We start from the raw sequence: 57,671 nt of genomic DNA on the forward strand, positions 1-57,671 counted from the left end.
GATTTTTCTGAGGTTTTTGGTTTATACTTGACTGTAGGTTTTACGACGACTTAGTTTTGCTTCTTCTTTTTTGCTGGGTATTGGTTGAGCTTGCTCTTCCGCCTTCCACACACTTCGAGTAAAGACCATGGAGAGTAGCGCCAGAGCCGCAAAGGCTACTCCTACGTACCAGTAGGGCATATCCAGCGTCGTGGAGCGGCCAGATAGGTTGACGATGCCACGGAAGAGCATACCGGCTGTCATAATGGCTACAGCTGAGTTCCAGAGGTTGAGGCTGAGCCGAGAGAGGTTAGGGATGACCTTCATGAAGAGCAGGAGTAGGATGCCACCCACTAGAGGAATGGCAAAGAGATAGTGCATGTGGCTAGATGTTTCGCCGAAACTGAAGGATTCATAGATTCTGCTGAAAGCAAAGAAGAAAATCGTTAATAGTGCGTAGATAAGGGCTGTTTTTCTAAAACGTTTTTTGCTGGGATTAGTAACCGATGTAGACAATATCACTCACCGACCTTTCTGAGATAGTTTTTCCGTTGGTTGTAGGTTTGTTAATGACCTGACCGTTAAAGTAAAGTGTAGAGGAGCCGCCACCGTCCAGATTGTAGGCTGTCTTGACACCGTAAGACTTCATGATTTCTGCCATCTGGTAGAGGGAAAGTCCCTCGCTTTCTGAGGTGCGTCCGTCTGAAACGATGATGATGTAGTGGTTTTCATCAATGATACCGATAGCTGTCCGTGGATTGGAAGACATGGACTGGCCGACTTCAGAGTTGGTATCAACGACAATTTCACCGTTTTCTACAAGAGATGGGCCGAAGGCCAAGAGATTGACTACACCGTCTTTGACCAGTTGATCGGCAGAGACTTGATCTTCATAGATAATCTTGAAGGAGCCGTCTTTGTAAATAGCCAAATCACCATTGCTAGAGTCTTCGCGGACGGTATCGCGGTAGACGACGCCATTGCGGATGACATAGCCGGTTGTGTTGGCTCCATAGTAGTCACCGTTGACCGCTAGGATAGCATTGTTGCTGGCAGCCGTTTCCGAGGTTTTTGCTGTGACATTGTTTCCGTAGGTGTTTTGGGCAAATGCCGTTTTCAGGTATTCTGATGAGCTAACAGTCACATCAGCCATGTAGACTTGGGTGTTGCTGACGGTCTTTTCAGTCAGCGTGACCGAGATGTTGTCGTCTGAATAGCTGGTATCCGTCACTGTTGCTGTTTCCGCAGCCTTGCTGGCAGCCTCGGCATTGGACGACGAACTTGCGCTTGAAACTGTGGAAATGGTCTCTGCGATGACAAAGGTTTTCAGCATGGAGTAGCTGAAAGAAGCTGTCAGAAGCAGCCCGAAAATGGAGGCGTAGGCATAGCGTTTCTTTAAAAATTTCATGATACGGTGTGTGTCCTTTCCTTAAAAATAAATCTCTTTTGTACCATCCAGGAGACGGTGAAGAGTAAAATGCCGACGATGATTTTGACAATCAGAAGATTAAGACCAAAGACAGCGTAGAAGAGGCGAATCAGCAGTGTATCTAAGATAAAGAGCACCACAGCTAGGCTGAAATAGCCAGTTCCTGTCTTGAGTATACTGTCGTCGTTCTTAAAGACTAGCCTTTTATTGGTCGAATAGTTAAATATTGAGCTGGTCACTCGAGCAATCCCGTTAGCTAAAAGAATTCTCAGGCTGGTCGGCACAGCAGCTAAAAACAAGAGAGCCAGTGCGTAGACGATGTAGTCGACGACGAAACTGCTGAGAGAAGTCAGGGCAAATTTGAATATATTTTTATAAATCATGAGCCCATCCCGAATCGGCCGGAAGTGCGAGCCTTGATTATCATTGATATAGACCGTCTCAATGGGCACTTCCAAAATGGGATATTCCTTGCTGGCTTCTAAGAGCATGTTCATTTCATACTCATAGCGCTGCCCCTCTACCTTTAGCATAAATGAAATCATGTTGGTCGTAAAGGCTCGCAAGCCTGTCTGAGTATCGGAGACACCCACGCCAGTCTGAAGTTTGAAGAGAGCCCGAGTCAGACTATTGCCGAAGCGGCTACGCAGAGGCACGTTGCCAGTAAAGGCGCGTGCTCCCAGAATCAGCTGATTGGGATTTTCAGAAGCTTTGGCCGCTACGCGGAAAATATCCCAGACCTTGTGCTGGCCATCCGCATCTGCTGTTACCACCGTTCCGTATATCTTCAGTGCTTGGATAAAGGTAAAAGCAGTTTTCAGCGCTTGCCCCTTGCCTTGATTGACCTGATGACGAAGCACAGTCGCGTACTGCTCCGCCTGCTCAAAGACTATCTGGCATTTAGATGAGCTGCCGTCATCAATAACAATGATATGAAAATCACTCTTATGGTGAATTTTTTTTATCAGCTTAATAAGATTATAATCAGGCTCATAGGCCGGAATCACTAGATAATCCATATCCATACCTCTTTCTTAGATGATTTGTAGAAAGTATACAGACTGTGGCTTAAAAATTCCTAATATAAGTTAGTTTTAAGAAAATATTAACATTTCTTTAAGGAAAGAGCAGAGAAAGAAGAGGGGAGAAAGGCTGGTGGGGATAGAGTTGGATGATGCATAACTATCTTAAATGAGTCTTAAAAATTGGGAAAATAAATATGAAGATACTCCAACTTTTTATTAAAAAACTATAACATTGTACCAAAAATATTAACGGTATAAGAAATATGCGTTATAATATTAAAGGTATTACATTATAGAAAGGTTGTCTTATGAAAAAATCATTTCGTAAAGTTGTTATAGCTTCGGCTGTCATACTGAGTGCGATGGCTTTTCAACCTCACGAGGTAAAAGCTTTCGATTTTGGCGGAGGTTTTAGTAGTTCTAGTTTTGGAAGTTCTTTTTCAGCCTCTGATTATGCGCCAATCAGTTCTAGTTCTAGTTCTAGTTCAAGCTTAAGCAACATCAGCACAAGCGACTACCGTCCGATTAGTACACCGTCGGTAAGTGAAAGTGTTAGCAGTGTTAGTTCGAGTGACTACCGTCCGATTAGCACACCATCAGTAAACGAAAGTGTCAGCAATGTTAGTTCGAGCGACTATCAGCCAATCAGCACACCGTCGGTAAGTGAAAGTGCCAGCAGTGTTAGTTCGAGCGACTATCGGCCAATTAGTACACCATCAGTAAGCGAGGACGCTAGCAATATCAAGCCTAGCGATTACAAACCAATCAGCGATTCATCTGCAAGTGCTTCAGACAGCTTGGCGGATTCTGTTGATTATAAGGCGATTGCTGGTAAAGATGATACTGTAACGACAGACAGTCTTGCTAAAAAAGGTAAAGATGATGCCTTGAAAATGGCTGATTCCAAAGTAGATCAATCTGCAACAGACGCTTTGGGTGCAGTAGATGTTACCGAAAAGGCCTTGGAGTCTGCCAATGCTGGAACTCAAAAAGCAAGCACAGGCAGTAGCCGCTATAACTTAGCTGTCTCACCGGAAGTTGAAACAGCTTTAGATTCCTTGTCAGAAGAACATAGAAATCAGTTTATTAAAGCGTTGAAAGACTATGGTTATGGTCTGAATAATTCTGAAACGTCGGCTACCACAACTCCAGAGTATAGTTTAAGCTCAACTTCCTCAAGTAACAAGGGAAAGTTGGATTTTACTCCTTATGGTCAGTCTACTCTTACCGATAGCCAAGGTCAGCCTACATCGGCTTATCAAGGCTTGTTGGATTTTGCAAATAGTAAAGAAAGTCAGCCTCTATTTAATCAATCTGCAAGCAATGACTATCAGATCAAGAAAGGTGATAGCTTAGCCAAAATCGGCAATCTCCATTATCCGGATGATAAGGAAAAAGCTGCAGCAGCTTCTATGCTGGCTCTTCAGGATTTGCATGGGCAGAATAAGCTGAACATCAATAATAAACAAAACCGTATTAATCTGACACCTGGCGATAAGGTCAATGTAGATTTATCTAACTATACATCAGAAGAAATCAGTGCGTTAGCCAAGGGATTTAATAAAATCCAGTCGGCAGAAAATAAAATTGATACTTTCCGCCAGGCCCAAGAAAAAGCTAAGGCCTTGGTGCGAGCTCAAGTAAGACAAACTCGAACCGAAGCTAGAAATCTTGCCCAAGACCAAGCGAAACAAAATCACACGCAGCTGACCCAACAAGCAACACAGAAAAGTCAAGCATCTAATTATAGTCCTCTTTACATTAGTCCATTGTTCAATCTCAATAAGGGGAATAAGGTTCAAACCGTCATTCCATATAAGATAGGGGCAAAGAACTATATTCCAAAGAGTAGTTCGCCTGCATCAGGGGGAGTTAGTGACTTTCAAAATAGAAAGGGGCTAACTGATAGGATTAATAATTTAGTGAACAATCTTCCCCGTGTTTCTAAAAGTCTTTCTGATGAGGCTAATGAGCTTGGTGAGAAGCTTATGGATAGTGGTGCGAGCGAAAAGAGATTTGATAAATATATTGTTGGGAGAGGAAGTGTCGCTTTAGGAGAGGGCATAGGTAGTGTTTCAGCGGCTATTAAAAGGATGGCTGATAACCCTAGTGCAGCTCCCTCTGGCATCTTTAAAGGCGCTGTCAACTTAGTAGCAGATGTACCAAATGGGGCCATAAATCTTGGAAAAACAATAATTGATGGTTGGACTTTAATAGCTGAAGAGTTACCATTCATACAGCGAGGAGCTTTGCAAAGTTTCCGTGATAGCACACCATATAATTTTCCTAGACCTCTTGAGTATAGTAGTAAGGCTGAGGAAGATTATAGTATATTTAGTCCAGGTGCGCTAGCCAAGGGGGCTAAATTATTAACTAAAGGAGCTTCTGCTCTAGGAGTTACTAAAATGACTTCGGGTGTTAGGGCAGCTAAAGATTTATCGGTTACAGAGGTAACTAGGAAATCTCCATTTGCAGAAGTTGCTAAACTTGAGCAAAAAGGCCATCAGTCTGCTTTAACAGAAAAAGTTTTAAACAACATAGCAGATAGCGCAAGGGCTCGAGATGCTTCTAACTTCTCTACTCACGCTAGAACTGAAAGAATACTAAATAATATAGCAGATAGCGCAAATGCTCGAAGAGCTTCTAATTTTTATCCTCACATTGGCAAGGAAAAGAGGATTGATACGCATCGTTATGATTTATGGAATCGTTATGTGAATGAAGGATTGGAGCCATCTGATAGAGCAAAGCTGACCCAATGGTCTCAACTACTTGAACCTGAATTCTATCTTGAGAACAAAAAAGTATTTGATAATCCAGATTATTTTAATCAGCTAACCGGAAACGCCATTTATCCAGGAACTCCCGAAAGTGCTTTGGGCAGAGTTGATGGAAGTATACATAAAGATGGATTTTTGAATGGTGAATACAAAGAATCCGTTATATTACCAGGAACCAGAATAAATAGGATTGGTTCTAATCCAACAGGAAGGTATTTCTCTCCTGCAGGAGCAACATTTGGTGAAAAGGCTTTGCCTCCTTTTATGAAATTACAACCGGATTCAGACTATATTTCTCTAAAAGAGATACCAATAAGAGAAGGATTAGTCGCACCTTGGTTTGATGAACCTGGTATGGGTATTCAATATTATACATATTTGCCGATGAGAGAACTAGAAAAAGGTGGTTACTTACATAAAACAAAAAAGGAATGATTTTATGTTAACAAAATTAAAAAACAAAATTGAAGATGGAGTTTCCGAAATTGGAAATATAAAATTAGAAGAATTTGGAATTTATTTTTCAAACAAGCCGCCTTACTTTCCAGAAGGAATCAATATAATAGAAAATAGAAATGAAAAATATAATCTAATTTTTACAGAAAGAGGTAAAATTACATCTGAGATTTCTAATCTAACTGATGACGAAGTGGCTTATCAAATTTTAAAAATTATCATTGAGATTGTTTCTTCACAAGCGATTGTTGAAAAAAATGTGGATGTAATAGAAAGATTAATTAAAAGAAACGAATTTGATAAAGTTAGTCAATTAGTTGGGGAGACACAGGGGAAGAGGTATAGATACGGAAAGGAGCTACTGCAAAAAATTAATCCTCTTTATGCTTTATGGTACGAAAGCGAGCATTATAAATAAATCTTAGCATAAACATATATCTAATCAGATAGCCATTCAGATCAAAAAAACGACCCTAACGGTCGTTTTTTTTGCATTAATCCACTTCCAATTCTTCTTGGTCGATTTTATGGGCTGTTCGGTAGGCTTGGTAAAAGATAAAGACAGCCAGAGCAGTCATAGCCGGTACAATAATTGGGATATCCGTTTCGATAGCAGTCAGCGGTGAGTTCCAGAAGAAGTGGAGAACGAAGGCTGCTAGGAAGTAGAAGAGCCCTGCTCGGAAGTAGTTTTTCTGAGTCTTGGCATAGCGCAGCATGAGTGCCAGACCGAGAGTGGTCAGGGCGGTGTAAAGCCAGTGAGAGGCAACGCCGCCAGTAATGCGGCCTAGGATACCAGAGATAGTGAAGGAGAAGCCTTCGGGCAGATCAGAGAGGATATAAGAGAAGTCCTCGCTAATCTGAAAGCCCATGCCAGCTGTAATACCCAGCATCAAGAAGGATTTGAGCTTTTTGACTGGGACTAGATAGACAGCGAAGGCAACTGCCAACAGCTTGAGGGGTTCTTCAACCAGCGGAGCTGCGATGGCATTTTCTAGGTCGCTGAGCAAAGTGTTTGGGAAGCTCGTGCTGACCCACTCGTGGATATAGGTGTTGGCCAAGCCAGAGGTCCAGCCAGAAATGAAAAGGCCACCTAGCAGAGCTACCCCAAGGCTAAGTGCAGGCGTCTGCCATTTTTTTCCCAGTTGACGAATCAAAAGCAGGGCAGGGACGATATAGAGCAGAGCCAAGAGGGCTGACAGTCCGACAATCCCATAGGAAGTGCCTGACATACTGCCAGTAGTATAGGCTTGTGTCTCGTATTCTAAGCCAATTGCGCTCAGAAGGAGAAAAATGAAAAGAACAATATTTTTCTTCATAAGTAACTTTCTAAAATTTTATTTTCATCTTAGTATAACAGAAAAATCCTAAATAAAACCAATTTAAAAACTGGAAATTATGGGCTAGTAAAATACTTTACTTGCCAAACTGTCTCTTTTTGTTTATATTAGTTCTATAAGGTTTCTTGGAGGCGTTTGCATGTCGAAAAATCTGTTGAGGTTGAAATTGCTGGGAAGTCCGAGTGTCTTTCTCAATCAAGAGGAGGTCTTTTTTCCTTTTGCCAAAATCAATGCTCTGCTTTACTATCTTCACATCAATGGTGCAGTCAATCGGGAGGAGATTGCAGGAATCCTCTGGGAAAATAAGGATAATCAGACCGCCAAAAAGAATCTGCGCAATACAATTTATCAAGCTAACAAGCTACTAGGTGGGGAGTGGATTGTCGCTCCCAACCGAACTGTTCTGTCGCTTAATCCCGAGTGTGCGATTGAAAGTGATGTAGAACTTTTTACGGATCATCCTGCGGAGCATCTGTCGCTCTATCAAGGGGATTTTCTGCAGGGCTTCTATCTCAAGGACAGCGAGGCCTTTGATTATTGGGTGTCCAAGATGCGGACGCGATATGAGCAACTTTATATCCAAGCCTGCTACCAACGGCTTGAAACGGAAAAAGACCAGCTGGATTTGGAAGAGGTTGAGCAGAATTTGCGCCGCTTGATTAGCATTGATGAGTTTGATGAGAAGAACTATCATTTGCTCATGAAGCTTTATCAGGATCATGATCGGCCTGGCAAGGTGATAGAGACTTATTATAAATTGGTCAATATTTTGGATAAGGAACTGGGTATTAGCCCTACGGAACCTATCCAGCAACTGTACCATGAAGTGCTTGCCAAGGACCGTAGCGAGCGCAAGACCAAGCAGTTTCTGCGCAATACGGACCACTTTTTTGGGCGTGTCGATGAAATCAAGCGCTTGGAATCTTATTTCTCTAAGGTGATAGAGACTCAGGAGGCGCGTGCTCTGGTCCTAGTCGGTGGTACTGGTATCGGAAAGCGGACAGTGACTCGTCAAGTATTGGCCAATCAGACCAAGTATTTCCAGATTGTCATGGCTGAGTGCTTCAAGGAAGAGATGAAGGCAGAGCTTCAGCCTTGGCGTGGCTTGCTGGACGGCCTTGGCGACTTGGTTATCCAGCACCAGATTCTTTCTATCAGCCAGTGGCAGGTTATTTTGGAGAGTTATTTTCCTATTTTGACAGGAGGCGCTTCTGGTCTTCAGTTGGATGCGGACAAGCTGGCTCAGTTTGTGGTAGATATTCTGCAGAAGATTTCTAAGAAAAAGGCTTTGATAATCTTGATTGAGGACTGTCACTGGATGGATAAGACCAGTGTTGCTGTCTTGGAGCAGGTTATGAATCATTTGACCGGCTATCCTGTGGCCTTTGTGCTGACCAAGCATCTGAGCACCCCTTCTTATTTGGAACATTTTTTCAATCACCTGCTGGTTCGCAATAAGCTGGACTTTATTGAGCTGCAGCCGCTGAATTTTAAGGATAGTGCAGCTTACTTGCAAGCCCAGACAGGTCAGATAGCCATATCTGAAGAAGGCCTTGAGGATATTTATCGGGTCAGTCAAGGTATCCCTTTCTTCCTGTCGGAGTATGCTGAGCAGCTTCTGCGAGGAGAGAAGTTTCATCCGCTGACTCCGGCCATCAAGGCCAAGCTATCCTTGAAGCTGGATTATTTGAGCAGCCAAGAGGAGGAGTTGGTGGACTATCTGGCCTGCTTTAGGGCTCCTGCATCGGTTTCGCTCTTGGCTAGGCTACTAGGTTTGCCGATGGAAGAAGTAGTCGAAATCACTGAGGAGTTTGGATGGAAGCAGCTGTTGGTGGAAGAAGAGCAGGGCGAGGACTTGGTAGTGCGATTCAGCCAGGAGCTTTTGAGGATTTACGCCTATGAGCGCTTGTCACTCGCTAAGAAGCGAATGCTGCATCACCAGATTGCCCAAGGAATGGAAGACAAGCTGGGAGACTCTCTCTATCATGCTCAGCTGCTCAATGAAATCGCCTATCACTACAAGATGTCCAAGCAGCCGATTAAGTCTCTGGAGTATGAGCTGCATTATCTCGAGGCTACCCTGCAGTTTCATCACGAGCTATTTCCAATTTATTCGCGGGAGTTTGGTTTTATCGAAAAGACGGATGATAGCAATCAGTCAGCGGTTTTAGACCAGTTTGACCGTATCCGTCGGGAGATAGAGGGCTTAGAGAGAAAACACCAGAATCACAAGGATTTTCAGCTTTTGCTTCTTCGCTTTCTCTATCTAGAAGGGCGCTATGCTATCCGGACGGGGAATTACCAGCAGGGAATGGACAATATCCAGCAGGTGATTATTTCGGCCAAGGAGCTGCAGCAGATGGATTTTCTCCTAGAAGGCTATCGGCAGATGATTTACTACTGCATCCAGACGGAGAATATCCCTGAGATGCGCTACTATACGGAGCTGGCTCTGGATGCTTCTGTCCAGGCCAACAATCACGAGGCTATTGCTATCAATCTCCGGCTCAAGGGGCTATATCATCTCATGATTGGGGATGAGGAGCAGTCGCTTCACCATCTCTATCAGTCTATTGATTGTTTCAGCTTGACGGCTTCGCTGCGTTCCAAGTACTCGATTCAGATTGCGGCGGCTCTAGACTATCTGGCAGAGATTGAGCAGATTCGCGGAAATTTCACGACTGCGCTGACCCATCAGAAGGAGGCCATTAAGCTGACGGAAAATAAAACAGCAGAGCCTTCGATTTTTGCTTTCTACATCGGCTTGGGTATGACCTATTATCAGCTGAAAGATTATGAGCAGGCGGAGCGAATTTTCCTCAAAGCTAAAACAGCCTTGAAATCTCTCAGCTTCCCTTGGAAAGAGACCCAGTTGGAAGTTTATTTGGCCTTGATTGGTTGCGAGAAGGGAGATTACCAGCCTGTGCTTGATCTGCTGCGGAAAAAGGATAGCCTCATTAGTCGCTATGGCAATCCGCGGGACAAGGGGCTGATCTACTATCTGATGGCTGTGATTAAGCATCGCCTGCTGACTGGCAGCTTGCAGCAAGCAGGCTTTGAAGACTTGCTGGATCAGGACTTTGAGACCTACTATGAAACGGCCAAAAGCCAGCTCAATCCCTACCGAGATCGGCACCAACTAAAGGAATTAGAAAACTTACGCCAAGGGCTATCTCAGGCATTAAACGCAAAATAAAAGAGGATGAACATAGAGTTCATCCTCTTTTGATGTTTGTAATGAAGTTTTTAAATGCCCATTTTAGTCATGTGCTTGTGCCCAGACTTGGGTCAGGTAAAAGACAAAGCTGGCAGCCAGATTGGCCGTATGGTTGTCTATATCGTGAGGTGGAGAGACTTCGACAATGTCAAAGCCGATCAGCTTGCCTGAGGCAGCGATGTGCTGGAAGACCAGAACAGCTAGATTGGGGTCCACACCGAGCGACTGAATAGCACTGACACCAGGAGCGGCGCCAGCTGAGAAGCAGTCAATATCAATGGTCAAATAGACCTGCTCCTTGCCGACCAGAAAGGTATCAACCGCCTTGCAGACTTCCTTGTAACCCATTTGGTACATATCCATTCCAGTCAGAAACTGGATGGCCTTGGATTTTGCCACAAAGTCAAAGAGAAAGAGATTGTTATTGTGCTCCTGAATCCCTAGGATGAGGTAGTTAAAGGCCTTCTTTTGAGCCAGAGTGTCATCGAACATCTGGCGAAAGCCGGTACCGGAGTTGGGACCAGTCTGGTCATAGGGACGCAAATCAAAGTGGGCATCCATATTGATAACGGCCAAGTCTTGGTCAGGTGCTAGTGACGACTTGAGGCCCAGATAGTGGCCGTAGGCTGTTTCGTGGCCACCCCCTAGGACAATAGGTCGGAGATTGAGCTCTCGCAGGCGTTTGACTGCTCGAGCCAAGCTTTGCTGCAGCTGCTCTAGAGAGCGGTTAGGGCCGTCAATATCGCCAACATCAAAGACGCGAACGTTTCTGCCCAGATGCCAAGGAAGTTTGGCCAGCTGAGTTCGGATAGCTTGTGGTCCTTCGACAGCCCCCACTCGGCCGTGGTTGATATAAACCCCTTTGTCACTCTTGAAGCCAATTAGGGCAAAGTTGACCCCGTCAAAGGGTTTTAAGTTAGGGTCATTTAAGTCCAAAAACTCAATAACCATCCCCCATTTGGCAGCATATAAATCATCATCCAGTCTCTTATGATAGTAGCTGTTATCTAGCTGATAGTAATCTTCTAACATGATTTTGTCCTTTTCCATAACGATACTTGCGACTTTATTATAAGAGTTTCCACAAAGCCTGTCAATGGCTTTTGGCGGGAAAAGAAGCCCAGCTGTATGAGAGCGGGCTTCTTATGTTAGCTTTTTTACAGAGGGATCTGCTTTAGAACTGAATGCTCAAGTCCACAGCCTTTTCAACGGCTGCTAGGAATTCTTCGTTTTCAATCAGCTCAGAAGCCTTGTTGAGCTCTTCGTAGATTTCGATGTCCTTATCAAACTCGATAAAGCGGACATGCTGGCGGAAGAGGTCGTAGGCTGGCTTGGTTCCTTTACCAAGTTCATGGTTTTCTGGTTTCAGATCCAGAGCTTGGCAGGCTGCCATGATTTCTGTTGCTACGATGCGGCGAGAATTCTTGAGAATTTCAGCTGCCTTGCGTGCTGCGGTTGTTCCCATGCTGACAAAATCTTCTTGGTTTTCACAAGATGGGATAGAGTCTATGCTGGCTGGATGAGACAGAACCTTGTTTTCAGATGCGAGTGAAGCACAAGCATACTGAGTAATCATAAAGCCAGAGTTGAGTCCTGGGTGTTTGACCAAGAAGGATGGCAGCTTGCTCAGTTGACTGTTGACCAGACGTTCTACACGACGCTCAGATACATTTCCGATTTCAGAGATAGCGATGCCGAGGAAGTCAAATGGCTGAGCCATTGGTTCTCCGTGGAAGTTACCGCCTGAGATAACATGGCCTTCCTTGGTGATGATAGGGTTGTCTGTAACGGAGTTGATCTCAATCTCAACCTTGGTCTTGACATAAGCGATAGAGTCCTTGCTGGCACCATGAATCTGCGGAATACAACGCAGGGTGTATGGGTCTTGGACCCGTTGTTGAGTGGCTACAGTCGTATTTCCACTGCCTTCCAGCAGGTTGCGGATATTGCGGGCTGTAGCTAGCTGTCCGCTTTGAGGCCGAATGGTATGCAGATCTTCTTCGAAAGGACTGGTAATACCATTGTGGACTTCCATGGAAAGAGCGCCAGCGACATCTGACAGCTTAAGCAGCTGGATGGCATCGTAGGTAGCCAGAGCTCCGATACCTGTCAGGACAGTCGTTCCGTTAATCAGCGCCAGCCCTTCCTTGGCTGCTAGAGCAATTTTCTCGATACCAGCCTTGTCCAAAGCTTCTTGTCCAGAGAGTAATTGGCCTTGATAGTAAGCGCGGCCTAGTCCTAACATAGGCAGAACCATGTGAGCCAACGGTGCCAAGTCACCAGAGGCACCGAGAGAGCCTTTTTCTGGAATATAAGGCACAACGCCTTTATTGAGCAATTCCAAGAGCTTTTCGACAGTGGACAAACGAATACCAGAATAACCCTTGACCAAGGAATTAATCCGGATTAGCATGATCGCACGGACTGCATCTTCTGGCAGGGGATCACCATAGCCTGAGGAGTGCGTACGGATTAGGTTTTCTTGCAGTTGAGTCGTATCTTCTGGTGAGATGCTGACATTGCAGAGAGAGCCAAATCCAGTTGTAACACCGTAGACTACCCGCTTTTCGCGGACGATGTCATCTACGATTTTGCGGGAAGCTTCAACAGCTTCCTTTGCTTCTTGGACAATTTCGCAGGTAGCACCATGACGAGCCACTGCAATCACATCTTCAAGTGTTAGACTGTTTCCGTCTAAGTGAATCAATTTTGACATATAGAATCCTCCATTATGGGATATAATGCTTTGAGTTAGTCAGGGTTAGTAGGAACCTGTTTTCGACCGTGCATGAAGTAGTATACTAAACTTGCAACGGCAGCACCAATGACACCGTAGACTACGTTCATCGGATTATCAGCTACAATCATAACCAAGCTGACAACAACAGCTAAGACTGGGATGATAGGGCCGAATGGTACACGGAAGACAACCTTCTTTTCTGGATACATTTTTCTGAGTTTCAAGACCGCCAAAGCAGTTGGAATGTATTGGAAGAAACGGAAGACCACGCTGAGGGTTGCCAATTCTTCAAATTTACCAGAGAAGAGTAGGGCGATGGCACATGCTCCAGAAATGATAATTGCTACAACAGGAGCGTTTTTAGAGTTGGTTTCTGAAATTTTCTTAGGGAGCAAGCCTTCATCTGCGATGGCTGCACCATAACGTGGTACCATGATGGATTCCCCGATATTAAGACCAGCGATTGAGATGAGGGCACCAATAGAGACAATCCAAGCACCAGCAGGGCCAATCATTGCTACGAAGGCATCTTGTACAGAAGCATCCGTCTTCATAATATGGTTACCCAGCATGGCGATGGTTCCAGCGATGATGAGCATATAAAGGACAGAAACGATACTAATGGAGCCTAGGATAGCCCGAGGCACGTTCTTTTCTGGGTTGCGCATTTCACCGGCAACGATAGACATGGTTTCAAAGCCAATGAAGCCATAGAAGATATAAACGGCTGTGTTGGCAATAGCAGTCATGACATTGGTTCCAGGTTCAAGCTGTAGGAAAGGAGTGAAGTTTCCTTTGTCTATTCCGCCTTTGATAAAGAAGATGGCGCATGCTGCAAAGGCGATGATTGGAATCAACTTAGCTACAGTTGCAGCCAGTGTGAAAAATTTAGAGGTCTTCAAACCAGCAATATTCATCAAGCTAAGCAAGACAATCAAAGTGATACTAAGGACCAATTCGTAAGGAGTAAAAGCCGGGAAGGTAATGACGAAGAGTCGGGCAAAGCCGGCAGCCATTGCTGACCAAGCGATGATGGTTACGACCCAGCCTAGAAAACCTACATTAAAGCCAACAAAGTCTCCAAAGGCCGCTTTGGAATATTGGAAAGCTCCGCCGTTTTTATTAAAATAACCAGCAGTTTCTGCCAAGCAGACGGCTAAGAGAATAACGAGGAGGGCAGTTCCAAGCATGACAGCTAGAGAGGCAGGACCAAGTCCTTTATAAATCTTTTGCGGTAGGAGGAAAATACCTGAACCGATAACGGCATTGATACCGTAGAGAGTTGCACCGGAAAAGCTGAATTTCGCTTTTTCCTGTTCTTGTTCTTGTGCAGTGAGTTTAGTTGCATCCATAATAATGTTTCTCCTTTAGAGATATAGGATCCTTTCCAAGTAAAGATAGAATGGTGACAAGGCATCATGGTATCTTTACTTAGTAGGGATGTGGGTCAAACCAGCCCAAATAGCAAGGGGCGTTCCCTTTGGCTGGTTACTCGAAAACATTATTTGCAGCTCAGTTTCCTGAGTCTCTTTTTCCACTATCAGAAGCTGCTCTGCCTCTAGGTTAAGTGCTGGCAGGTTTGTTCCCGTCACCGTCAGATCACCTAAGGCATAGATAAATTGAATTTCGTCATCTCGGCTAAGCTCTTGCCCATTCGAGATGGCAATCATCTGTCCCTGATAATGGTCGCTGTAGATTAAGTTAAAGTCGGTACAAGTCCCCCGACTTGTGATATCATCACTCCCTTCAAAGACATAGGGAGTAAAGGGAGCTAGAACCGTTTCCTCCTGCCGACTGGCATTGTGGAGATGAAGTGTGTGGTCCAGGCTCATGAGAATACGGTGAAAGCCGCTGAGGTCAGAAAACTGACTTTCAGCCAACTCCACAGTCGCTGTTGAGAGGCGATAGTCAAAGTCCCGTTTGCCATACTGGCCAGTTGGCGGGGAAAGATAAAGTTGTTTCGTCTTTCCCCCCGACCAATCGGAAACTTGAAAATCCTTTACTCTTAAAAGGGTTACATGTCTCATTTTTGGTATTTATTAGAACAAACCGCTGATATTGCCGTCTTTGTCAACATCAATCTTTTCGCTGGCTGGCGCTTTAGGCAGTCCTGGCATGGTCATGATCGCACCAGTCAAAGCAACGATGAAGCCTGCACCAGCAGAAACTTTGAGCTGGCTGATAGTCACGACAAAGTCTTTAGGCGCACCCAGTTTCTTGGCATCGTCAGAGAAGGAGTACTGAGTCTTAGCCATACAGATAGGATAGTTGGAGAAGCCTAGCTCTTCCAGTTGTTTGAGCTCGCGTTTAGTAGCAGGAGTCAGGCGAACGCCCTTGCCTCCATAAACCTTAGTAACAATTTTGTTGAGCTTGGTTTCAATGGAGTCCTCTTCATTATATACAAATTGGAAGTGATTGTCTCCTTCGGCCAGTTCAACGACTTTTTCAGCCAGTTCCTTACCGCCGGCTCCACCATTGGCCCAGACGTCGGAAATCACTACGTCAACGCCGCGTTTTTGACAGGCATCATAAACTGCTTGCAGTTCTGCTTCTGTATCCAGCGGGAATTTATTGATGGCAACAACTGCTGGCAATCCATAAACATCTTGAATGTTTTCCAGATGTTTTTCCAAGTTTGGCAGTCCATCTACAACAGCTTGGACATTTTCTTCGGCCAAATCACTCTTAGCCACACCACCGTGCATCTTGAGAGCGCGGATAGTAGCAACCAGAACTACAGCCGATGGACGAAGGCCAGATGTACGACACTTGATATCAATGAATTTTTCAGCACCGAGGTCAGCACCGAAACCAGCTTCGGTGACTGCATAGTCGGCATATTTGAGAGCCAGCTTGGTAGCTAGGACACTGTTACAGCCATGAGCAATGTTAGCAAAAGGTCCACCGTGAATCAAGGCTGGTGTGTGTTCCAGAGTTTGAACCAAGTTTGGATGGATGGCGTCTTTGAGCACAGCAGCCATAGCGCCACCAGCTTTCAGATCCTTAGCAGTTATTGGCTTGCCTTCAAAGCTATAGCCAATGATGATCTTTTCCAAACGGTTCTTGAGGTCAGTGATATTTTCTGACAGACAAAGAATAGCCATAACCTCAGAAGCAACTGTGATGTCAAAACCATCTTCACGTGGAACACCGTTGACCTTGCCCTGCAAGCCGTCTACGATGTGGCGCAGTTGCCGGTCATTCATATCCACTGCCCGCTTCCAAGTGATGCGGCGAGGGTCGATGCCTAAGGCATTGCCATGGTGGATGTGGTTATCAATGAGGGCCGCCAGCAGGTTGTTGGCAACACCGATGGCATGAAAGTCACCAGTGAAGTGGAGGTTGATGTCCTCCATAGGCACAACTTGAGCGTGACCACCGCCAGCAGCTCCGCCCTTGATACCAAAGACAGGTCCGAGTGAAGGCTCCCGCAGAGCGATAACGGCTTTTTTACCGATAGCAGCCAGAGCATCGACCAATCCGACAGAAGTCGTGGTCTTACCTTCTCCGGCTGGTGTCGGAGAAATAGCTGTCACTAGAATCAGTTTGCCGTCTGGTTTGTCTTTGAGGGCTTCCAGTTGGCCGGCACTGATTTTTGCCTTGTAATTTCCATAAAGAGACAGGGCATCTTCAGCAATTCCCAGCTTTTCTGCTACCTCTTTGATGGGCTTCATTTGAACCGAATTTGCAATTTCAATATCTGATAAAACCATATTGTTACCTCTTGACAAGAAGGAAGTCCATTCATGGGAAAGAGTGGACTTCTCGTCCTTTTATCTAATTAGACAACTTTCAAAATTTCTTGATAAATTTCATCTGCTAGAGCGCAGCCTTTTTGCAGTAGCTCTTCACCCTTGCTGCGGTAGTCTGCGACGAATGCTTCATCCTTGACACCTGATAGGTTGATGAGGACATTGAGCCAAGCCCCTTGCAGGCCAGCCTTAAGGTTGAGAGCTGCTACTCCCAGGTCGCTGGCAGCATTGGTATTGGATTTACCGACAGCTTTTTGAGTTGTTTGCAGGGCAGCCAAGATGTCTTCCATCATGCCATAAGGTGACTTGGTCGCTTCCTTGAGGGCTTGTTGCATAGCTTCCCGACGGGCAGCCTTGTCTTCCTCTGTCTCCTTAGGCATATCAAAGACGGCTGAGACTAGATTGAAGGCTTCAGTGTCCTTGTCAATAGCTACGAGCAGGCTTTCTTGCAGGCGGGCACTTTCTGCGTGCACTTGAGCAATTTCTGCTTCAAATTCTGCGTATTTTTTCTTGCCAAGTGTTAATTCACAAACCATCTTGGTCAGGGAAATTCCGTTAGCTGCTGAAAGAGCAGCGGCAGAGCCACCTCCTGGTGCAGGAGCATCTGAGCCTAGGACTTGGGCAAATTCTGTCAAGCTTAAATCTACTAATTTCATAGGTTTCTGTCCTCCTAGCCCAGCAAATGGTTTTCCAGAACTTGCTTGCCATAGTCAAAGTCTTCGATTTGCAGATAGTATTCTGCTGCGTCAATCAGAGCTTTGGCTGGAGCCAAACCAATGACTTCTGAGCCGAGGATTCCAACTCCGTAACGCTTGGCTTCAAAGCGAACAGTTTCAAAGACGCGATAGAGTGGGAATTTTTCTAGATTGACCATGTTGATAGAAACCTGAGCAATGTTGCGGTCTTCCAGCATCACACCGATAGCTTTACAGTACTTGTAGCCACCGCTTGAACCACGGATAATTTTGGCAATATTGTTGGCAATTTCTAGATTGTCTGTATCCAAGTTGATGTTGTAGGCGATAAGCGGCATTCTAGCACCGACAGCAGTGACACCAGCAGTTGGGTGAATCTTTCTTTCACCGTAGTCAGGCGCCCAGTCAGGTTCCAAGAGTTTTTCAGGCATGCCTTCAAATTGTCCCTTACGTACCTTAGCCAAATTTTTACGCTCTGGACGAGTCGCTGCATCTTCATAGAGGAAGATAGGGATACCAAGCTCACGGTTGATCCGCTCAGATACAGTCTTCGCAATTTCTACGCATTCCTCACTTGTGATGTCCTTAATCGGTACAAAAGGCAGAACATCTGTTGCGCCCATACGAGGGTGTTCGCCCTGGTGCTTGGTCAAGTCAATATTTTCAGAAGCGTATTTGACCAAACGGAAAGCAACTTCCTGAATATTTTGATCATCACCAACCAAGGTAAAGACGCTGCGGTTGTGGCTGGCATCAGAAGAGTGGTCCAAAAGTGTTACACCTGGCACGCTCTTAGCTGTTTCCACTAGACCGTCAATGACCGCTTGGTTGCGGCCTTCAGAAAAGTTAGGAATACATTCAACAATTTTTGCCATAAGATATTACCTCGTGATATCAATAATTTTAATTTATAATATGAACTTAATGAAGTAGAACCTCCTCCTGAGCCAGGCACATACCCAGCTCAGGTCGGAAGTTGGGGGACAAGTTTTTCCTATTCGAACAACTTTTTAACAGATTCTTTGACCAAATCTTCGTCAGTCAGGAATGGAATCGTGATGTGGTCTGTTCCTTGGTGGAGGCGGTTGTACTCGATAGCTGTCTCAATAGCATGCTCATTGCGAGCCCAGTTACGACGCGCAACTCCGCCGATCGTATCCCAAGCGATAGCAGATTTGATGATTTCATCAATGCGTTCGCTGCCGTCCAGTACCAAGCCAAAGCCACCGTTGATAGACTTACCGATACCAGTTCCGCCACCGTTGTGGAGAGCTACCAGACTCATACCACGAGCTGCATTACCAGCATAACATTGCACGGCCATGTCACAAGTGACATTAGATCCGTCCTTGATATTAGAAGTTTCACGGAATGGTGAGTCCGTACCAGATACGTCGTGGTGGTCACGGCCGATCATGACAGGACCAATCTTGCCTTCGCGGACTAATTCATTGAACTTGAGGGCGATATTGACACGTCCCATACAGTCTTGATAGAGAATCCGAGCCTGGGTTCCAACAACCAACTGGTTCTTTTCTGCATCGCGGATCCAGTTGTAGTTGTCGCGGTCTTGGTAGCGGCGGTTAGGGTCGATGACTTCCATAGCTGCATGGTCAGTAGCGACTAGGTCTTCGTGCTTACCGCTCAGACATACCCAACGGAAAGGACCGTAGCCGTAGTCAAAGAGCATTGGGCCCATGATATCTTCTACATAGGATGGCCAAATGAAGCCGTCTTTGTCATCAAAGCCATTCTTAGAAATTTCCTTGATGCCAGAGTCATAGACTGCCTTCATAAATGCATTACCATAGTCAAAGAAGTAGGTGCCGTTGCTAGTCAAGGTCTTGATTGCCTTGAAATGACGTTCCAATGTTTCGTCAACCAACTTAGCAAAGGTTTCCTTGTCTTCAGCCAGGAGACGAGTCCGCTCTTCAAAGCTGATACCAGCTGGACAGTAGCCACCGTCGTAAACATTGTGGCAAGAAGTTTGGTCAGACAGCAAATCTACATGGATATTGTTCTCGTTGACATATTCTAAGAGGTCTACGATGTTACCATGATAGGCGATAGAAGTGGATTCGCCAGCTTTCAGAGCTTTCTGAGCCAAATCGATTGCTTCTTTTGGACTTTCGGCTAATTGGCTAATCCATCCTTGGGAGTGACGAGTTTCAATCCGAGAATAGTCTACTTCTGCCACGATTGCTACAGCTTTAGCAATTTCAGCTGCTTTCCCTTGAGCTCCACTCATGCCCCCCAGACCAGAAGAGATAAAGAGTTTACCAGTCAGGTCGCCATCATCAGCTACACCTAGTTTCAAGCGTCCAGCATTGAGGAGGGTGTTGAAAGTACCATGAACGATACCTTGAGGGCCGATGTACATCCAGCCGCCGGCTGTCATTTGACCATAGTTAGTCACGCCCATTTCTTCCGCAATTTCCCAGTCCTTCATGTTGTCGTACTCACCGACCAAGAGGCCGTTGGTGATGATAACACGAGGAGCTTCTGGTTTGGACTTGAAGAGTCCAAGCGGGTGGCCAGATTCTACAACCAAGGTTTGATGGTCGGTCATGATTTCCAAGTATTTCATGATGAGGTTGTACTGCATCCAGTTAGCGCAGACAGATCCAGTTTCCCCATAAGTAACTAATTCATAAGGATAAAGAGCGATTTCAAAGCTCAGGTTGTTGTCAATCATGACTTGCATAGCTTTGGCTGCGGTACAGTTCCCTTTGTACTCATCAATTGGTTTGCCGTAGATGCGTTCTTTTGGACGCCAGCGGTAGCCATAAATCCGTCCGCGAGTTTTCAGTTCTTCCAGAAATTCTGGAATCACTTCCTCATGGAATCTCTTTGGAATATAGCGAAGGGCATTTTTTAGAGCAATTTCGGTTTGAGCTTGAGTCAAACGGAAGCCCCGGTCCGGTGCGCGACGGATGCCTTCTTGGAAAACTGTTTTTTCAGGCAGTACATCGTCTAATTTGACGGTCATTGCTGCTGCAATTTCATTTTCGCTAAAGTATGACATGAAAAATCCTCCTTTTAGTCAAGTGTAAAATATCTTTCTCCTACATTCTATAAGACTCCCGTCCATAAAGAGTCAAGAAAATGACAAAAACAGTAAAAAAAGTGGGGCTCCTATCTTTTACAAGCTTTTGACTATAATTTGACGATAGTGTATTATGATGAAAAGCAAATATGTCGGAAAATGAAATGGAGGAACAAGCATGACTGCTGATTTACTATTAACTCACTTTAATCAAGTCTTCTGTCCCAAGGACCTCGGCCATCCCCTTTTTGGCGAGGAGATGAAGGAAGCTCAGGTCTTGGAGAACGGCTACATTGCAGTCAAAGACGGCAAAATCCTAGCAGTTGGCAGCGGAGAGCCGGATGCCAGTCTGATTGGACCAGATACTAAGATTCAGTCTTATGAGGGCAAGATTGCTACGCCTGGCTTGATCGACTGCCATACTCACTTGGTCTACGGTGGCAGCCGGGAGCATGAATTTGCTAAGAAGTTAGCCGGTGTCCCTTATCTGGAAATTCTTGCCCAAGGCGGCGGTATTCTCAGTACGGTCCGGGCGACGCGAGAAGCTTCTTTTGACACTCTCTATGATAAGTCTAAGAGACTGCTGGACTATATGCTGCTACATGGGGTGACGACTGTTGAGGCAAAGAGCGGCTATGGTCTGGACTGGGAAACGGAGAAGCGTCAGCTAGATGTTGTTGGAGCTCTGGACCATGACCACGAGATTGACCTCGTTTCTACCTTTATGGCTGCCCACGCCGTTCCACCAGAATACAAAGGTCGCTCTCAGGAATATCTGGAGCTCATCGTTGAGGAAATGCTGCCTCGTGTAAAAGCAGAAAATCTAGCTGAGTTCTGTGATATTTTCTGTGAAAAAGGCGTCTTTACAGCTGACGAGTCACGCTACTTACTTTCTAAGGCTAAGGAAATGGGCTTCAAGCTTCGTATCCATGCTGATGAAATCGAGTCTATCGGCGGAGTAGATGTAGCAGCTGAGCTAGGAGCAACCAGTGCGGAACATTTGATGATGGCGACAGACGAAGGTATTCGCAAGATGGCGGAAGCCAAGGTTATTGGGAATCTCCTGCCAGCAACTACCTTCAGTCTGATGGAAGATACCTATGCACCAGCCCGCAAGATGCTGGAAGCTGGTATGGCCATTACCCTAACTACTGACAGCAATCCAGGCTCTTGTCCAACAGCTAACCTGCAGTTCGTCATGCAGCTGGGCTGCTTTATGATGCGCCTGACACCGGTCGAAGTCCTTAACGCTGTAACCATCAATGCGGCCTACTCAGTTAACCGTCAAGATAAGATTGGTAGCTTTGATACGGGCAAGCAGGCTGACATCACCATCCTAGACGCTAAGAATATCGACTATCCACTTTATTTCTTTGCTACTAACCTGACCCATCAGGTCTACAAGGCGGGAAAACTGGTCGTGGACCAAGGAAGAATTGTCTAAGCTTTCTAAAATCGAATCGTATTTTTCGGACTCTCTCTGGTGACAGGGAGAGTTTTCTTTATATCAAAACTTTCCCTTGCCATTCTGCTGGAAGTCTGCTATAATAGTTATTTGTGAGCAAACCTCACTTACCCCTTGCAAAGTCTTGGGGTCATTAGACCAAAAGGAGGAAAAATCAATGGCTAAATACGAAATTCTTTATATTATTCGTCCAAACATTGAAGAAGAAGCTAAAAACGCTTTGGTAGCACGCTTTGACTCTATCTTGACTGACAATGGTGCAACTGTTGTTGAATCAAAAGACTGGGAAAAACGTCGTCTTGCATACGAAATCCAAGATTTCCGTGAAGGACTTTACCACATCGTTAACGTTGAAGCAAACGACGATGCAGCTCTTAAAGAGTTTGACCGTCTTTCAAAAATCAACGCTGACATTCTTCGTCACATGATCGTCAAACTTGACGCTTAAGAAGGTAGACTATGATTAATAACGTTGTACTGGTGGGTCGCATGACCCGTGATGCCGAGCTTCGCTATACTCCGCAGAACCAAGCGGTCGCAACATTTACTCTGGCTGTCAATCGTAACTTTAAAAATCAAAGTGGCGAGAGAGAAGCAGACTTTATCAATGTTGTTATCTGGCGTCAGCAGGCAGAAAATCTTGCAAACTGGGCTAAAAAAGGAGCCCTGATCGGAATTACAGGCCGTATTCAAACGCGTAACTACGAGAATCAGCAAGGCCAGCGTGTCTATGTCACAGAAGTTGTTGCGGACAATTTCCAACTCTTGGAAAGCCGCTCTAATCGTGAAGGTCATTCATCTGGCGGATACGGTGGGAACAGCTTCGGCGGCAGCTCTGCTCCAAGTTATGGCAATGCAGACTCGTCTAACCAAGTACCGAACTTTTCTCGTGATGAGAGCCCATTTGGTAATTCTAACCCGATGGATATCTCAGACGACGATCTACCTTTCTAAGGATCGAATCTAACTATAATATAAAGGAGAAAACACATGGCTCAACAACGTCGTGGCGGATTCAAACGCCGTAAAAAAGTTGATTACATCGCAGCGAACAAAATTGAATATGTTGATTACAAAGATACTGAGCTTCTTAGCCGTTTCGTTTCAGAACGTGGGAAAATCCTTCCTCGTCGCGTAACAGGAACTTCAGCTAAAAACCAACGTAAAGTAACAACAGCTATCAAACGCGCTCGCGTAATGGCTTTGATGCCTTTCGTAAATGAAGACTAATTAGATTCCCTGCCTCGGCAGGGTTTTTTAGATTGATAATAGAAGAATAGAAAACTAAAAAGACAGTTCATCAGGACTGCCTTTTTATAATTTATTAAATTTAAAGATTTCTTATCTCGTCGGTCCCATAGTAGCGCTCTTGATGTTGAAGCGTTTTTTGAGATAGAAGCGTAGGGCTAGGGTAATAGCGCCGACAATAGCAACTACGACATTGGACAGGCGGGGATTGAGGAATTCAGGCAGGAGACTAGTCAGGACGATGGACATGCTCCAGAGGAGAATAGCAGCTGCCATAGTGAGGATGGATTTGAGCAGCTTAGGGCGCTGGCTGCGGTCCTTGTCTGGTCCGTAGAAACGGTAGATAAAGTGGTAGAGGGCATAGAAAGAAAGGCCACCGACGATGCTTCCGAGTACGAGAGTTGTCAGTCCATAGACAGATGGTTGAGAGGAAGCTAGATTGACGATTGAGGTCAGGAGGGTAAAGAAACCAAAGATAAAGAGGACGGAGTCCAGCATCATCCATTTAGGATCGTCATTTTCTTTTGGATGTTCGGCATCATAGCGCTCTTTTGCGGTCAGAGAAGCTGCCCAAGTAGTTGGGGCTCCGTAGAGGCCGCGGGCAGTGATTCCCTTAGTTTGATTTTCCAGGATTTCCGGCAGAATGCCTTCTAAGATAGTCTGGATTTCCTGATCGGATTTGCCGTCTTGTAGGAGTTGGTTAGTCGCGATATGGATAAATTCTTTGTTTTTTTTGCTGAGTTTGTCGAGGGATACTTGTGACATAGGTCTTCTTTCTAAAGGTTAAAATAGTTTTTTGTGCATGAGATAGGCCATGACCGAAGCACTCATGGCAAAGGCGATGAACATGATAATCCAGAAGGCATGTGGTTCACCGTTGAGAGGCAGTTCGTTATTTTTGAAGTTCATCCCATAGGCCGAGAAAATCATGGTCGGGATAGACATGACGATGGTCACCAGAGCCAAGGCTTTCATGATATTGTTCTGGTTATTAGAAATGATAGAGGCAAAGGTCTCTGTCATACTGTGGAGGATGTTGCCGTAGATATCAGCCATCTCAATGGCCTGTTGGGTTTCAATCAAGGTATCTTCCAGCAAGTCCTCGTCTTCCAGGTATTTCTTTATATTACTAGTAGAGCTGGTCAGCTTCTTAATCACGCGCTCATTGGTCTTAAGAGAGGCCTTGAAATAGACGATGGTCTTTTCCAACTCCATGAGCTCAATCAGTTCTTCATTTCGCGTGGACTTGTGCAGCTGACTTTCAATCTGCTCACTCTTGCGGTCAATGGAGCGCAGGGCTGTCAGATATAGCTCAGCATTGCGGTAGAGAATCTGAAAGATAAAACGTGACTTCATAAAAGTATAGAAGTTGCGCAAGCGCCGGTGAATGAAGATATCTAGCAGAGGCAATTTCTCCAAACAAGTGGTGATAATCGCTTCTTCTGTGATGATAATACCAAGCGGGATAGTGACGTAGTAAATCTTATTATTCCGCTCCTCAGTGATGGGCACGTCAACGATGATCAGCGTGTACTCATCCTCGATCGTAACCCGGGACATTTCTTCCGCATCGAGCGGTGCTCGCAGGTCGGCGATGTCAATACCAAAGGCGTTGGCGATTTCGATTGATTCACTCTGGGAAGGGTTGACAAGATTGATCCAGGTGCCTGATTCGAGCGAATCAATCTCTTTGAATTCTGTCGTAGTTGATAAAAAGACTTGCTTCATAATCATTTTCCTTTCCAGAGTGTTTTTTGCATACCGTACTATTATACTACAAATTCGGGTTTTTGGGGCAAAAGTTTGCAGAAAAATTTGTTATAATGGAGAAGGTTTATAAGTGAAACGAGGTCAAGATGCAAGATAAAATTGTGATTCATGGAGCGCGAGCTCATAATTTAAAAAATATTGATGTAGAAATTCCGCGGGACAAGTTGGTCGTGGTGACGGGTCTGTCCGGTTCGGGCAAGTCCAGTTTGGCTTTTGACACCCTCTATGCTGAGGGGCAGCGCCGCTATGTGGAGAGTCTGTCGGCCTATGCTCGGCAGTTTTTGGGCAATATGGAAAAGCCGGATGTGGACTCGATTGATGGTCTCAGCCCGGCTATTTCCATCGACCAGAAGACAACCAGCAAAAATCCCCGCTCAACAGTGGGAACTGCAACCGAAATCAATGACTATCTGCGCCTGCTCTATGCTCGTGTTGGAACGCCATACTGTATCAACGGTCATGGAGCTATTAAGGCTTCGTCTGTCGAGCAGATTGTTGACAAGGTCTTGGAATTGCCAGAGCGTCAGCGGCTGCAGATTTTAGCGCCGGTCATCCGCAAGAAAAAGGGCCAGCATAAGACCGTTTTTGATAAGATTCAGAAGGACGGTTATGTCCGTGTGCGCGTGGATGGCGATATTTACGATGTGACGGAATTGCCAGAGCTTTCTAAGAGCAAGCAGCATGATATTGAGGTCGTGGTAGACAGAATTGTCATCAAGGAAGGGGTGCGCAGCCGCCTCTTTGACTCGGTCGAAGCTGCTCTTCGGATTGCTGAGGGGTATGTGGTGATTGACACCATGGACGGCGAGGAGCTGCTCTTTTCTGAGCACTACGCCTGTCCAGTCTGTGGCTTTACAGTTCCAGAGCTAGAACCACGTCTCTTCTCCTTCAATGCGCCTTTTGGCTCCTGTCCGGACTGTGATGGTCTGGGAGTTAAGCTGGAGGTGGATCTAGATGTGGTTGTGCCAGAAGCTGGCAAGACCTTGCGAGAAGGAGCGCTAGCGCCTTGGAATCCCATCTCCTCCAACTACTATCCGCAGATGCTGGAGCAGGCCATGGCAGCCTTTGGTATTGATATGGACAAGCCTTTTGAGGAGCTGACTGAGGAAGAAAAACAGTTGATTTTCTTTGGCTCAGATGGGCGGGAGTTCCATTTCCACTATGAAAATGAATTTGGCGGTGTGCGCGATATTGACATTCCTTTTGAGGGGGTTGTCACCAATATCAACCGCCGCTACCACGAGACCAATAGTGATTTTACTCGGACGCAGATGCGGGCTTATATGAACGAGCTGACCTGTGCAGCTTGTCAGGGCTATCGACTCAGTCCTCAGGCTCTTTCTGTCAAGGTTGGTGGTGAGGATAGTTTGCATATCGGTGAGATTTCAGACTTGTCCATTGCAGATCATTTGCTTCAGTTGGACAAGCTTAGCTTGACTGACAATGAAGCCACGATTGCGCGTCCTATTCTCAAGGAAATTCATGATCGCCTGACCTTCCTTAATAACGTTGGCCTTAATTACCTGACTTTGTCTCGCTCGGCTGGGACTCTATCAGGAGGAGAAAGCCAGCGGATTCGCTTGGCGACCCAGATTGGTTCTAACCTAAGCGGAGTCCTTTATATCCTGGACGAGCCCTCTATTGGCTTGCACCAGCGTGACAATGACCGCTTGATTGCCAGTCTTAAGAAGATGCGCGACCTGGGCAATACCCTCATCGTAGTTGAGCACGATGAGGACACCATGCGGGAGGCGGACTGGCTGATTGATGTGGGACCAGGAGCCGGTGTTTTCGGCGGTGAAATCGTCGCAGCTGGCACTCCTGCGCAAGTGGCCAAGAGTAAGAAATCTATCACAGGCCAATACTTGTCAGGTAAGCGGGAAATCCCAGTACCATTGGAACGCCGTGTAGGCAATGGCCGCTTTATTGAAGTGACAGGGGCTCAGGAAAATAACCTGCAGAATATCACGGCTAGATTCCCCTTGGGCAAATTTATCGCTGTGACAGGAGTTTCTGGGTCTGGTAAGTCAACACTGGTCAATTCTATCCTTAAAAAGGCCATCGCCCAGAAACTCAACCGCAATTCTGCCAAGCCAGGTAAGTTTAAGAAAATCAGTGGCATTGAGCATGTGGATCGACTGATTGATATTGATCAAAGTCCGATTGGCCGGACACCACGCTCTAATCCGGCCACCTATACTGGGGTCTTTGACGATATTCGCGATCTGTTTGCCAAGACCAATGAAGCCAAGATTCGCGGCTACAAGAAGGGCCGTTTCAGCTTTAACGTCAAGGGTGGCCGCTGTGAGGCCTGCTCGGGTGATGGGATTATCAAGATTGAGATGCACTTCCTGCCTGACGTCTATGTGGCCTGTGAGGTCTGCCACGGTACCCGCTATAATAGCGAGACTCTAGAAGTCCACTATAAGGAAAAGAATATCGCTCAGGTTCTGGACATGACGGTCAATGATGCGGTAGAATTCTTCCAGCATATTCCCAAAATTGCCCGCAAACTCCAGACTATCAAGGATGTGGGACTAGGCTATGTGACTCTGGGGCAGCCAGCCACGACCTTGTCAGGTGGTGAAGCCCAGCGGATGAAGCTGGCCAGCGAACTTCACAAGCGCTCGTCTGGTAAGTCTTTCTATATCTTGGATGAGCCGACCACGGGTCTGCATTCTGAAGACATTGCCAAGCTCCTTCACGTGCTATCACGCTTTGTGGATGATGGCAATACCGTGCTCGTTATCGAGCACAATCTGGATGTCATCAAGACAGCTGACCATATCATCGACTTAGGACCAGAAGGCGGTGTCGGTGGCGGTACCATCATTGCGACGGGGACACCGGAAGAAGTCGCTGCTAATTCAGCCAGCTATACCGGCCAATATTTGAAAGGAAAGCTGCACATAAAATAATTCATCAAATCCCTGTTTGATATTAAAAACAGGGATTTTTCGTGTCGGAGAATGCTCGTTGGATTTAAGTCTTAGATAGGACTTGTAAAAAAATGTCCTATTTGACTGGTTTTTTGATATAATAAGCTTAGTTATTTCATGGAGGTGGCTCATGTTATCAAGAGTTGAGAAGTTTGAAGCAGCATTGGCGCAGACAGAATGTGATGCTGTTTTAGTAACCAATTTGAAAAATATTTACTATCTGACTGGCTTCAGTGGGACAGAAGCGACGGTTTTCATCAGCAAAACACGCCGAATTTTCCTGACAGATGCGCGCTATACGCTGATTGCCAAGGGAGTTGTCCAAGGTTTTGATATTGTAGAAACGCGCGACGCGATTGGGGAGATTGTCAAGATTATTGCGGATGACAAGCTGCAAAAAATCGGCTTTGAGGATGAAATTTCCTATGCCTACTTCAAAATGCTAGAACATGTCTTCTCAGCCTACGAGTTGGTTCCCATGACGGGCTTTATTGAAAATTTGCGCATGATTAAAGATGAGCAAGAAATCGCGACCATTCGTAAGGCCTGTCAGATTTCGGACCAAGCCTTCCTAGATGTACTGGATTTTATCAAGCCTGGTGAGACGACTGAGCTAGCTGTTATGAATTTTTTAGATGCCCGTATGCGGCAGTTAGGTGCTTCAGGTGCCTCTTTTGATTTTATCATTGCTTCGGGCTACCGCTCTGCTATGCCACATGGCGTGGCTAGTGACAAGGTCATTCAAAGGGGTGAAACCCTAACCATGGACTTTGGCTGCTACTACAATCACTATGTCAGTGATATGACGCGGACTATTCATGTGGGACAGGTGACGGATGAAGAGCGGGAGATTTATGATATTGTCCTGCGCAGCAATCAAGCCCTGATAGAAGCAGCCAAGGCTGGGCTTAGCCAAATTGATTTTGACCGGATTCCGCGCCAGATTATTAACGATGCTGGCTACGGTCCTTACTTTAGCCATGGGATTGGTCACGGTATCGGTCTGGACATCCATGAGATTCCTTACTTTGGCAAGTCAGAAGAGCCAATTGAGACCGGCATGGTCCTGACCGATGAGCCGGGTATTTATCTGGACGGCAAATACGGCGTTCGCATCGAAGACGATCTCCTCATCACAGAAACCGGCTGCGAAGTCCTGACTCTTGCGCCGAAAGAGTTGATTGTTATTTGAGAATTATCAGGCTTTATGATAGAATAAGTAGAAATATAATTTTAAAAAGAGGTAATATATAATGATTGAAGCAAGTAAGCTGAAAGCTGGAATGACCTTCGAAACAGCTGATGGAAAACTCATCCGCGTTTTGGAAGCGAGCCACCACAAGCCAGGTAAGGGAAATACGATTATGCGTATGAAGCTGCGCGATGTTCGTACTGGCTCTACCTTTGATACCAGCTACCGTCCAGAAGAAAAATTTGAACAAGCCATTATTGAAACTGTTCCAGCTCAATACTTGTACCAAATGGATGACACTGCTTATTTCATGAATACTGAGACTTATGACCAATATGAAATTCCAGTAGTCAATGTAGAAGAAGAATTGAAATTTATCCTTGAAAACTCTGATGTGAAAATCCAGTTCTACGGAACAGAAGTGATTGGTGTGACAGTACCGACAACAGTTGAATTGGTCGTGACAGATACTCAGCCGTCTATCAAGGGAGCTACTGTTACCGGATCTGGTAAGCCAGCAACACTTGAGACAGGTCTTGTTGTCAACGTACCAGACTTCATCGAAGTTGGACAAAAATTAATCATCAACACTGCAGAAGGAACTTACGTTTCTCGCGCATAATATAGAAGAGGTAATAACTATGGCAGCTGAACAATTAGGTGAAATCGTCATTGCGCCACGTGTTTTGGAAAAAATCATTGCCATTGCAACGGCAAAGGTAGAAGGTGTTTATTCCTTCGCAAATAAGAGTATGTCAGACAGTCTTTCTATGCGCTCACTCGGTCGGGGAGTATCGCTCCATACAGATGAGACAGGTGATGTGACTGTAGACATCTATCTGTATTTGGAATACGGTGTCAGCGTTCCGACTGTTGCAGTAGCGATTCAGAAGGCTGTAAAAAGCGCTGTTTTTGATATGGCTGAGGTAGAACTATCTGCTGTCAATATCCATGTGGCAGGTATTGTTCCAGAAAAGGCACCGAAGCCAGACTTGAAAGATCTATTTGATGAGGACTTCCTCAATGACTGATATACTGTTGGAATCCAGAAGAGGTCTGCGCCAGCGGGCTTTTCAGGCCCTGATGAGCCTAGAGTATGAGGGGGATCTTGTGGAGGCTTGCAGATTTGCCTATTCGTATGATAAGGACGAAGAGGCAGACAAAGCGGCGGAAGCTGATATTCCAGCCTTCTTGCTCAATCTGGTCTCTGGGGTAGTCCAGTCCAAGGACGACTTGGACAAGAAAATTGCCCAGCACCTCAAAAAGGGCTGGACAGTGGATCGTCTGACGCTGGTCGAAAAAAACATCCTGCGTCTGGGTATCTTTGAGATTACAGAGTTTGACACCCCGCAGCTGGTAGCGGTCAACGAAGCCATTGAGCTTTCCAAGCAATTCTCTGACGAAAAGTCCAGTAAGTTCATTAATGGGATTTTGAGTCAATTTATCGTTGAATAAAATGAAGGTCGAGACAAGTGTCTTGGCCTTTTTGCTTGTCAATTGTCGTTTGAATCGCAAATAGCTTATCGAATCATCAAAATCCGCACAAAGAGCATGAAATATCTGAGTGAAAAAAACTCTTCTTGAAAGCCTTTACAAGTTTAAAAAGAATCGGTATAATAAATACAGAAAACGTTTGCATAGATGTTCTCTATAAGAAAAAAATAAAGGAGTTTTCTGTTTATGAAAAATAACTATCACCTACAGTCTCGGATGGGCGAAAAGCGTCATTATTTCGGCATCCGTCGCTTAAAAGTAGGAGTAGCCTCTGTTGTCATTGCATCAGGATTCCTACTGGGAAATGCCCAGCTAGTCCAAGCGGATGAGGCGAGCACAGCTACCAGCCCAGCAACAGAAGCAGTCTCTGATGCAAATGCAGCAGCCCAACCTAAGTCAGCAGATGAAGAAAAAACTGGAGAGGCAGATAGTTCAGGAGCGGGGGCTTCAGAGCAGGCGGCTCCAACTGGTGTTCAAGCAGATCAAGCTCCAGCTAGTGCAGGTTCGGAAGCAGCTGGTCAAGGTGCAAAGGAAACCGCTACTCCCGCTGAAAAAGAGAAGCAAGAAGCAAGTAACCAACCAGCCGTATCAGATACTTCCGCGAAAGATGCTATCGAAGAAGGCAATATTCGCTTTCATTTCAAAACCTTGCCGTCACAAAATCTAGACAGTTTGGGCTTGTGGACTTGGGATGATGTTGAGACGCCTTCTAGCCAAAAGGGAGGTTGGCCGACTGGAGCGACTAGTTTTGCGACTGCTAAAGAAGACGACTACGGCTATTATCTTGATGTCAAGATGGCCGAAAAACGAAGCAAGATCAGCCTTCTAATCAATAATACAGCAGGTCAAAATATTACGGGTGACAAGACAGTTGAACTGCTCAGTCCTCAGATGAATGAGGTTTGGTTTGACACGGACTATAACCCTCATACTTATGAACCTTTGAAAAAAGGGGTGGTACGGATCAACTACTATCGTACAGATGGCCAGTATGATAAGAAGTCGCTCTGGCTCTGGGGAGATGTCCAAAACCCAAGCAAGAATTGGCCTGACGGAGTGGATTTTGAAAATACTGGCAAATACGGTCGCTATGTAGATGTCTCTTTGAAAGATGCTGCTAAGATGATTGGCTTTTTGCTTTTAGACGAGAGCAAATCAGGAGATGATGTGAAGATTCAAAATCAGGATTATAATTTCGCTAATTTGGAGAAAAACAGCCAGATTTTCTTGCGTGATGCGGATCCGACAGTTTATACTAACCCTTATTTTGTCAATGATATTCGTATGACGGGAGCCCAGCATATTGGCTTGACCGAGATTGAAGCCAGCTTTTCTACCTTAGAAAATGCTAAAAAAGAGGACATTTTAAAGAACTTAAAGATTACAGACAAAGATGGCAATGAAGTCGTTGTTAAAGATGTAGTTCTGGATCCTAAGGCCAAAAGTGCCAAATTCATTGGTGATTTTAACCAAGCTCAGTCACCTTATCTTATCAAATATGGCAATGATCAATTCAAAACTAGCATGAACTGGCAACTGAAGGATAGTATTTACAAGTATGATGGTGATTTGGGAGCGCGTGTTTCTCAAGCGGGCAAACAAGTGGACCTAACTTTCTGGTCACCAAGTGCAGACCAAGTTGATTTGGTGGTCTATGACAAGGAAGATCAGAACAAGGTCATTGGACGCCTGGCTATGCAGAAAGGTGAGTCGGGTACATGGACCAGCAGTTTGACACCTGAGAGCGGTCTAGGAATTTCTGACTATCGTGGATATTTCTATCATTATGAAATTACTCGTGGCGGCAAAAAGGTTCTTGTGCTGGATCCTTATGCCAAGTCTTTAGCTGCTTGGAACAGTGAAGATGCGGACAAGGGGGATGCCTACAAGATTGCCAAGGCAGCCTTTGTAGATCCAAGTGAATATGGACCGAAAGACTTAACCTATGCTACTATACCGAACTTTAAGAAGCGGGAAGATGCCTTGATTTATGAGGCGCACGTTCGTGATTTTACTTCAGATCCAGCTATTTCAAAAGATTTGAAATCTCAATTTGGAACTTTCTCAGCTTTCATTGAGAAATTAGATTATTTGAAAGACTTGGGAGTGACCCACGTTCAGCTCTTGCCAGTTCTAAGTTATTACTTTGTAAATGAGCTGAAAAATGCTGAGCGCATGGACAAGTACGCTTCCAGCAACAGCAACTATAACTGGGGCTATGATCCGCAAAACTACTTCTCGCTGACAGGTATGTACTCTAGCGCGCCGACAGATCCAGCCAAGCGCATTGAGGAATTCAAAAACCTTGTCAACGAAATTCATAAGCGCGGCATGGGCGTTATCCTGGATGTGGTCTATAATCATACGGCTAAGACCTCTATCTTTGAGGATTTGGAGCCCAATTACTACCACTTTATGGATGCGGATGGTACACCGAGATCCAGCTTTGGTGGCGGCCGCTTAGGTACTACTCACTATATGAGCAGACGGGTCTTGGTGGATTCGATCAAGTACCTGACAGAGCAGTACAAGGTAGATGGTTTCCGCTTTGATATGATGGGGGATCACGATGCAGAGTCCATCCAAAAAGCCTACGAAGAAGCCAAGAAACTCAACCCAAATCTCATTATGCTGGGTGAGGGCTGGAAGACTTATGCAGGTGATGAAAATAAAGCTGTCCAGCCTGCTGACCAGTCTTGGATGAAGTCAACAGACACGGTAGCGGTTTTCTCGGATGATATTCGCAATACCTTGAAATCAGGTTATCCAAATGAGGGAACACCAGCCTTTATCACCGGTGGCAAACGCAGTGTGGAAAATGTCTTCAAAAACATCAAGGCGCAGCCAACCAATTTTGAGGCGGATAGCCCAGGGGATGTGATTCAATACATCGCAGCCCATGATAATCTGACGCTCTTTGATATCATTGCCCAGTCGATCAAGAAAGATCCGGCAGTGGCTGCCAATAATCAAGAGATTCATCGCCGCCTGCGTCTGGGAAATCTGATGATTCTGACTTCGCAAGGGACACCATTTATCCACTCTGGTCAAGAATACGGCCGGACCAAGCAATTCCGTGATCCTGCCTATAAATATCCGGTCTCAGAAGACAAGGTTCCAAACAAAGCGCATTTGTTGACCAATGAAGACGGCACGCCGTTTGACTATCCGTACTTCATTCATGATTCTTATGATTCGAGTGACGCGGTCAACCACTTTGACTGGACCAAGGCGACTGATTCAGAGAAGTTCCCTGAAAATGCCAAGAGTCGTGCCTATATGAAAGGCTTGATTGCCTTGCGGAAATCAACGGATGCCTTTACCCGCAGCTCCAAAGATGAAGTGGAGCAAAATGTAACCCTCATTACCCAGCCTGGCAAGGATGGTGTTGAGAAAGAAGACCTTGTTCTCGGCTACCAAGTGGTTGCGTCGAATGGCGATATTTATGCAGTCTTTGTCAATGCGGACACCAAGGAACGACAATTCAACTTTGGTGAAGCCTACAAGCATCTAGCAGGTGCAGAGGTTGTGGCAGATGGCAATACCGCAGGAGTGACAGCCATTTCTGATCCAGCAGGTGTCACCAGAAACAGCAACGGTTTAGCCCTAGCTCCGTTGACAGCGACTATTTTGCGACTTCGAAAAGCGAACCCAGCTCAGGAAGAAAAATCCCAAGCTCCAGTAGCTCAAGAAGAGCAACTGTCTGCCGCTTCTGTAACCAACGCTCAGCCTCAGGCTTTATCCTTGGATGGGCACAAACCTCAGGATTCAGCAGTAAAAGAAGCGGCTAGCCAAACAGAAAAAACCTTGCCAAAAACTGGAACAAGCACTTCCCTACTGGCACTTTTAGGTGGCTTCCTTGCTTTCCTGGCCGGTCTGTTAACCTTTAGAAAGAAACAGTAATCATTTGATGAATGCCCTGTGAGAAATTTTTTAGACTATAGCTAAATAAAGACGACTTCCACTATGGAGTCGTCTTTATTTGTTTATATAGGTTTTAAATACTCTTACCAGGCAAGAGACTGACCGGCAGGAAATAGCCAGTTGTCTGAACTTCTTGGCCAGCAATTTTTTTGAGGAGCAGGTCCACAGAGAGGCAGGCGATATCTTTCAATGGTTGCTTGATTGTTGCCAGCTGTGGGTAGTAGTTCTCTACAAAGTAGGTGCCGTCGTAGCCAATGATTTTCAAATCTTTGGGAATCTGGATGTCTAGCTCCTGAGCGACTTTCATAATTAAGATGGCTGTCAAATCATCTGAAGCAAAAATAGCATCGGGCTTAGTTTGACTCAGGATTTGCTTGATTTCCATTTCCTTTCGGACAGGAGAAAAATCACTGGATACATTGATAATAGGTGCGTTCGGCAGGACGGAAGCAAAGCCGGCATGGCGCAGGCCGGTTGGTGAGTTGGAATTGTCATTGCCAGTAATCATGATGATGTTTTGCGCTCCAGCCTTGACCAAGGTCTGAGCCGCCAGCACTCCGCCGCCATAGTTGTCTGAGGAGACAACTGGGATATCCGGCGAGAGATTGCGGTCAAAGGCAATGATTGGTGCGGTCACACGATTGTAGTCCTCGATGCCTAGATTGTGGCTGCCGGAAATAATGCCGTCCACCTGATTGGCTTCCAACATCTCAAGGTATTCGCGCTCCTTGTCAGAGTCATGTTCACTATTGCAGATAATGGTTTTATAGCCTTGTTTAAAGAGCTCATGCTCCAGCTTCCCAATCAATTCTGCATAAAAGACATTGCTGATATTAGGGAAAATGAGTCCAATTAGCTTGGCTGATTTTCCTTGGAGACTGCGCGCCAGATTGTTAGGCTTGTAGGCCAATTCTCGCATGGCTGCCTCAACCTTGGAAATCGTTTTGTCAGACAAGTAGCCTTTTCTGTTGATGACGCGGGAAACAGTTGTGGGGCTGACTCCTGCTAGTTTTGCTACATCAGTTAGCTTTGCGACCATATTCTAATTCATAGTAAGTACCGGTTGGATTGCCCTTAGTAATAGCAATACCTGTTTGGTCTTCTCTCGGGAAGACACGGCCGGAAAATACTTTCTCTCCTTTATTGATGAAAATTTCAAAAATTGATTTATCTATAAATATACTAGCATTTGTAGTTTCTTTGTCAATATTGCAACTTCGGCTGGTTCCAAAGTCTAGAGCAAATGGCTCACCCGCTTGACTGCGGTCAACGGTCACTTGACCTACCTTGAGGTCGAAGTTGATGCGTAACCCCTTGCCATCCTTGTCTGCAAAGAGGACGATTTCATGTTCGGTGTCCGCAGCAAACTTCAGTTCTAGTTCGTAGCTGTTCTTGCTTTCTGCCAAAGCAGCGAAAGGCTGTTCTTCTGCTCGCAAATTCTTGATAGCAGGCACTGGGTACTGGTAGAGCTTGCCGTCTTTCAGGGTTAATTCCTTGACGAGGGAGAAGGTTCCTTGATGATCGAAGCGGTCAGATGGATATTCCACATCAGGCAGTCCTAGCCAGCTAACAGCCAGTGCACGACCGTCAGGTGCGTTGAAGGCCTGTGTCGCGTAGCAGTCGAAGCCGTAGTCCAGATTTTGGATAGGGCTAGGATCAATCATAGCAGCTTTGCTTGTGTCAAACGATTGACCTATTTTATACATGTTCGGATAAATGTTGCCATAATCCAGTAGATCCTTAGACAAACCTTGAGGGCAATAGAGCAGGACTGGTTGATCGTTGATAAAGACTAGATTAGGACACTCCATCATATAGGCTGTCTTGTCATTGGCGAAGTCTAAATCACCGACGACTTCCCAGTTGGTATAGTCGTTATCAAGAGCCTTGTAAAGCTTGACATAGCCTTGCTTGTCTAGGTTTTGCCCACCGACAATGGCATAGAACTGCTCTTTGTAGTTGAAAATCTGCGGATCACGGAAGTGGTCGGTCGCTTCAGCAGGTTGCTCAATCAAGACCTTGTCAATTTTTTCCAGCTTGCCTGACTTATCTAACAAGGCACCGATTTGATAGGGGTGACGCACCCAGTTCTCATCACGAACATTGCCAGTGTAGAAGAGAAAGAGCTTGTCGTCAAACTGCATGGCAGAGCCCGAGTAGGCACCATGGCTGTCTAGAGGAGTATCTGGCAGCACCCGAAGACCAGTTTCCGTGAAGTGAACTAGGTCATCGCTTTCCATCTGAACCCAGCACTTGAGACCGTGAGCTGCTCCGAAAGGAAAGTTTTGGTAGAAAACCACCCACTTGCCGTCAAAATAAGAAAAGCCATTGGGGTCATTGAGCAGACCTGTCTGAGGCTCCACATGGTAGTTAGCCCGCCAAGGAGATTTAGCGATGTTTTCTTTGATCTGCTGTAGCTCTTCCTGAGTCCAGTCTTCATAGCGTTTGTAGCGTTTTTCAGTCGTCCAAGCCAATCTTTTGTCCTCCGAATCATATTATTTCTTATTACTATAGTAAACGTTTTCTGTCGAAAAATCAACATTTAACAGTAAAAAAATATTTTTTCTGCAAAACGCTTGACATATTTTTGAATCATGGTAAAATAATATTCGTAAAGGTGATAAAATCGCTTTCAAAAAGTTAAAAATATTTATAAGGAGATTTTTGCAAATGGATTATTCAAAAGTTGCAAAACAGGTCATTGAGGCTGTTGGAAAAGATAATCTTGTGGCAGCAGCACATTGTGCAACTAGATTACGCCTCGTGTTGAAAGATGACAGTATTATTAATCAAAAAGCATTGGACGATAATGCTGATGTTAAAGGGACTTTTAAAACAGATGGTCAATATCAGGTTATCATTGGTCCTGGTGATGTAAACTTTGTTTACGCTGAGATTATAAAAGAAACTGGTCTTAAAGAAGTTTCAACTGATGATTTGAAGCAGATTGCTGCTAGTGGAAAGAAGTTTAATCCTATTATGGCTTTGATTAAACTCTTGTCCGATATTTTTGTACCTATTATTCCAGCCTTAGTTGCAGGCGGTCTTTTGATGGCTCTTCGTAATTTCCTGACCTCAGAAGGATTGTTTGGGCCTCAATCAATCGAGCAAATGGTTCCAGCTATTAAGGGGCTGTCAGAAATGATTCAGCTTATGTCTGCTGCACCATTCATGTTCCTGCCGATTCTTGTTGGTATCTCAGCTGCAAAACGTTTTGGAGCTAACCAGTTCCTGGGTGCTGCAATCGGTATGATTATGACGACACCGGACCTTGGAGGGGCTGAGAAATTTTGGGATATTTTTGGTTATCATGTGACACAAACAAGTTATGTTTACCAAGTAATTCCGGTTCTCGCTGCAGTATGGATTTTGGCTCACCTTGAAAAATTCTTCCACAAGAAGTTGCCATCAGCTGTTGATTTCACCTTCACACCATTACTATCTGTTATGATTACAGGATTCTTGACGTTTACTGTCGTAGGTCCAGTGATGTTATTGGTATCTAACGGTATTACAGATGCCATCGTTTGGCTCTACAATACAACAAGTTTTATCGGTATGAGCATCTTTGGAGGAACCTATTCATTAATCGTAATGACTGGTCTTCACCAATCTTTCCCAGCCATCGAAACACAATTGCTTTCGGCTTGGCAAAATGGCAGTGGTCATGGTGACTTTATCTTTGTTGTTGCATCTATGGCTAACGTTGCGCAAGGTGCGGCTACATTTGCAGTCTTGTTCCTAACTAAAAACGCTAAAACAAAAGGTCTTGCATCTTCTGCAGGTGTCTCAGCCCTCTTGGGTATTACTGAGCCAGCTCTCTTTGGTGTAAACCTGAAATATAAATTCCCATTCTTCTGTGCCCTTATCGGATCAGCAGTAGGAGCTCTCTTTGCAGGTCTTCTCCAAGTTATTGCTGTGTCTCTTGGTTCGGCAGGTTTCCTTGGTTTCCTTTCAATTGATGCTAAATCAATTCCGTTCTATTTCTTATGTGAAGTTATTGCTTTTGCGATTGCCTTTGCTTTGACTTATTTCTACGGTAAGACAAAAGCGGCAGATGTCTTTGCTGCGGAAGCAGCTGTTGAGACAGTGGATGAAACAGTAGGAACAAAATTAGCGGAAGATGCAGTTGCTGAAGAAACAAACGCCCTCCAAGACGAAACAATTATTTCTCCAATTGTTGGTCAGGCAGTGGCTTTGAGCGATGTTGATGATCCTGTTTTCTCTAGCGGAGCGATGGGGCAAGGAATTGCCATCAAGCCTAGTGAAGGTGTGGTTTATGCACCGGCTGATGCAGAAGTTACGATTGCATTCGCGACTGGTCATGCATATGGTCTCAAAACTTCTAATGGTGCTGAAATTCTGATTCACGTCGGAATCGACACAGTATCTATGGGCGGCGAAGGTTTTGACCAAAAGGTTACTCAAGGTGATAAGGTCAAAGCTGGTGATGTTCTGGGAACCTTTGAAGCTGAGAAAATTGCAGCCGCTGGTCTGGATGATACGACTATGGTCATCGTTACAAACACAGCTGACTACGCTTCTGTGACTCCAGTAGCAGAAGGAGCTCTTGCTAAAGGCGACGCAGTTATCGAAGTGAAAGCCTAATGGAATTTAGAAAACGAACAAATCAGCTTTTGTTCGTTTTTTATGTCATAAGTACAGTCTTGTTGAAAAAGCTTTAAAAAGACTATTTTTAGCAAGAAGTCTACACGAGATATGCTATAATGAATAGAGTAGAAATCAAATTTTAAAAGAGGATTTATAATGACAAAATTGTATGGAAGTTTGGAAGCTGGCGGCACTAAGTTTGTCTGTGCTGTAGGCGATGAACGGTTTGAAGTTGTTGAAAAGACACAGTTTCCAACGACCACGCCTATCGAAACGCTAGACAAGACGATTGAGTTCTTTTCTCGTTTCGACAATCTAGCTGGTCTAGCTGTAGGCTCTTTTGGGCCTATTGATATTGACCCTAATTCAAAGACTTACGGCTTTATCACAACTACTCCTAAGCAGCACTGGGCTAATGTGGATATTGTCGGAGCTTTGCGCCGTGCTCTCAATGTGCCTATTTACTTCACAACGGATGTTAATAGCTCAGCTTATGGTGAAGTAGTAGCCCGCAACAATGCTGGCGGCCGTATTGAAAATCTGGTCTATTATACGATTGGAACAGGAATCGGTGCTGGCGCTATCCAGCGAGGCGAATTTGTAGGGGGGACAGGACACCCAGAGATGGGGCATTATTATGTGGCTAAGCACCCTATGGATGTGGAAAAAGAGTTCAATGGCGTTTGTCCTTTCCACAATGGCTGCTTGGAAGGATTGGCGGCTGGACCAAGCTTAGAGGCGCGGACCGGAGTTCGTGGGGAAAATATTAAACTCAATAGTTCTGTCTGGGATATTCAAGCTTACTATATCGCTCAGGCGGCTATTCAGGCGACAGTGACTTTCCGTCCAGATGTCATCGTCTTTGGTGGCGGTGTTATGGCTCAGCAGCACATGCTGGATCGAGTTCGTGAGAAATTCACAGTTCTCCTGAATGGCTATTTGCCAGTTCCCGATGTTCGTGACTATATCGTGACACCAGCTGTGGCTGGAAATGGCTCCGCAACGCTGGGCAACTTTGTACTGGCTAAAGAAGTTAGTGAGCGCCACGCAAAATAAGTTTATAGGGTCTGATTTATCAGGCCCTTCTCTATGAGGAAAAGTAATGGAAAAAGCAATTGTCAAAGATATTTTCTTCCTACAGCAGCCATCAGAGCAGGCTAGCAGAGAAGACCTTTATCTGGCTCAAGACTTGCAGGATACGCTGCAGGCAAATCAAGAAAACTGTATAGGACTCGCAGCCAATATGATTGGCGTCCGTAAGCGAGTCATTATCTTTCTATATGGTTTGGTGCCGGTAGTCATGTTTAATCCGGTGCTGCGCTCTAAGTCAGGCCCTTATCAGACAGAAGAGAGCTGCCTGTCCTTGGTTGGAAGCCGTCCTACCCAACGTTATCAGGAAATCACAATTGATTATCTGGATAAACATTGGCAGCAGCAGACCATGACCTTGAAAGGCCTGCCTGCCCAAATCTGCCAGCATGAATTGGATCATTTGGAAGGGATTATCATTTAGAAAAATTTGACAAAATTGCAAAAAATGTCTAAAATTAGAGATAATTAGCAGAATAATATTGAAGGAGGCAAGATGTAAATGAAAACAAAAACTTTAGCACTGATAAGCGGTCTGGTTGGTTTGATTGGAGGGACTATTTTGCTGCTCTCGAATATCTTTTTTGTTCCTTTTTCAGCCCTACTAGGTGATTCTGGCCTGAATTTACTGGGAGCGGTGATTAAATTGGCAGCTCTGGGCTTGGGAATTACTTCCTTGGCTTATTACAAAGGTCAAATGCGTTTCAGTGTCGCAGCGGGCGTCCTCCTTATCGTCGGAAGCAGCAACATCGCGCCCATTCCATTTATAGGCTGGATTGCAGGCATTCTCCTTATCATTGGAGGGGCTCTATTCCTCGCTTCTTCTTCAAAATTTTAATGCGGGACCAATCAATTTTTAGGCTGTTTGTCAGTTTGAAAGGAAGGGTGAAGAAATTTTCTTCGCTTTTTTTCTTGTTGAAAAAATAGTTCTCATGGAAACTTTTTTCTTGACTTTCTTTTTTCTTGTGTTAAAATAGTTCTCACGAAAACTATTTTTACAAAGGATACAGGTATGGATAAGCCTTTACTGGAATTGAAGCGTTTTGGACGAAAGATTCATCTCATAGCGGAAAAGCTTGCCAAGGAGCAAGGGATTGAGTCCATGGCTGGGCCTCAGGGGCAGGTCTTGCATATTGTCGCCTGTCGTATGGAAGAGGGGAAGGATACCCTTATCAAGGATATTGAGCAGGAGTTGGATATTTCCAAATCGGTGGCCTCTAACTTAATGAAAAGGATGGAGAAGAATGGCTTTATCCAGCTGGAAATGGGCAAGACAGACAAGCGGGCTAAATATATCCGTCTCACTCCGCAGTCGCAGGAAAGAATGAAAAAAATCCGTGACTTTTTTGATGAAATGAACCTTTCTATTTTGAATGGTGTTTCTGAGCAGGAACTGCTGATTTTTTCTCAAGTCATGGCCAAGTTTTATCAGAATATCGAAAGTTTAGAAAATGGAGGGAAAGATGTTTAAGTTATTTAAACGGCTGACGGTAAGGGAAGTGAGCATGATTGTTCTCAGTGTGCTCTTCACCTTCCTAACGGTATATCTGGAATTAGAAGTTCCAACCTATATTTCGACGATTACAGAGTTGCTGCAAACACCAGGGACTGGTTTGGCAGATTTGTGGGAGCCAGGCCTGAAAATGATCGGCCTGTCTTTTGCTAGCTTGCTGTCAGCTATTGTGGTTGGCTTTTTTGCCGCTCGTATAGCAGCCAGCTTTACCCAGAGCTTGCGGAGCGATATTTTCAACCGTGTGCTAGACTATTCGCAGACGGAGATTAAGAAATTTTCAATCCCTAGTCTGCTGACTCGGACGACAAATGATATTACCCAGGTACAGACCTTAATTACCATGGGGCTTCAGGTGGTGACCAGGGGACCGATTATGGCGATTTGGGCCATGACCAAGATTATTGGCAAGTCCGAGAACTGGCTGATAGCAGTTCTTATTGCTGTTATAGTCAATATCCTGCTGACAGTAGTTTTGGTGACATTGGCCTTTCCCAAACAGTCAGTTGCGCAACGCTTGGTCGATAAGCTAAACAGTGTCACTAGAGAGAGTCTGACTGGGATTCGCGTGGTCCGGGCTTACAATGCTGAGGACTATCAGGATGAGAAATTTGCGGCAGCCAATGATGAAGTAACCAGACTCAATCTTTTCATCGGTCGTCTGATGGCCATGATGAATCCAGTTATGATGGGGATTTCCAGCGGATTGACATTGGCTATTTACTGGATTGGTGCTTATTTGATCCAGGAGGCTGGACTGCAGGAGCGTCTCCCACTCTTCAGTGATATGGTCGTCTTTATGTCCTATGCTATGCAGATTGTGATTGGATTCTTGCTCATGGGTGCTCTCTTCATTGTCCTGCCTCGGACCATTGTATCGGCTGGCCGGATTAATGAAGTGCTGGACCTGCATTCTTCTATCACCAGTCCGGAACATCCTAAGGTAGCATCGGATAGCAAGGGAGAGGTGGTCTTTCGAGAAGTGTCCTTCCGCTATTCCAAGAATTCAGAAGCGGTCATTGAGCATGTTAGCTTTACAGCGCAGACTGGTGATACCGTGGCCTTTATCGGTTCAACCGGTTCAGGGAAATCCACGCTAGTCAATCTCATTCCTCGTTTCTATGATGTGACTGAAGGAGAGATTCTGGTAGATGGTGTCAACGTTCAGGATTATCAGCTGGAAGACCTGCATAATAAGGTCGGCTACATCCCGCAAAAGGCGGTGCTTTTCTCTGGCGATATTGAGAGCAATCTGGACTTCGGTCAAAGCAAAGAAAGCCCGCTGGATGAGCAGAAAATGTGGGAGGCTCTTGACCTAGCACAGGCTAAGCCCTTTGTCCAAGAGAAGGAAAAGGGGCTGAAAGCAGAAGTGGCTCAAAGCGGGACCAACTTCTCTGGTGGCCAGCGTCAGCGTTTGGCCATTGCCAGAGCCTTGGCTCGTAAGCCAGAAATCCTCATCTTTGACGACTCTTTCTCAGCGCTAGACTATAAGACAGACCGCATTTTGCGCAAGGAACTGGCTGAGCGGACGCAGGATATGACCAAGCTGATTGTGGCACAGCGGATTTCTACTATCATGGATGCGGATCAAATCTTGGTCTTGGATGCTGGTAAGGTGGTCGGTCAAGGGACCCACAGAGAGCTCTTGGCCAGCAACGAAGTCTATCAAGAAATTGCCTACTCACAACTATCCAAGGAGGAATTAGAAAATGGAAAATAAGAAGCCTTCATTATTTAGCCAGATACGGCCTTATCTCAAAGGCTTCCAGCTTCCTCTTGCTTTGGCATTTGTGGGAGCTGTCTTGTCAAACATTATCACGGTCTATGGGCCAAATAAATTAAAAGAAATTACCAATCTCATCTCTGAAGGTTTGGCTACCAATATTGATTTAAAAGCTGTGTCTGAGATTGCCCTTCTGCTGACCGTGCTCTATGCAGTTGGAGCCCTGCTCAACTACGGTCAGTCCTTTATTATCAGTACGGTTATCCAGTATTTCTCTAAGCGGCTGCGGACGGCCATTGCAGAGAAGATTAACAAGCTGCCGCTGGGCTATTTCGATGGTCATTCTCAGGGGGATACTCTGTCGCGCGTGACCAATGACGTAGATACGGTTGGGCAATCCCTCAACCAGAGTCTAGGGAATGTTATCTCTGCCAGCCTGCTCTTGGTGGCTGTGGTTTTGACCATGTTCTTCATGAACTGGATCTTGGCCTTGGTAACCATCTTGGCTACTGTAGTCGGCTTTGTATTTGTCGGTCTCATCATGGGCAAATCTCAGGGCTATTTCACCGCCCAGCAAAACGATCTGGCTGCGGTAAACGGTTATGTGGAGGAGATGTACTCCGGTCATAATGTTGTTAGCAGCTATAATGCCATTGAGCAGTCTAAGGAGCGCTTTGCAGTTCTCAATCACAATCTCTATAACAGTATTTGGAAATCGCAATTTATCTCTAGCATGATGATGCCGCTCATGTTCTTTACGGGGAATTTTGCTTATGTGCTGGTTATTTTGGTCGGTGCTGCTCTGGCAATTAATAGCTCTATTAGTATCGGAATTATCGTCGCCTTTATGGTTTATGTGCGGACCTTCTCTCAGCCCCTGTCACAGATTGCCCAAGGTATCGCCGTCTTACAGCAGGCTGGTGCTGCACTGGTTCGTGTCTTTGAATTTCTAGCTGAGCCTGATATGGAGGACGACCAGTATAAAGAGCAGCAGCTTACTGCTGTCAAGGGAGATGTTGCCTTTGAAGAGGTCTTCTTTGGCTACAAGCCGGACCAGACCATTATTCATGATTTCTCAGCTCAGGTCAAAGCTGGACAGAAGATTGCCATTGTCGGTCCGACGGGTGCTGGTAAGACGACTATCGTTAATCTCCTTATGAAGTTCTATGAAATTGACAATGGACGGATCAGCATTGATGGTATAGATATTAAGGATATGAAACGCTCCGAGGTTCACGATGCCTTTTCAATGGTCTTACAGGATACCTGGCTCTTTGAGGGAACTATCCGAGAGAACTTGATTTATAATCAGGAGCATGTGACAGATGAAGCAATTGTTGCTGCGGCGAAGGCGGTCGGTGTTCATCACTTTATCATGACTCTGCCGCAGGGCTATGATACAGTGCTGGATGATAGGGTTAACTTGTCGGTCGGTCAGAAGCAGCTGTTGACAATCGCTCGTGCTCTGCTGAAAGATGCACCGCTCTTGATCTTGGATGAGGCAACTTCATCAGTTGATACGCGGACGGAGGAGCTGATTCAAAAAGCTATGGACAAACTCATGGAAGGCCGGACTTCCTTTGTCATTGCCCACCGCCTGTCTACTATCCGTAATGCGGATCTTATCTTGGTCATGCGCGATGGAAATATCATCGAGCAGGGTAACCACGATGAACTCATGACTCAGCAAGGCTTCTATGCGGACCTCTATAATAGTCAGTTTGTAGAGGAAGATGCAGGTTGATGCTCATATAAAACATCAGGAATGTTCCTTTTCCTGATGTTTTTTTAAATTTAACAGAATTTTAAAAAATGCTCAGTTTTCAGTAAGGGCGCTCTATAATCTTGACTTTTTTTCACAGATGCTCTATCAAAAACTTGACAGTTCTTACGCTTTATATTAAAATAAATTTAATATAAGAACTGAAAGCGAACACAACGGGGTGTTTGCTCTACATATAAGTGAGCAACGGTGCTACAAAAAAATAAAAATTCCTTATTTTTTTTGTAGTACTTTTTTTTATCAGCAAATCTGGAGTAAAGTAATGAAGCAATTTATGCTGGCTGGTGTTTCCAGCGGTGTCGGAAAGACCACAGTTACCCTAGGGATTTTGAAAGCTCTGGCAGACAGAGGTTATCAGGTCCAGCCTTATAAGGTAGGACCTGATTATATTGATACAGCTTATCATAGTCGGATTACCAAGCGACCGTCACGGAATGTGGACAGCTTTATGATACCGGACGATCAGAGTCTGGCTTGGTCCTACTACAAATGGCATGGAGACGCAGATGTGGCAGTAGTTGAAGGGGTCATGGGCCTCTTTGATGGTCTGGGAACGGACAAGGACTGTGCGTCCTCTGCTTCTGTTGCTAAAAAGTTAGGTATTCCAGTTGTTCTCATCATCGATGGGAAGGCGACATCTACCTCGGCAGCTGCTATGGTCCATGGCTTTGCGACTTTTGATCCGGATTTGGATATTGCTGGGGTCATTATCAATCGGGTGGCTTCTCAGAACCACTATGAACTCATCAAAGGTGCCATTGAGCGTTATACGGATGTGGAAGTGCTGGGCTATCTGCCTAAAAATGCAACAGCAGAGCTGCCATCGCGTCATCTGGGTCTAATCCCTGACGTAGAAATGGATGATTTGGACCGTCGATTTGAGGAATTGGGAGCGGCAGCAGCCAAGCATATAAATCTAGGCAGGCTGCTGGAGAAGGCAGAACTGCCCGATAAGCAGATGACAAATCCTTTTCATATCCACAATGATCAGCCCTTGACTCTGGCTTATGCTTTGGATGATGCTTTCCACTTTTACTACGAAGATAATCTAGACTTTTTAAGAGAGCTCAATGTCCAGCTAGTGCCTTTCAGCCCTCTGAAAGATAAGGAACTCCCAGCTGCAGACGCTTATTACTTTGGCGGCGGTTTTCCGGAAGTCTACGCTCAGGAGCTGATGGCAAATGCGACTTTCCGGGCTTCAGCCCTGAAGGCTCATGAGCAGGGACGGCCAATCTATGCAGAATGCGGCGGACTCATGTATCTGGGAGAACTGCTGGAAGTAGAGGGTCAGGTCTATGAAATGGTCGGTATTTTCAAGGGCAAGAGCCTGATGACCCCCGGCCTGAAAAGCTTTGGCTACTGTCAAGCAGAAACGCAGATAGACGGGCTTTTTGGTCCTAAAGCTACAGCAGTCAGGGGACATGAGTTTCACCACTCGGTCTTTGAGACGGAGGAAGATACTGTCCTCAAGCTGGAGAAGGTCAGAGACGGTCAGGTCGTGGCTGCCTGGACGGGCGGTTATCAAAAGGGTCGGACCTTTGCCAGCTACCTGCATGTTCATTTTTATCAGGACGAGCAGCTGCTGGCCAACTGGCTGAACTATATCAAAGAGGCGAAGTGATATGACACTCATTGCAATTTTTTTGGCTGTCTTACTGGACTGGCTGATTGGCGACCCCTATAGCTGGCCTCATCCAGTCAAGTGGATAGGTTCCTATATTTATCTATGTATGCGCCTGCAGGAGAAAAGGCAGTTTTCGCCCTATCTATTTGGTTTTTTTCTCTGGCTGACAACGGTTGCCTTGGCGCTGGGAGTTAGCTATGGACTGCTTTGGTTGGCTGGTCTGGTCCATCCTGTCCTCTACTGGACAGGATGGATTTACTTGGCCTATGCTAGTCTGGCGATTAAGAGTCTAGCTTTTGAGGCCCAGAAGGTTTACCGCACGCTCAAGTTTGGTACTTTGGAAGAAGCTAGAAAGCAAGTTGGCATGATTGTCGGACGCGAAACGTCTCAGCTGACGCCAGAGGAAATCAGTAAGGCGACCATTGAGACAGTAGCTGAAAATACCAGTGACGGGGTTATCGGACCCCTGCTCTGCCTCTTTCTGGGCGGACCTATTCTAGCTATGACCTATAAAGCCATCAATACCTTGGACTCTATGGTGGGCTATAAGACGGAGAAATATCGCAAAATCGGCTTGATATCTGCCAAGATGGATGACCTGGCCAATCTGATTCCTGCGCGTTTGACTTGGCTTTTCTTGATACTCAGCAGTCAGATTTTACTGCTGGATTTCAAGGGGGCTCTGCGGATTGGCTGGCGGGATCGCTATCAGCATGCCAGTCCCAATAGTGCTTTTTCGGAGGCAGTTGTGGCTGGGGCTTTGGGCATTCAGCTGGGTGGACCGCACGTCTATCACGGAGAGCTGATTGAGAAGCCAACTATTGGGCAGGCTTCCAGACCGGTTGAGGCAGATGATATTCAGACGGCTATCTCTTTGCTCTATACAAGCACCATGACAGGTTTAATCTTGTTCACTCTTTTTTATTTACTAATGCAAGCATATTTCTAGGAGTATACTATGACATATATCCAAAATCCTTCCTCTATTGAGGAAAAGAGCTTTCAAATTATTCAGTCTATGATTACTGAAAAAGATCCTGATTATGTCTTCCATTCGGAAATGGAAGAGTCCATTATCAAGAGGGCTATCCATACGACGGGAGATTTCGATTATCTCTATACTATGCGATTTGAGCATGACGTCCTTAAAAAAATAGAAGAGGTAATCAGAGCTAAGGGGACTATTCTCTTGGACTCTAATATCTCTCTCAATGGGATTAACAAGCGCGTGCTTGACCAGCTGGGTGTGAGCTACCGCTGTTTGATCAGCGATGAAGAAGTGGTTGCGCTGGCCAAGGAAAAGCAGATTACCAGAGCTATGGCGGCTGTTGAGATAGCAGCAAAGATTGAAGGTCCTAAAGTATTTGCCTTTGGTGGTGCTCCGACTGCCTTGTCTTATCTGATTGAGCTGGCTGAGCAGGGACTGGTAGAACCAGACGCTGTGATTGGGGTTCCGGTCGGCTTTATCAATGTTGAAGAATCTAAAGAAGAGCTGCTTCAGTCAGGGCTTCCTGCCCTTGTCAATGTCGGCAGAAAAGGTGGCAGTACGATTGTGGTAGCCATTATTAATGCCATTATCTACCAGCTGAGAGAAGTGGTGACGGATGACTATGTCCGCTACTCTACACCATCCAGTAAAGAAGGAGGAAAGAACTAGATGTCCTATCTAAAAGCAGCACATAAGATTGAAGAGGCTAGTTTTAGCAAGATTCAGGAAATTATTGACCAAGAGCATCCAGATATTCAGTTTTCAGATCCTTTCGAAGAGGCAGTGCTCAAGCGGGTTGTCTTTACCAGTGCAGACTTTGACTACCTCTACAATATCAAATTTTCCAATCAGGTTATTGAGAAAATCCTCTACGTCCTCCGAAACAAGGGTACGATTTTTACCGATACAACCATGGTCTTGGGTGGTTTTAATAAGAAATTGCTGGATGACCTAGGTGTTTCCTATCGCTGTCTGGTCAATGAGCCAGCAATCTTTAAGGAAGCTAAAGAAAAAGGGATTACTCGCTCCATGGCCGCTGTAGAATATTCAGCTAAAGTGGACGGTCCAAAGCTCTTTGTCTTCGGGAATGCTCCAACGTCTATCTTTAAGGTTTTGGATATGGTCGAAGAGAGGAGCTTGCAGCCAGATGCAGTTGTCGGAGTTCCAGTTGGCTTTGTCGGAGCAGCAGAATCCAAGCTCAAGCTGCATGAAAGTTCTGTGCCTTCTATCGCGGCACTGGGCCAAAAAGGCGGCAGTACTATTGCGGCGGCGGTCATCAATGCTATTCTCTACCAGCTCAAGCTCGGCACTACAGATTATGAGCGTTACAGTGTTTCAGATAAAAAGCAGGCTCCGGAGAAAGGAGAGGGCTGATGATGGATGAATACGCTTATGTCAATGGAAAGAAATTAAGAAAAGGTTTTACAACTGGTACTTGTGCGACGGCAGCGACTGTTGCAGCCTTGAGTATGATTCTAAATCAGGAAAGGGAAGAAAAGGTCACTGTTCATACGGCTTCAGGTGTGGAAGTGACCATGGATGTTCACAATCCTTCCTTCGGAACAGAAGAAGCGACAGCGGCCATTGAAAAAGATGGTGGAGATGATGCGGATGCAACGCACGGCCTCTTGATTTATTCGACCGTGACCCTTCTGCCAGATCAGACGGAAATCGAGATTGACGGCGGACAGGGCGTCGGACGTGTGACTGAGAAGGGGCTGGCCTGCGATGTCGGCATGGCAGCCATCAATCCGACTCCTAGACGAATGATTGAGCAGCATGTCCGTGAGATTATCGGACCCAACTGTGGAGCGAGGGTCATCATTTCCGTTCCCGGAGGAGAAGAAACGGCCAAGCTGACCTACAATTCTAGACTAGGCATTATCGGCGGTATTTCAATCTTAGGAACGACAGGGATAGTCAATCCCATGTCTGAAGAAAGCTGGAAGGCGGCTATCACGATCGAGCTGACTATGCTCTACAATCAAGGGCATCGCTCAGTCGTCTTGGTGCCAGGGAATTACGGTGAAGACTTTGCGACTAACAGCATCGGTATTCCAGCCGGGCGCATCGTTAATATGAGTAACTTTGTCGGTCACGTCCTCAAAGAAGTCCAGCGCATCGGCTTTACCAAGGTTTTGATGATTGGCCACATGGGCAAGTTTGTCAAAGTGGCGGCTGGGATTTTCTCTACTCACAGCAAGGACTCGGATGCTCGTATGGAAACGCTGGTGGCTAATCTAGCCCTGATGGGGGCGCCTATTGAGCTGCTGGAAAAGGTTGACAAGTGCTTGACGACCGAGGCAGCTGGGACAGCCATTAAAGAATTTTCTTATGAGGGTGTCTATCAGGTCTTGGCGGATAAGATCAAGGCTAGAAGTGAGCGCCTGCTCCGCTATCGTAAGCCAGAAGTCAGTATTGAAGTGGTCGTCTTTGGGACTGAGGAAGGCTATCTGGCATCAACTCAGCCTTTAGAGCAGATAAAGGAGGAATGGACATGATTTATGTTATCGGAATTGGTCCGGGAGATCCGAGCTATGGTCTTCTGGGACAGGAAGCCTATTTTGAAAAGGCTGACCGCATTTTGGGCAGTGAACGCCATCTGGAAATTTTACCGCCGGCTTATAAGGATAAGGGCTTGGTTCCTCCTAAAAAATTAGCTGCGCTGGCAGAATTGCTGGAGAGCTTTGGTGAGGATGAAGAAATTCTATATCTGGCCTCAGGTGACCCGCTGATTTACGGCTTGGGCAAATGGCTGTCAGAGAAGTTCAAGGGGCGCGTGGTCATCTCGCCGGGTATCAGCGCTATGCAGTATCTGGCCAGCAGAATTGCCCTGCCCATGAACGATGCTTATCTGACGAGCAGCCATGCTAAGGCACCTAACTTTGACTTGATTATGAGTCTGTCCAAAGTCTTTATGGTGACCGATCAGAAAGTTGGCCCCTACGAGATTGCTCAAGAGGCCGTTAAAAGAGGTTTAGATAAGGTGCTGGTCATCGGTGAGCAGCTGAGTTATGAAGACGAGCGTATTACCATTCTACCTGCGAGTGAGGTAGAAGACAGAGAATATGAAATGAATGTGGTGGTGGTGTTAGATGAGGGATTCGGAATTTATCAGGGCTAAAGTCCCTATGACTAAGGAAGAAGTCAGAGCCATCAGTTTGGATAAGTTGGAGCTGCATCGAGCTAAGCGCATGCTGGATGTCGGCTCTGGCACTGGCAGTGTCACAATTCAGGCAGCCCGAACCTATCCAGAACTGGAAGTAGTGGCAGTGGAGCGAAATGAAGATGCGGTGGCCTTGACGCAGGAGAATATCCAGCACTTTGGCTGCCACAATGTCCGTCTCCATCAAGGACTGGCTCCGATTGAGCTGGAAGGCAGCTTTGATGCCATTTTTGTCGGAGGGACCGGGGGCAATATGCAGGAGATTTTCGACTGGTGTGCCCAGCTCATGGAACCGGGCGGTCGGCTGGTCTTGAACTTTATCCTGCTGGAGAATGCTCTGGAAGCAGCTCAAATAGCGGAGCAGATGGACTGGGAGGATTTAGAGATTGTATCAGTTCAGGCTAGTCGCTGGACAGCTATAGGCAAGGGGCACTATTTCAAGCCTCAGAATCCGACCATTATCGTTTCCTGTAAGAAAAAAGAAAGAGAGGCTAATTGATGTCCAAAGTACATTTTGTTGGAGCAGGCCCAGGTGATGTTGAGCTGATTACGCTCAAAGGTTACAAGCAGCTATCTGAGGCAGATGTGGTCATTTACGCAGGCTCCTTGGTCAATCCAGACCTGCTCAACTACTGTAAAGAAGGAGCTGAGATTCACGACAGCTCTAGCATGCACTTGATGGAAATCATCGATGTCATGGAGGCTGGAGTCAAGGCTGGTAAAGATGTAGTCCGCCTGCAGACGGGTGATTTCTCCATCTATGGTTCCATTCGAGAGCAGATCGAAGAGATGAAGAAGCGTGACATAGAGTTTGACTGTACGCCGGGCGTCAGCTCTTTTCTGGGAGCTGCTTCCAGTATCGGGGCAGAGTATACTGTACCAGAGGTTTCTCAAAGCCTCATCATCACTCGGATGGCTGGCCGGACGCCTGTGCCAGATCGGGAAGCCCTGAAAAGCTATGCTCAGCACCGGACTTCTATGGCTATCTTCCTGTCCGTTCAAGGCATTGAAAAGGTCGTCAGTGAGCTGATCGAGGGTGGCTATCCTCCAGAAACGCCTGTGGCTGTCATTTACAAGGCTACTTGGCCGGATGAAAAGAAGGTCTTTGGCGATTTGACAAATATTGCTGAGAAGGTCAAGGAAGCTAAGATTAGAAAGACAGCTTTGATTTTGGTCGGTGACTTTTTAGGTCAGGAATTCTACTATTCCAAGCTCTACCATGCAGATTTTCAGCATGAGTTCAGACGGGGGAAGAGCAGCCATGCCAAGTAATTCTCAAGCCCGCTACGCAATCGCAACAGTGACAGCAGTCGGCAAGGACTTGGCTCTGACTCTGCGGGAGAAGCTGGGCAAGGAAATTCCTATCTATACGACGCCTCGCTTGGCAGATGACAGGGTCATTGCCATCGAAGGACGTGTGATTGAGGCGCTTGGTCAGCTCTTTCAGGAAGTGGATGTCCTCATTTGTATCATGGCTATCGGGGCAGTTGTGCGAGCTATTGCACCAGTCTTGAAAGACAAGGCGACTGACCCAGCAGTGGTAGTCATGGATGAGAAAGCGACCAATGTCATCAGCCTGCTGAGCGGACATCTAGGCGGAGCCAATCAAGTGACGCTAGACATCGCAGAATTGCTCGGTTCAAATCCTGTTATCACGACAGCGACAGATGTGCAGAATGTAACAGCTCTGGACAATCTGGCCCAATCAGTCAATGGCTGGCGGCCGGAATTGAGAGAGTTCATCAAGCCTTTCAACAGCTATCTAGGCAGTGGCCGAACAGTCTATTTCTATCAGGAAAAGGACTGGGTCACGGACTTTCGTGGCCTAACTCTTGTGAGTGAAGAAGAATTGGCGGCTGTTCTCAAGGGAACGGAACCGCTGATTCTGCTGACTGCAGAAAAAAAGGACATTCAAAGAGAAAATCTGGCTCTCATCTATCCTCAACCCTATATCTTAGGAGTTGGTGCTAGGAAGGATGTAACTCCTGCTGTCTTCCGAGAAGGCTTTGAGGAATTTTGTCAGCAGCAGGGAATTTCTGCCAGTGAGATTTCTAAAATCGTCAGCATTGATGTCAAGAAGGATGAAGCAGCTATTCTAGCCTTGGCTGAGGAATTGGGCTGTCCCTTTGAGACCTTTAGTAAGGAAGAGCTGTCTGTAGTAGCAGACCGCTATCCTCAGTCAGAATTTGTCAAAAAGACAGTCGGAGTCGGCAGTGTAGCCTTGGCCAGCGCAGATCTGGCCAGTCAGGGTCAAGTCCTGACAGAGCGCTTTGCCAAGAACGGCTGTACCTATGCGCTTGCAAAAGCAATGACCAAAAAGTAAATCAAAAAGAGCAGACGGTCTTATGAACCAACTGCCATTATAGAATTTTATCATACCCATAAAGGAGAAAAAATATATGTTATACGTTATCGGATTAGGCCCAGGTAAAAAAGAATTGATGTCACAAGAAGCATTGGCTGCTATAGCCGATTGTGAAATTATCGTCGGCTACTCAACTTATATGCGGTTGATTCTTGATTTGGTCAAGGACAAGGAGCTCGTAGCGAATGGTATGCGCCAGGAAATCGACCGTTGTCAAAAGGCCATTGATTTGGCTAGAGAGACTGGCAAAAATGTCGGAGTTGTTTCCAGTGGAGATGCCGGGGTCTATGGAATGGCTGGCTTGATTTTAGAATTGCTGGGAGATGCTAGTGATGTAGAAGTTAAGGTGGTTCCAGGTATTACAGCTAGTCTGGGTGCAGCTGCAGCGATGGGAGCTCCCCTTATGAATGACTTCTGTCACATCAGTCTGAGTGATTTGATGACGCCTTGGGAAATGATTGAGAAGCGTCTGCATGCCGCAGCTCAAGGTGATTTTGTTGTCTGTCTCTACAACCCTCGGAGTAAGGGACGTCCAGACCATTTGGCAAAAGCACTTTCTATCATGTCTGAGTACAAGTCAGAGGATACTATTGTCGGTATCGGTAAGGACATTGGCCGTAAGGATGAGGAAATCATCTTGACGACTATCAAAGACTTGGATGAGACTTTGGTAGATATGACGACAATCGTTCTCGTTGGTAACAAAGAAACTTATGTTAAAAACGGACGCATGATCACACCTCGAGGATATACTTTATGATGAAATTACTGCTGGGAGGGACATCCGACAGCACCGCTATTTTAGAAGTGCTTGACCGTTTGAAAATTGATGTGACCAGCTCTGTTGTCACAGACTACGGCCGGCACTTGGCTTCCAAATATGGCCAGCCGGTCATTCAGGGCCGGCTGACAGCCGAGGATATGGTTGCCTTCATCAAAGAGAATGATGTGGATGAAATCATCGATGCCACCCATCCTTTTGCGGATATCGTTTCCAAGGAAGCCATTCGGGCAGCAGAGATGGCCGGTGTATCTTACCTGCGCTTTGAGCGTCAGGCGACCTTGGATTTGAGCGGAGCCATCGTGGTCCACTCGACCCAAGAAGCCATTGATGAGATTGCCAAGCGCGGCTACAAGACAGTCTATCTGGGAACAGGCAGCAAGACTCTGCCACTCTTTGTCAAGGGCTTGCCAGAGCAGCGGATTGTCGTTCGCGTTCTGCCGACTTCAGAAGTGCTTCTGGCCTGCGAAAGTCTGGGACTGGTAGCGGATCAGATTGATGCGATCAAGGCTCCATTTTCCAAAGAGTGTAATAAAGAGCTCTTACTGCGCTCAGGAGCAGATGTCTTTATTTCCAAGGAGAGCGGTACAGTCGGTGGTATTCGTGAAAAGATTGATGGCTGCCAAGAGCTGGGGATGGACTGCATTATCATCTCTCGGCCAATTGTGGCCTATCCGCAGATGGTTTCTAACTTGGAAGAGTTAGAAGCTTATCTGACAAAATAGTGAATAAAAGGAGAAAAAATGTCCGGTTTAGTAACATTACTGGGAGCAGGTCCAGGTGATGCGGAGTTGTTGACCCTCAAAGGCAAGAGACGGCTTCAAGAAGCAGATGTCTTGGTCTTTGACCGCTTGGTCAATCAAGAGCTCTTTCAGCATCTAAAGTCTGACTGCGAAAAGATAGATGTCGGTAAAAAGCCAGGCCAGCCCTGCATCCGACAGGAAGAGATTGAAAAGATTCTCATCGAAAAGGCCCGTCAGGGCAAGCGGGTAGTCCGCCTTAAGAGTGGCGATCCCTATATCTTTGGCCGAGGCGGAGAAGAAGGAGTCAAGCTGGTGGAAGCCGGTGTGGACTTTGAAGTGGTGCCAGGCATCACCTCTGCTGTGGCTGGTCTGACCTATGCAGGCATTCCTATGACTTATCGAGATGTAGCGACTAGCTTCCATGTCTTTACAGCCCATCTCAAGGATGAGACAGAAATGCTCAACTGGGAAGCAATTTCTGAGCTCAAAGGAACCTTGGTCTTTCTTATGGGCATGAAAAATCTGCCTTCCATCGTCCAAGAGCTGACGGCTAGAGGCTATGGCAAGGACAAGCCAGCCGCCATCGTTGAATGGGGAACCCATCCTCAGCAGCGATCGGTGGACGGAACCTTGGGTAACATAGTAGAACTAGCAGAAGCTGAGGACTTTAAGGCACCGAGTGTCATCGTGGTAGGTGATGTCGTGGCCTATAGACAGCAGCTAAATTTCCATGAGAATCTGCCGCTTTTCGGCCGGAAAATCCTCATCCAGCAGTCAGAGACTGGCAGACTTCCTCGCTTGCTCAGGGATGCTGGAGCTGCGCTGACCACTTTCCCTGCTCGAGATTTGGTTGAAGAGTTAGACTTGCAGCTGCCGGACTTGGAGCAGGTAGAAGGACTTCTCTTTGCAGATATGCAGAGCTGGCCGCTCTTCTTGAAAGCTCTCCGCAAGGCAGGCAAAGACTTGCGCAGTCTGCCGCACATCCGCTTTGCAGCGATTGGTCATCATACGGCTAAGTCTATCGAAGCGAGCGGTATTGTGCTGGATCGGATGACACCTCAGCAGTCGGATGCGGATTTTGCAGCTGCTCTGGAAAAAGAAGGCGGCAACTGGTATATTCTGACAGCTGAGCATAAGAAAGCCAGTCTGGCAGAACTCTATTCCCTGCCGATTATTGCTAGCCACAGGCTGGCCTTTGACAGTCAGATTAGCAGTGACAATTGGTCAGAGATTGAAGTTGTCTGTCTTCCGAACTCTGCTGCGGCCATGAACTTTGTAGCAGCAAGTCAAGAAGCGGGATTTGACTGGACAGATGTCCCTATCGTTGTCATGGGTGCTAGCACGCGGGCTGTTTTAGAGGAAGCAGGCTTTAGCAATATTGTTGAGACAGATGAAGCGACTATCGCTTCCATCATCGATAAATGTCGGGAAATTCTCTGAAAGGATAAAGGTCATGAGTAAAGCTATAGTAGTTGTCAGTTTCGGAACGACCTATCCCGAGACCAGACACAAAACAATTGAGGCTTGTGAGCAGGCTATTCGGGAACATTTTCCAGCCTATCCGGTCCACCGAGCTTTTACATCCAATGTCGTTAGACGGCGGATTAAGAAGCAGGAAGGGCTAGATATTCCTACGGTCAAAGAGATATTAGAGCAGCTCTTGGAAGCGGGGACTGAAGAGGTCTATATCCAGCCTCTCCATGTCATTTTGGGCAGCGAGTACGAAAAAATTCTCGCCCAAGCCAAAGAGTTTGAATCAGCTTTTAAAAAGCTAGTCGTTGCCAAGCCTCTGCTCAACAGTCAGGAAGACTATGAGGCTGTCAAGGATATTCTGCTGGAACGGTATGGCCATGAAGGTCAGGATGCAGCAACAGTTCTGATGGGCCACGGTAGTCAGCATTATGCCTTTACAGCTTATGCGGCCTTGGATCACATGATGAAGGGAAGCTCAGTCTATATCGGCTGTGTAGAGAGTTATCCTCCGGTTGAGCTGATTGAGCAGGAACTGAAGAAAGCGGGCGTCCGAGAAGTTCATCTGGCACCTTTCATGCTGGTAGCGGGCGACCATGCGACCAATGATATGAGCTCGGATGAGGAAGGGTCTTGGTATCACTTCTTTAAGGAGCAGGGATATGAGGTAAAGGCCCATCTGGTCGGTCTGGGCGAATATCCTGAGGTTCAGCAGCTCTACATCCAGCATTTAGAAGAAATCATCGAATAGGAGGAAGGAATGGCAAAATTTTACGGAATTGGTGTGGGACCGGGTGATAGCGAGCTAGTGACTATCAAGGCCAGTCGGCTTTTGGAAGACTTAGATATTCTCTATACACCGGAAGCTAAGAAGGGAAGCAAGAGCTTTGCATTAGGTATTGCAGAACCCTACCTAAAAGAGCATCTGGAAATCAAGCAGCGGCATTTCCCTATGGTTCGTTCCAATTCGACCAAAGAAGTCCAGTGGCAGGCCATCTCTGCTGAAATCGCAGAGGATGTCAAGTCTGGCAAGAATGTCGGCTTTATCACACTGGGTGACCCCATGGTCTACAGCACTTACAGTTATCTGCTGGCCCTGCTGGAAAAGGAAATTGACTGTCAAACCATCCCTGGTATCACCTCTTTCTGCAGCATGGCTTCTGAGTTAGGTCAGCCCCTGACTATGGATGAGGAGTCTCTGGCGGTTATGCCAGCTACGGCTTCTGCTGAGAAGATTGAGGCGGCGCTTGAGCTGCATGACTCAATTGTGCTGATGAAGGTGGCCAATCACCTAGATACCGTCTTGCCCCTGCTCGAAAAGCTCGGTCTC

At 46.0% G+C, this 57,671-nt stretch carries 50 protein-coding genes (1 of these 50 cut by a window edge); 34 read left to right on the plus strand and 16 right to left on the minus strand.

What is annotated here, in order from left to right; all coding sequences use genetic code 11:
• Positions 1–21 precede the first annotated feature (21 nt).
• The 3 genes from HMPREF9389_RS06480 to HMPREF9389_RS06470 are packed head-to-tail and all read right to left on the minus strand — an operon-like array spanning position 22 to position 2,433.
• The gene (locus HMPREF9389_RS06480) at positions 22–495 is read right to left on the minus strand and encodes a hypothetical protein (protein WP_002929266.1); all 474 of its coding nucleotides are present in this window, start codon (positions 493–495) and stop codon (positions 22–24) included.
• Positions 476–1,387, minus strand: a complete 912-nt coding sequence (locus tag HMPREF9389_RS06475) for a phosphodiester glycosidase family protein (RefSeq protein WP_002929268.1) — start codon at positions 1,385–1,387, stop codon at positions 476–478. The genes HMPREF9389_RS06480 and HMPREF9389_RS06475 overlap by 20 nt, the downstream gene beginning before the upstream one ends.
• Positions 1,384–2,433, minus strand: coding sequence for a bifunctional glycosyltransferase family 2/GtrA family protein (locus HMPREF9389_RS06470; protein WP_002929277.1), 1,050 nt, complete (start codon positions 2,431–2,433; stop codon positions 1,384–1,386). Before HMPREF9389_RS06470 ends, HMPREF9389_RS06475 begins: the two co-directional genes overlap by 4 nt.
• Positions 2,434–3,230: 797 nt before the next feature.
• Here HMPREF9389_RS06470 and HMPREF9389_RS06465 point away from each other — a divergent pair.
• Positions 3,231–5,648 (plus strand): TNT domain-containing protein, encoded by a 2,418-nt coding sequence (locus tag HMPREF9389_RS06465; protein ID WP_002929280.1) that lies wholly within the window; start codon positions 3,231–3,233, stop codon positions 5,646–5,648.
• A 4-nt stretch (positions 5,649–5,652) separates the two neighbouring features.
• On the plus strand, positions 5,653–6,087 hold the full coding sequence (locus tag HMPREF9389_RS06460; protein WP_032906376.1) for a hypothetical protein: 435 nt from the start codon (positions 5,653–5,655) through the stop codon (positions 6,085–6,087).
• 76 nt (positions 6,088–6,163) lie between these two features.
• On the opposite strand, the gene HMPREF9389_RS06455 is transcribed toward HMPREF9389_RS06460, so the two are convergent.
• On the minus strand, positions 6,164–6,985 hold the full coding sequence (locus HMPREF9389_RS06455; RefSeq protein WP_002929284.1) for a PrsW family intramembrane metalloprotease: 822 nt from the start codon (positions 6,983–6,985) through the stop codon (positions 6,164–6,166).
• A gap of 160 nt (positions 6,986–7,145) precedes the next feature.
• Here HMPREF9389_RS06455 and HMPREF9389_RS06450 point away from each other — a divergent pair, with 160 nt between their 5' ends.
• Positions 7,146–10,202, plus strand: coding sequence for an AAA family ATPase (locus tag HMPREF9389_RS06450; RefSeq protein WP_002929285.1), 3,057 nt, complete (start codon positions 7,146–7,148; stop codon positions 10,200–10,202).
• Between the two features lie 63 nt (positions 10,203–10,265).
• Here HMPREF9389_RS06450 and HMPREF9389_RS06445 read toward each other — a convergent pair whose 3' ends face one another.
• The 8 genes from HMPREF9389_RS06445 to HMPREF9389_RS06410 all read right to left on the minus strand — a co-directional run bounded on the left by HMPREF9389_RS06445 (position 10,266) and on the right by HMPREF9389_RS06410 (position 20,435).
• A complete protein-coding gene (locus HMPREF9389_RS06445) occupies positions 10,266–11,255 on the minus strand; it encodes a formimidoylglutamase (RefSeq protein ID WP_155114666.1) in 990 nt (329 codons plus the stop codon).
• Between the two features lie 142 nt (positions 11,256–11,397).
• Positions 11,398–12,939 carry a histidine ammonia-lyase gene (gene hutH, locus HMPREF9389_RS06440; protein WP_002929288.1) on the minus strand — a complete coding sequence of 514 codons (1,542 nt, stop codon included), beginning with the start codon at positions 12,937–12,939 and terminating at the stop codon, positions 11,398–11,400.
• Between the two features lie 35 nt (positions 12,940–12,974).
• A complete protein-coding gene (locus HMPREF9389_RS06435; protein ID WP_002929289.1) occupies positions 12,975–14,315 on the minus strand; it encodes an APC family permease in 1,341 nt (446 codons plus the stop codon).
• A 75-nt stretch (positions 14,316–14,390) separates the two neighbouring features.
• A complete protein-coding gene (locus HMPREF9389_RS06430; protein ID WP_002929290.1) occupies positions 14,391–14,990 on the minus strand; it encodes a HutD family protein in 600 nt (199 codons plus the stop codon).
• A gap of 12 nt (positions 14,991–15,002) precedes the next feature.
• Complete coding sequence (locus tag HMPREF9389_RS06425; RefSeq protein ID WP_002929291.1) at positions 15,003–16,676, minus strand: formate--tetrahydrofolate ligase; 1,674 nt, start codon at positions 16,674–16,676, stop codon at positions 15,003–15,005.
• 68 nt (positions 16,677–16,744) lie between these two features.
• Positions 16,745–17,371, minus strand: coding sequence for a cyclodeaminase/cyclohydrolase family protein (locus HMPREF9389_RS06420; RefSeq protein WP_002929292.1), 627 nt, complete (start codon positions 17,369–17,371; stop codon positions 16,745–16,747).
• Positions 17,372–17,385: 14 nt separating this feature from the next.
• Positions 17,386–18,285 (minus strand): glutamate formimidoyltransferase, encoded by a 900-nt coding sequence (gene ftcD, locus HMPREF9389_RS06415; protein WP_002907222.1) that lies wholly within the window; start codon positions 18,283–18,285, stop codon positions 17,386–17,388.
• Between the two features lie 119 nt (positions 18,286–18,404).
• Positions 18,405–20,435: a urocanate hydratase gene (locus HMPREF9389_RS06410; protein WP_002929293.1), complete on the minus strand. Its 2,031-nt coding sequence runs from the start codon at positions 20,433–20,435 to the stop codon at positions 18,405–18,407.
• 199 nt (positions 20,436–20,634) lie between these two features.
• On the opposite strand from HMPREF9389_RS06410, the gene hutI reads away from it, so the two are divergent.
• From hutI to rpsR, 4 genes are all read left to right on the plus strand, one after another.
• Positions 20,635–21,900, plus strand: coding sequence for an imidazolonepropionase (hutI, locus tag HMPREF9389_RS06405; protein ID WP_002929294.1), 1,266 nt, complete (start codon positions 20,635–20,637; stop codon positions 21,898–21,900).
• Positions 21,901–22,078: 178 nt separating this feature from the next.
• Positions 22,079–22,369 (plus strand): 30S ribosomal protein S6, encoded by a 291-nt coding sequence (gene rpsF / locus HMPREF9389_RS06400; protein ID WP_002896497.1) that lies wholly within the window; start codon positions 22,079–22,081, stop codon positions 22,367–22,369.
• A gap of 11 nt (positions 22,370–22,380) precedes the next feature.
• On the plus strand, positions 22,381–22,875 hold the full coding sequence (locus HMPREF9389_RS06395) for a single-stranded DNA-binding protein (RefSeq protein ID WP_002929296.1): 495 nt from the start codon (positions 22,381–22,383) through the stop codon (positions 22,873–22,875).
• Positions 22,876–22,911: 36 nt separating this feature from the next.
• Entirely contained in the window at positions 22,912–23,151 is a 240-nt protein-coding gene (gene rpsR, locus HMPREF9389_RS06390; protein ID WP_000068664.1) for a 30S ribosomal protein S18, read from the plus strand.
• A gap of 111 nt (positions 23,152–23,262) precedes the next feature.
• On the opposite strand, the gene HMPREF9389_RS06385 is transcribed toward rpsR, so the two are convergent.
• Entirely contained in the window at positions 23,263–23,934 is a 672-nt protein-coding gene (locus HMPREF9389_RS06385; protein WP_002929297.1) for a DUF1129 domain-containing protein, read from the minus strand.
• Between the two features lie 18 nt (positions 23,935–23,952).
• Positions 23,953–24,897 (minus strand): magnesium transporter CorA family protein, encoded by a 945-nt coding sequence (locus HMPREF9389_RS06380; RefSeq protein WP_032906378.1) that lies wholly within the window; start codon positions 24,895–24,897, stop codon positions 23,953–23,955.
• Between the two features lie 128 nt (positions 24,898–25,025).
• Between HMPREF9389_RS06380 and uvrA the strand changes: the two genes are divergently transcribed.
• The 6 genes from uvrA to HMPREF9389_RS06350 all read left to right on the plus strand — a co-directional run bounded on the left by uvrA (position 25,026) and on the right by HMPREF9389_RS06350 (position 34,467).
• Entirely contained in the window at positions 25,026–27,857 is a 2,832-nt protein-coding gene (gene uvrA, locus HMPREF9389_RS06375; protein ID WP_002929299.1) for an excinuclease ABC subunit UvrA, read from the plus strand.
• Between the two features lie 151 nt (positions 27,858–28,008).
• Entirely contained in the window at positions 28,009–29,070 is a 1,062-nt protein-coding gene (locus HMPREF9389_RS06370) for a M24 family metallopeptidase (protein WP_002929300.1), read from the plus strand.
• Positions 29,071–29,131: 61 nt separating this feature from the next.
• Complete coding sequence (efp, locus tag HMPREF9389_RS06365; protein ID WP_002896485.1) at positions 29,132–29,692, plus strand: elongation factor P; 561 nt, start codon at positions 29,132–29,134, stop codon at positions 29,690–29,692.
• A 19-nt stretch (positions 29,693–29,711) separates the two neighbouring features.
• The gene (locus HMPREF9389_RS06360; protein WP_002896484.1) at positions 29,712–30,101 is read left to right on the plus strand and encodes an Asp23/Gls24 family envelope stress response protein; all 390 of its coding nucleotides are present in this window, start codon (positions 29,712–29,714) and stop codon (positions 30,099–30,101) included.
• Positions 30,094–30,525 carry a transcription antitermination factor NusB gene (nusB, locus tag HMPREF9389_RS06355; protein ID WP_002915907.1) on the plus strand — a complete coding sequence of 144 codons (432 nt, stop codon included), beginning with the start codon at positions 30,094–30,096 and terminating at the stop codon, positions 30,523–30,525. The genes HMPREF9389_RS06360 and nusB overlap by 8 nt, the downstream gene beginning before the upstream one ends.
• Positions 30,526–30,750: 225 nt before the next feature.
• Positions 30,751–34,467: a pullulanase gene (locus HMPREF9389_RS06350; RefSeq protein WP_002929305.1), complete on the plus strand. Its 3,717-nt coding sequence runs from the start codon at positions 30,751–30,753 to the stop codon at positions 34,465–34,467.
• A 94-nt stretch (positions 34,468–34,561) separates the two neighbouring features.
• Here HMPREF9389_RS06350 and HMPREF9389_RS06345 read toward each other — a convergent pair whose 3' ends face one another.
• Both HMPREF9389_RS06345 and HMPREF9389_RS06340 read right to left on the minus strand, forming a co-directional pair.
• Positions 34,562–35,527, minus strand: a complete 966-nt coding sequence (locus HMPREF9389_RS06345; protein WP_002929307.1) for a LacI family DNA-binding transcriptional regulator — start codon at positions 35,525–35,527, stop codon at positions 34,562–34,564.
• Positions 35,508–36,962 carry a sucrose-6-phosphate hydrolase gene (locus HMPREF9389_RS06340; protein ID WP_002929310.1) on the minus strand — a complete coding sequence of 485 codons (1,455 nt, stop codon included), beginning with the start codon at positions 36,960–36,962 and terminating at the stop codon, positions 35,508–35,510. The genes HMPREF9389_RS06345 and HMPREF9389_RS06340 overlap by 20 nt, the downstream gene beginning before the upstream one ends.
• Positions 36,963–37,158: 196 nt before the next feature.
• On the opposite strand from HMPREF9389_RS06340, the gene HMPREF9389_RS06335 reads away from it, so the two are divergent.
• The 21 genes from HMPREF9389_RS06335 to HMPREF9389_RS06235 all read left to right on the plus strand — a co-directional run.
• Positions 37,159–39,096 carry a sucrose-specific PTS transporter subunit IIBC gene (locus HMPREF9389_RS06335; protein ID WP_002929312.1) on the plus strand — a complete coding sequence of 646 codons (1,938 nt, stop codon included), beginning with the start codon at positions 37,159–37,161 and terminating at the stop codon, positions 39,094–39,096.
• Between the two features lie 159 nt (positions 39,097–39,255).
• Positions 39,256–40,155 (plus strand): fructokinase ScrK, encoded by a 900-nt coding sequence (gene scrK, locus HMPREF9389_RS06330; protein ID WP_002917665.1) that lies wholly within the window; start codon positions 39,256–39,258, stop codon positions 40,153–40,155.
• Positions 40,156–40,201: 46 nt separating this feature from the next.
• Entirely contained in the window at positions 40,202–40,612 is a 411-nt protein-coding gene (locus HMPREF9389_RS06325; RefSeq protein ID WP_002925821.1) for a peptide deformylase, read from the plus strand.
• Between the two features lie 78 nt (positions 40,613–40,690).
• Positions 40,691–41,026 (plus strand): hypothetical protein, encoded by a 336-nt coding sequence (locus tag HMPREF9389_RS06320; protein WP_002903845.1) that lies wholly within the window; start codon positions 40,691–40,693, stop codon positions 41,024–41,026.
• Positions 41,027–41,200: 174 nt separating this feature from the next.
• Positions 41,201–41,659: a MarR family winged helix-turn-helix transcriptional regulator gene (locus HMPREF9389_RS06315; protein WP_002929314.1), complete on the plus strand. Its 459-nt coding sequence runs from the start codon at positions 41,201–41,203 to the stop codon at positions 41,657–41,659.
• A complete protein-coding gene (locus tag HMPREF9389_RS06310; protein WP_002929316.1) occupies positions 41,652–43,418 on the plus strand; it encodes an ABC transporter ATP-binding protein in 1,767 nt (588 codons plus the stop codon). The genes HMPREF9389_RS06315 and HMPREF9389_RS06310 overlap by 8 nt, the downstream gene beginning before the upstream one ends.
• Positions 43,408–45,165 carry an ABC transporter ATP-binding protein gene (locus tag HMPREF9389_RS06305; RefSeq protein ID WP_002929317.1) on the plus strand — a complete coding sequence of 586 codons (1,758 nt, stop codon included), beginning with the start codon at positions 43,408–43,410 and terminating at the stop codon, positions 45,163–45,165. Before HMPREF9389_RS06310 ends, HMPREF9389_RS06305 begins: the two co-directional genes overlap by 11 nt.
• A 301-nt stretch (positions 45,166–45,466) precedes the next feature.
• Positions 45,467–46,825 carry a cobyrinate a,c-diamide synthase gene (locus HMPREF9389_RS06300; RefSeq protein WP_002929318.1) on the plus strand — a complete coding sequence of 453 codons (1,359 nt, stop codon included), beginning with the start codon at positions 45,467–45,469 and terminating at the stop codon, positions 46,823–46,825.
• Position 46,826: 1 nt separating this feature from the next.
• Complete coding sequence (gene cbiB, locus HMPREF9389_RS06295) at positions 46,827–47,777, plus strand: adenosylcobinamide-phosphate synthase CbiB (RefSeq protein ID WP_002929319.1); 951 nt, start codon at positions 46,827–46,829, stop codon at positions 47,775–47,777.
• A 9-nt stretch (positions 47,778–47,786) separates the two neighbouring features.
• Positions 47,787–48,485 (plus strand): cobalt-precorrin-8 methylmutase, encoded by a 699-nt coding sequence (locus HMPREF9389_RS06290; protein WP_002929320.1) that lies wholly within the window; start codon positions 47,787–47,789, stop codon positions 48,483–48,485.
• A complete protein-coding gene (locus HMPREF9389_RS06285) occupies positions 48,486–49,190 on the plus strand; it encodes a cobalt-precorrin-8 methylmutase (RefSeq protein WP_002929322.1) in 705 nt (234 codons plus the stop codon).
• A complete protein-coding gene (gene cbiD, locus HMPREF9389_RS06280) occupies positions 49,190–50,317 on the plus strand; it encodes a cobalt-precorrin-5B (C(1))-methyltransferase CbiD (RefSeq protein ID WP_002929323.1) in 1,128 nt (375 codons plus the stop codon). The genes HMPREF9389_RS06285 and cbiD overlap by 1 nt, the downstream gene beginning before the upstream one ends.
• Entirely contained in the window at positions 50,308–50,940 is a 633-nt protein-coding gene (locus tag HMPREF9389_RS06275; protein ID WP_002929324.1) for a cobalt-precorrin-7 (C(5))-methyltransferase, read from the plus strand. Before cbiD ends, HMPREF9389_RS06275 begins: the two co-directional genes overlap by 10 nt.
• Positions 50,912–51,481, plus strand: a complete 570-nt coding sequence (locus HMPREF9389_RS06270) for a decarboxylating cobalt-precorrin-6B (C(15))-methyltransferase (RefSeq protein WP_002896464.1) — start codon at positions 50,912–50,914, stop codon at positions 51,479–51,481. The genes HMPREF9389_RS06275 and HMPREF9389_RS06270 overlap by 29 nt, the downstream gene beginning before the upstream one ends.
• Entirely contained in the window at positions 51,481–52,254 is a 774-nt protein-coding gene (locus tag HMPREF9389_RS06265) for a cobalt-precorrin-4 methyltransferase (protein ID WP_002929326.1), read from the plus strand. The genes HMPREF9389_RS06270 and HMPREF9389_RS06265 overlap by 1 nt, the downstream gene beginning before the upstream one ends.
• A complete protein-coding gene (gene cbiG, locus HMPREF9389_RS06260; protein WP_032906383.1) occupies positions 52,244–53,305 on the plus strand; it encodes a cobalt-precorrin 5A hydrolase in 1,062 nt (353 codons plus the stop codon). Before HMPREF9389_RS06265 ends, cbiG begins: the two co-directional genes overlap by 11 nt.
• A gap of 76 nt (positions 53,306–53,381) precedes the next feature.
• A complete protein-coding gene (cobJ, locus tag HMPREF9389_RS06255; protein WP_002929336.1) occupies positions 53,382–54,107 on the plus strand; it encodes a precorrin-3B C(17)-methyltransferase in 726 nt (241 codons plus the stop codon).
• On the plus strand, positions 54,104–54,853 hold the full coding sequence (gene cobK, locus HMPREF9389_RS06250; RefSeq protein WP_002929337.1) for a precorrin-6A reductase: 750 nt from the start codon (positions 54,104–54,106) through the stop codon (positions 54,851–54,853). Before cobJ ends, cobK begins: the two co-directional genes overlap by 4 nt.
• Positions 54,854–54,871: 18 nt before the next feature.
• Positions 54,872–56,311: a uroporphyrinogen-III C-methyltransferase gene (gene cobA, locus HMPREF9389_RS06245; RefSeq protein WP_002929338.1), complete on the plus strand. Its 1,440-nt coding sequence runs from the start codon at positions 54,872–54,874 to the stop codon at positions 56,309–56,311.
• 13 nt (positions 56,312–56,324) lie between these two features.
• Positions 56,325–57,092: a sirohydrochlorin cobaltochelatase gene (locus HMPREF9389_RS06240; protein ID WP_002929339.1), complete on the plus strand. Its 768-nt coding sequence runs from the start codon at positions 56,325–56,327 to the stop codon at positions 57,090–57,092.
• 9 nt (positions 57,093–57,101) lie between these two features.
• On the plus strand, positions 57,102–57,671 hold the 5' portion of the coding sequence (locus HMPREF9389_RS06235; protein ID WP_002929341.1) for a cobalt-factor II C(20)-methyltransferase. Its footprint extends 132 nt past the window's final position; 570 of the gene's 702 nt are visible here — the first part of the coding sequence; its start codon is at positions 57,102–57,104; the stop codon falls past the right edge of the window.

Source organism: Streptococcus sanguinis SK355, assembly GCF_000212855.1.
Lineage (GTDB): Bacteria > Bacillota > Bacilli > Lactobacillales > Streptococcaceae > Streptococcus > Streptococcus sanguinis_A.

What these genes read in the sequence shown, in the direction of transcription:
- HMPREF9389_RS06265 (WP_002929326.1), top strand. Translation starts at nt 51,481, where the DNA reads ATGTCCAAAGTACATTTTGTTGGAGCAGGCCCAGGTGATGTTGAGCTG.
- rpsR (WP_000068664.1), top strand. Translation starts at nt 22,912, where the DNA reads ATGGCTCAACAACGTCGTGGCGGATTCAAACGCCGTAAAAAAGTTGAT.
- HMPREF9389_RS06310 (WP_002929316.1), top strand. Translation starts at nt 41,652, where the DNA reads ATGTTTAAGTTATTTAAACGGCTGACGGTAAGGGAAGTGAGCATGATT.
- HMPREF9389_RS06360 (WP_002896484.1), top strand. Translation starts at nt 29,712, where the DNA reads ATGGCAGCTGAACAATTAGGTGAAATCGTCATTGCGCCACGTGTTTTG.
- HMPREF9389_RS06425 (WP_002929291.1), bottom strand. Translation starts at nt 16,676, where the DNA reads ATGGTTTTATCAGATATTGAAATTGCAAATTCGGTTCAAATGAAGCCC.
- HMPREF9389_RS06430 (WP_002929290.1), bottom strand. Translation starts at nt 14,990, where the DNA reads ATGAGACATGTAACCCTTTTAAGAGTAAAGGATTTTCAAGTTTCCGAT.
- HMPREF9389_RS06345 (WP_002929307.1), bottom strand. Translation starts at nt 35,527, where the DNA reads ATGGTCGCAAAGCTAACTGATGTAGCAAAACTAGCAGGAGTCAGCCCC.
- HMPREF9389_RS06410 (WP_002929293.1), bottom strand. Translation starts at nt 20,435, where the DNA reads ATGTCATACTTTAGCGAAAATGAAATTGCAGCAGCAATGACCGTCAAA.
- HMPREF9389_RS06240 (WP_002929339.1), top strand. Translation starts at nt 56,325, where the DNA reads ATGAGTAAAGCTATAGTAGTTGTCAGTTTCGGAACGACCTATCCCGAG.
- HMPREF9389_RS06285 (WP_002929322.1), top strand. Translation starts at nt 48,486, where the DNA reads ATGTCCTATCTAAAAGCAGCACATAAGATTGAAGAGGCTAGTTTTAGC.
- HMPREF9389_RS06475 (WP_002929268.1), bottom strand. Translation starts at nt 1,387, where the DNA reads ATGAAATTTTTAAAGAAACGCTATGCCTACGCCTCCATTTTCGGGCTG.
- hutH (WP_002929288.1), bottom strand. Translation starts at nt 12,939, where the DNA reads ATGTCAAAATTGATTCACTTAGACGGAAACAGTCTAACACTTGAAGAT.
- cobA (WP_002929338.1), top strand. Translation starts at nt 54,872, where the DNA reads ATGTCCGGTTTAGTAACATTACTGGGAGCAGGTCCAGGTGATGCGGAG.
- HMPREF9389_RS06445 (WP_155114666.1), bottom strand. Translation starts at nt 11,255, where the DNA reads ATGTTAGAAGATTACTATCAGCTAGATAACAGCTACTATCATAAGAGA.
- HMPREF9389_RS06300 (WP_002929318.1), top strand. Translation starts at nt 45,467, where the DNA reads ATGAAGCAATTTATGCTGGCTGGTGTTTCCAGCGGTGTCGGAAAGACC.
- HMPREF9389_RS06455 (WP_002929284.1), bottom strand. Translation starts at nt 6,985, where the DNA reads ATGAAGAAAAATATTGTTCTTTTCATTTTTCTCCTTCTGAGCGCAATT.
- HMPREF9389_RS06450 (WP_002929285.1), top strand. Translation starts at nt 7,146, where the DNA reads ATGTCGAAAAATCTGTTGAGGTTGAAATTGCTGGGAAGTCCGAGTGTC.
- hutI (WP_002929294.1), top strand. Translation starts at nt 20,635, where the DNA reads ATGACTGCTGATTTACTATTAACTCACTTTAATCAAGTCTTCTGTCCC.
- HMPREF9389_RS06270 (WP_002896464.1), top strand. Translation starts at nt 50,912, where the DNA reads ATGAGGGATTCGGAATTTATCAGGGCTAAAGTCCCTATGACTAAGGAA.
- HMPREF9389_RS06305 (WP_002929317.1), top strand. Translation starts at nt 43,408, where the DNA reads ATGGAAAATAAGAAGCCTTCATTATTTAGCCAGATACGGCCTTATCTC.
- ftcD (WP_002907222.1), bottom strand. Translation starts at nt 18,285, where the DNA reads ATGGCAAAAATTGTTGAATGTATTCCTAACTTTTCTGAAGGCCGCAAC.
- HMPREF9389_RS06370 (WP_002929300.1), top strand. Translation starts at nt 28,009, where the DNA reads ATGTTATCAAGAGTTGAGAAGTTTGAAGCAGCATTGGCGCAGACAGAA.
- HMPREF9389_RS06460 (WP_032906376.1), top strand. Translation starts at nt 5,653, where the DNA reads ATGTTAACAAAATTAAAAAACAAAATTGAAGATGGAGTTTCCGAAATT.
- cobJ (WP_002929336.1), top strand. Translation starts at nt 53,382, where the DNA reads ATGTTATACGTTATCGGATTAGGCCCAGGTAAAAAAGAATTGATGTCA.
- HMPREF9389_RS06350 (WP_002929305.1), top strand. Translation starts at nt 30,751, where the DNA reads ATGAAAAATAACTATCACCTACAGTCTCGGATGGGCGAAAAGCGTCAT.
- HMPREF9389_RS06420 (WP_002929292.1), bottom strand. Translation starts at nt 17,371, where the DNA reads ATGAAATTAGTAGATTTAAGCTTGACAGAATTTGCCCAAGTCCTAGGC.
- HMPREF9389_RS06315 (WP_002929314.1), top strand. Translation starts at nt 41,201, where the DNA reads ATGGATAAGCCTTTACTGGAATTGAAGCGTTTTGGACGAAAGATTCAT.
- HMPREF9389_RS06275 (WP_002929324.1), top strand. Translation starts at nt 50,308, where the DNA reads ATGGACATGATTTATGTTATCGGAATTGGTCCGGGAGATCCGAGCTAT.
- cbiB (WP_002929319.1), top strand. Translation starts at nt 46,827, where the DNA reads ATGACACTCATTGCAATTTTTTTGGCTGTCTTACTGGACTGGCTGATT.
- scrK (WP_002917665.1), top strand. Translation starts at nt 39,256, where the DNA reads ATGACAAAATTGTATGGAAGTTTGGAAGCTGGCGGCACTAAGTTTGTC.
- cbiG (WP_032906383.1), top strand. Translation starts at nt 52,244, where the DNA reads ATGCCAAGTAATTCTCAAGCCCGCTACGCAATCGCAACAGTGACAGCA.
- HMPREF9389_RS06395 (WP_002929296.1), top strand. Translation starts at nt 22,381, where the DNA reads ATGATTAATAACGTTGTACTGGTGGGTCGCATGACCCGTGATGCCGAG.
- HMPREF9389_RS06290 (WP_002929320.1), top strand. Translation starts at nt 47,787, where the DNA reads ATGACATATATCCAAAATCCTTCCTCTATTGAGGAAAAGAGCTTTCAA.
- rpsF (WP_002896497.1), top strand. Translation starts at nt 22,079, where the DNA reads ATGGCTAAATACGAAATTCTTTATATTATTCGTCCAAACATTGAAGAA.
- HMPREF9389_RS06380 (WP_032906378.1), bottom strand. Translation starts at nt 24,897, where the DNA reads ATGAAGCAAGTCTTTTTATCAACTACGACAGAATTCAAAGAGATTGAT.
- HMPREF9389_RS06335 (WP_002929312.1), top strand. Translation starts at nt 37,159, where the DNA reads ATGGATTATTCAAAAGTTGCAAAACAGGTCATTGAGGCTGTTGGAAAA.
- efp (WP_002896485.1), top strand. Translation starts at nt 29,132, where the DNA reads ATGATTGAAGCAAGTAAGCTGAAAGCTGGAATGACCTTCGAAACAGCT.
- HMPREF9389_RS06325 (WP_002925821.1), top strand. Translation starts at nt 40,202, where the DNA reads ATGGAAAAAGCAATTGTCAAAGATATTTTCTTCCTACAGCAGCCATCA.
- cbiD (WP_002929323.1), top strand. Translation starts at nt 49,190, where the DNA reads ATGATGGATGAATACGCTTATGTCAATGGAAAGAAATTAAGAAAAGGT.
- HMPREF9389_RS06385 (WP_002929297.1), bottom strand. Translation starts at nt 23,934, where the DNA reads ATGTCACAAGTATCCCTCGACAAACTCAGCAAAAAAAACAAAGAATTT.
- HMPREF9389_RS06435 (WP_002929289.1), bottom strand. Translation starts at nt 14,315, where the DNA reads ATGGATGCAACTAAACTCACTGCACAAGAACAAGAACAGGAAAAAGCG.
- uvrA (WP_002929299.1), top strand. Translation starts at nt 25,026, where the DNA reads ATGCAAGATAAAATTGTGATTCATGGAGCGCGAGCTCATAATTTAAAA.
- cobK (WP_002929337.1), top strand. Translation starts at nt 54,104, where the DNA reads ATGATGAAATTACTGCTGGGAGGGACATCCGACAGCACCGCTATTTTA.
- nusB (WP_002915907.1), top strand. Translation starts at nt 30,094, where the DNA reads ATGACTGATATACTGTTGGAATCCAGAAGAGGTCTGCGCCAGCGGGCT.
- HMPREF9389_RS06470 (WP_002929277.1), bottom strand. Translation starts at nt 2,433, where the DNA reads ATGGATATGGATTATCTAGTGATTCCGGCCTATGAGCCTGATTATAAT.
- HMPREF9389_RS06320 (WP_002903845.1), top strand. Translation starts at nt 40,691, where the DNA reads ATGAAAACAAAAACTTTAGCACTGATAAGCGGTCTGGTTGGTTTGATT.